This window comes from Rosistilla ulvae (assembly GCF_007741475.1).
Lineage (GTDB): Bacteria > Planctomycetota > Planctomycetia > Pirellulales > Pirellulaceae > Rosistilla > Rosistilla ulvae.
The window spans coordinates 7,151,789-7,209,459 of record NZ_CP036261.1 but is presented as its reverse complement, the minus strand read 5'-3'; the positions used below and the strand labels follow the sequence as shown (position 1 = coordinate 7,209,459).

Annotated in this window: 37 protein-coding genes (2 of these 37 running past the window's edge); 11 read left to right on the top strand and 26 right to left on the bottom strand. The window is 58.9% G+C overall.

The annotated features are described in order from the left end of the window. The 6 genes from EC9_RS25355 to sthA form a co-directional block, all read right to left on the bottom strand. Nucleotides 1–1,207: the 5' portion of an ABC transporter permease gene (locus EC9_RS25355; protein WP_145348773.1), read on the bottom strand. It extends 203 nt beyond the left edge of the window; 1,207 of the gene's 1,410 nt are visible here — the first part of the coding sequence; its start codon is at nucleotides 1,205–1,207; its stop codon lies off the left edge, out of view. A gap of 48 nt (nucleotides 1,208–1,255) precedes the next feature. Further along, a complete protein-coding gene (locus EC9_RS25350) occupies nucleotides 1,256–1,933 on the bottom strand; it encodes an ABC transporter ATP-binding protein (RefSeq protein ID WP_145123886.1) in 678 nt (225 codons plus the stop codon). Between the two features lie 118 nt (nucleotides 1,934–2,051). Next, complete coding sequence (locus tag EC9_RS25345) at nucleotides 2,052–2,840, bottom strand: TatD family hydrolase (RefSeq protein ID WP_145348772.1); 789 nt, start codon at nucleotides 2,838–2,840, stop codon at nucleotides 2,052–2,054. 7 nt (nucleotides 2,841–2,847) lie between these two features. Further along, nucleotides 2,848–3,879 carry a phosphatidate cytidylyltransferase gene (locus tag EC9_RS25340; RefSeq protein WP_246105872.1) on the bottom strand — a complete coding sequence of 344 codons (1,032 nt, stop codon included), beginning with the start codon at nucleotides 3,877–3,879 and terminating at the stop codon, nucleotides 2,848–2,850. Then, a complete protein-coding gene (purM, locus tag EC9_RS25335) occupies nucleotides 3,876–4,934 on the bottom strand; it encodes a phosphoribosylformylglycinamidine cyclo-ligase (protein WP_145290953.1) in 1,059 nt (352 codons plus the stop codon). Before purM ends, EC9_RS25340 begins: the two co-directional genes overlap by 4 nt. 180 nt (nucleotides 4,935–5,114) lie before the next feature. After that, nucleotides 5,115–6,518 (bottom strand): Si-specific NAD(P)(+) transhydrogenase, encoded by a 1,404-nt coding sequence (sthA, locus tag EC9_RS25330; RefSeq protein ID WP_145348771.1) that lies wholly within the window; start codon nucleotides 6,516–6,518, stop codon nucleotides 5,115–5,117. A gap of 170 nt (nucleotides 6,519–6,688) precedes the next feature. On the opposite strand from sthA, the gene EC9_RS25325 reads away from it, so the two are divergent. From EC9_RS25325 to EC9_RS25305, 5 genes are all read left to right on the top strand, one after another. Continuing rightward, on the top strand, nucleotides 6,689–6,907 hold the full coding sequence (locus tag EC9_RS25325) for a DUF3311 domain-containing protein (protein ID WP_145102379.1): 219 nt from the start codon (nucleotides 6,689–6,691) through the stop codon (nucleotides 6,905–6,907). Further along, nucleotides 6,904–8,484, top strand: coding sequence for a sodium:solute symporter family protein (locus tag EC9_RS25320; protein ID WP_145348770.1), 1,581 nt, complete (start codon nucleotides 6,904–6,906; stop codon nucleotides 8,482–8,484). Before EC9_RS25325 ends, EC9_RS25320 begins: the two co-directional genes overlap by 4 nt. A 144-nt stretch (nucleotides 8,485–8,628) precedes the next feature. Then, on the top strand, nucleotides 8,629–10,464 hold the full coding sequence (locus EC9_RS25315; RefSeq protein ID WP_145348769.1) for an SLC13 family permease: 1,836 nt from the start codon (nucleotides 8,629–8,631) through the stop codon (nucleotides 10,462–10,464). A 235-nt stretch (nucleotides 10,465–10,699) separates the two neighbouring features. Then, on the top strand, nucleotides 10,700–11,659 hold the full coding sequence (locus EC9_RS25310; protein WP_218934439.1) for a type II secretion system F family protein: 960 nt from the start codon (nucleotides 10,700–10,702) through the stop codon (nucleotides 11,657–11,659). An 18-nt stretch (nucleotides 11,660–11,677) separates the two neighbouring features. Further along, the gene (locus EC9_RS25305) at nucleotides 11,678–12,214 is read left to right on the top strand and encodes a hypothetical protein (protein ID WP_145348767.1); all 537 of its coding nucleotides are present in this window, start codon (nucleotides 11,678–11,680) and stop codon (nucleotides 12,212–12,214) included. 49 nt (nucleotides 12,215–12,263) lie between these two features. Here EC9_RS25305 and EC9_RS25300 read toward each other — a convergent pair whose 3' ends face one another. Continuing rightward, nucleotides 12,264–13,526: a hypothetical protein gene (locus EC9_RS25300; RefSeq protein WP_145348766.1), complete on the bottom strand. Its 1,263-nt coding sequence runs from the start codon at nucleotides 13,524–13,526 to the stop codon at nucleotides 12,264–12,266. A 236-nt stretch (nucleotides 13,527–13,762) separates the two neighbouring features. Between EC9_RS25300 and EC9_RS25295 the strand changes: the two genes are divergently transcribed. Genes EC9_RS25295 through EC9_RS25285 form a run of 3 tightly spaced genes read left to right on the top strand, consistent with a single transcriptional unit; the run spans nucleotide 13,763 to nucleotide 18,482 of the window. Beyond that, a complete protein-coding gene (locus EC9_RS25295; RefSeq protein WP_145348765.1) occupies nucleotides 13,763–16,873 on the top strand; it encodes a hypothetical protein in 3,111 nt (1,036 codons plus the stop codon). Beyond that, nucleotides 16,870–18,030 (top strand): tetratricopeptide repeat protein, encoded by a 1,161-nt coding sequence (locus EC9_RS25290; RefSeq protein ID WP_145348764.1) that lies wholly within the window; start codon nucleotides 16,870–16,872, stop codon nucleotides 18,028–18,030. The genes EC9_RS25295 and EC9_RS25290 overlap by 4 nt, the downstream gene beginning before the upstream one ends. A 23-nt stretch (nucleotides 18,031–18,053) precedes the next feature. Further along, nucleotides 18,054–18,482: a hypothetical protein gene (locus EC9_RS25285; protein ID WP_145348763.1), complete on the top strand. Its 429-nt coding sequence runs from the start codon at nucleotides 18,054–18,056 to the stop codon at nucleotides 18,480–18,482. Nucleotides 18,483–18,871: 389 nt separating this feature from the next. Here EC9_RS25285 and EC9_RS25275 read toward each other — a convergent pair whose 3' ends face one another. The 5 genes from EC9_RS25275 to EC9_RS25255 all read right to left on the bottom strand — a co-directional run bounded on the left by EC9_RS25275 (nucleotide 18,872) and on the right by EC9_RS25255 (nucleotide 23,824). Continuing rightward, nucleotides 18,872–20,440 carry a hypothetical protein gene (locus EC9_RS25275; RefSeq protein WP_145348761.1) on the bottom strand — a complete coding sequence of 523 codons (1,569 nt, stop codon included), beginning with the start codon at nucleotides 20,438–20,440 and terminating at the stop codon, nucleotides 18,872–18,874. 48 nt (nucleotides 20,441–20,488) lie between these two features. Next, on the bottom strand, nucleotides 20,489–21,091 hold the full coding sequence (locus EC9_RS25270; protein ID WP_218934438.1) for a sigma-70 family RNA polymerase sigma factor: 603 nt from the start codon (nucleotides 21,089–21,091) through the stop codon (nucleotides 20,489–20,491). A gap of 56 nt (nucleotides 21,092–21,147) precedes the next feature. Then, the gene (locus EC9_RS25265; protein WP_145348759.1) at nucleotides 21,148–21,585 is read right to left on the bottom strand and encodes a carboxypeptidase-like regulatory domain-containing protein; all 438 of its coding nucleotides are present in this window, start codon (nucleotides 21,583–21,585) and stop codon (nucleotides 21,148–21,150) included. A gap of 71 nt (nucleotides 21,586–21,656) precedes the next feature. Further along, nucleotides 21,657–22,712 (bottom strand): alpha/beta hydrolase family protein, encoded by a 1,056-nt coding sequence (locus EC9_RS25260; RefSeq protein ID WP_145348758.1) that lies wholly within the window; start codon nucleotides 22,710–22,712, stop codon nucleotides 21,657–21,659. A gap of 104 nt (nucleotides 22,713–22,816) precedes the next feature. Continuing rightward, nucleotides 22,817–23,824, bottom strand: a complete 1,008-nt coding sequence (locus EC9_RS25255) for a DUF1559 domain-containing protein (protein WP_145349348.1) — start codon at nucleotides 23,822–23,824, stop codon at nucleotides 22,817–22,819. A gap of 435 nt (nucleotides 23,825–24,259) precedes the next feature. Between EC9_RS25255 and EC9_RS25250 the strand changes: the two genes are divergently transcribed. Both EC9_RS25250 and EC9_RS25245 read left to right on the top strand, forming a co-directional pair. Next, nucleotides 24,260–26,680 (top strand): PSD1 and planctomycete cytochrome C domain-containing protein, encoded by a 2,421-nt coding sequence (locus EC9_RS25250; protein ID WP_145348757.1) that lies wholly within the window; start codon nucleotides 24,260–24,262, stop codon nucleotides 26,678–26,680. A gap of 17 nt (nucleotides 26,681–26,697) precedes the next feature. Next, nucleotides 26,698–28,197: a DUF1501 domain-containing protein gene (locus EC9_RS25245; RefSeq protein WP_246105871.1), complete on the top strand. Its 1,500-nt coding sequence runs from the start codon at nucleotides 26,698–26,700 to the stop codon at nucleotides 28,195–28,197. A gap of 54 nt (nucleotides 28,198–28,251) precedes the next feature. On the opposite strand, the gene EC9_RS25240 is transcribed toward EC9_RS25245, so the two are convergent. Together EC9_RS25240 and EC9_RS25235 are read right to left on the bottom strand one after the other, a co-directional pair. Further along, nucleotides 28,252–28,602 carry a hypothetical protein gene (locus tag EC9_RS25240; RefSeq protein ID WP_145348756.1) on the bottom strand — a complete coding sequence of 117 codons (351 nt, stop codon included), beginning with the start codon at nucleotides 28,600–28,602 and terminating at the stop codon, nucleotides 28,252–28,254. Next, complete coding sequence (locus EC9_RS25235) at nucleotides 28,595–30,241, bottom strand: serine/threonine-protein kinase (protein WP_218934436.1); 1,647 nt, start codon at nucleotides 30,239–30,241, stop codon at nucleotides 28,595–28,597. Before EC9_RS25235 ends, EC9_RS25240 begins: the two co-directional genes overlap by 8 nt. Before the next feature lie 135 nt (nucleotides 30,242–30,376). Here EC9_RS25235 and EC9_RS25230 point away from each other — a divergent pair, with 135 nt between their 5' ends. Then, nucleotides 30,377–34,216 carry a hydantoinase B/oxoprolinase family protein gene (locus tag EC9_RS25230; RefSeq protein ID WP_145348754.1) on the top strand — a complete coding sequence of 1,280 codons (3,840 nt, stop codon included), beginning with the start codon at nucleotides 30,377–30,379 and terminating at the stop codon, nucleotides 34,214–34,216. 31 nt (nucleotides 34,217–34,247) lie between these two features. On the opposite strand, the gene EC9_RS25225 is transcribed toward EC9_RS25230, so the two are convergent. The 12 genes from EC9_RS25225 to EC9_RS25170 form a co-directional block, all read right to left on the bottom strand. Next, nucleotides 34,248–35,921 (bottom strand): SDR family NAD(P)-dependent oxidoreductase, encoded by a 1,674-nt coding sequence (locus tag EC9_RS25225; protein ID WP_145348753.1) that lies wholly within the window; start codon nucleotides 35,919–35,921, stop codon nucleotides 34,248–34,250. A gap of 62 nt (nucleotides 35,922–35,983) precedes the next feature. Beyond that, on the bottom strand, nucleotides 35,984–42,028 hold the full coding sequence (locus EC9_RS25220) for a type I polyketide synthase (RefSeq protein ID WP_145348752.1): 6,045 nt from the start codon (nucleotides 42,026–42,028) through the stop codon (nucleotides 35,984–35,986). 563 nt (nucleotides 42,029–42,591) lie between these two features. Next, nucleotides 42,592–43,602: an NAD-dependent epimerase gene (locus tag EC9_RS25215; protein ID WP_145348751.1), complete on the bottom strand. Its 1,011-nt coding sequence runs from the start codon at nucleotides 43,600–43,602 to the stop codon at nucleotides 42,592–42,594. Between the two features lie 139 nt (nucleotides 43,603–43,741). Continuing rightward, nucleotides 43,742–43,936 carry a hypothetical protein gene (locus EC9_RS25210; protein ID WP_145088923.1) on the bottom strand — a complete coding sequence of 65 codons (195 nt, stop codon included), beginning with the start codon at nucleotides 43,934–43,936 and terminating at the stop codon, nucleotides 43,742–43,744. A 95-nt stretch (nucleotides 43,937–44,031) separates the two neighbouring features. Beyond that, the gene (gene glmS, locus EC9_RS25205; RefSeq protein ID WP_145348750.1) at nucleotides 44,032–45,891 is read right to left on the bottom strand and encodes a glutamine--fructose-6-phosphate transaminase (isomerizing); all 1,860 of its coding nucleotides are present in this window, start codon (nucleotides 45,889–45,891) and stop codon (nucleotides 44,032–44,034) included. 255 nt (nucleotides 45,892–46,146) lie between these two features. Further along, nucleotides 46,147–47,979, bottom strand: a complete 1,833-nt coding sequence (locus tag EC9_RS25200) for an AAA domain-containing protein (protein ID WP_145348749.1) — start codon at nucleotides 47,977–47,979, stop codon at nucleotides 46,147–46,149. Nucleotides 47,980–48,326: 347 nt separating this feature from the next. Beyond that, complete coding sequence (locus EC9_RS25195; RefSeq protein WP_145348748.1) at nucleotides 48,327–49,283, bottom strand: DUF6807 domain-containing protein; 957 nt, start codon at nucleotides 49,281–49,283, stop codon at nucleotides 48,327–48,329. 157 nt (nucleotides 49,284–49,440) lie between these two features. Further along, a complete protein-coding gene (gene rsfS, locus EC9_RS25190; protein WP_231745905.1) occupies nucleotides 49,441–49,863 on the bottom strand; it encodes a ribosome silencing factor in 423 nt (140 codons plus the stop codon). A 289-nt stretch (nucleotides 49,864–50,152) separates the two neighbouring features. Further along, nucleotides 50,153–52,132 carry a tetratricopeptide repeat protein gene (locus EC9_RS25185; protein ID WP_145348747.1) on the bottom strand — a complete coding sequence of 660 codons (1,980 nt, stop codon included), beginning with the start codon at nucleotides 52,130–52,132 and terminating at the stop codon, nucleotides 50,153–50,155. Next, on the bottom strand, nucleotides 52,129–54,024 hold the full coding sequence (locus EC9_RS25180; protein ID WP_218934435.1) for a tetratricopeptide repeat protein: 1,896 nt from the start codon (nucleotides 54,022–54,024) through the stop codon (nucleotides 52,129–52,131). The genes EC9_RS25185 and EC9_RS25180 overlap by 4 nt, the downstream gene beginning before the upstream one ends. Before the next feature lie 19 nt (nucleotides 54,025–54,043). Continuing rightward, nucleotides 54,044–55,753, bottom strand: coding sequence for a hypothetical protein (locus EC9_RS25175; RefSeq protein ID WP_145348745.1), 1,710 nt, complete (start codon nucleotides 55,751–55,753; stop codon nucleotides 54,044–54,046). Between the two features lie 328 nt (nucleotides 55,754–56,081). After that, nucleotides 56,082–57,671 carry the 3' portion of a hypothetical protein gene (locus EC9_RS25170; RefSeq protein ID WP_145348744.1) on the bottom strand. Its footprint extends 78 nt past the window's final position, so the window shows 1,590 of its 1,668 coding nt (coding positions 79–1,668); its start codon lies beyond the right edge, outside the window; its stop codon occupies nucleotides 56,082–56,084.

Below are 57,671 nucleotides of genomic sequence, written 5' to 3'. Positions count from 1 at the left end.
ACAGCCCGCCCAAGACGGCGATCATGCCGCTCTCCAACAGGATGATCCACATCACGGTGCCTCGCCGAGCTCCCAGCGCCCGCATCACCGCGATGTCGCGGCGGCGGTCGTTCATCGAGTTGTAGATGCTGACAAGGATTCCGACGCCGGCGACGATGCAGGTGATCGCGGTGATCAGCAACAGCACGTAGCGGATCGGATCGACGAACTGTTCCATCAGTTTCGAGATCTCGCCGATCGGCGTCGCAGCTTGAGCTTGCAGGCCTTCGTTGATCACGTTTTGCAACATCATCGCAAACATCGTCTGCGACGGACGCAGCAGGATCGCTGTGACTTCACGCTGGTCCAACGGCAGCGGAGTGTTGGGAACCGCAGCCTCTTCGCTGTCGGTTTCGACGATGACAACTTCCTCTTCGGCATCCGCTTCCGCTTCTTCCTCTTCGTCGCCATGTTCGCTCGGCTTGGCGTGGCCTTCCATCAAATAGAAGCCTTCCATGTTCACAAACGTCGCCCGGTCGTTGGGCGTGCCGGTCGGTTTCAGGACGCCAACGATCTTGAATCCGAGGTCGTGCCCCTTGCCATCGGGATCGCCGTGGGTTGGGTTGAACGTGTCGCCGACTTTGATGTTCATCGTCGAAGCGACTCGCGATCCAACAACCGCTTCGAAGAAGCCGTTCTCTTCGCTGTGCGTTTGGAAGTTCCGCCCCTCGCGAAATTCGTAGGGCTGGTCGACGTCGGGGCCGTGCTTCAAATTATCCAAAAACGCGGGAGTTGTTCCGACGACGCGGTATTCGCCAAAGTAGTCGCCCAGGCAGACGGGGATCACGAGGCCACCGGCGTCGCTGCCAGCATAAAGCGCGAACTTTCCAGGGCGGTTGGGTTCGTCCAAGTGGCCGCCATAAGCCGCCAGTTGCCGCTCTCGCTCCTCTTGGCCAAAGAACTCCAAATAGTAGTCGTAGGGCAGGTTTTCGACGGGCTGGCTGAGATAATAAACCGTGTTCAAGGTCAGCTGCAGCGGGCTCCCCTTGGCCCCGACCACCAGGTTGTAGCCGACCGTTGCGTTGCGTTGGAAGGCGTCCGAAACGATGCCGTGAATCGACAGCACCAGCACGACCAAGCCGACTCCAAGAGCCAACGAGATCGTGGTCAGCAGGGTCGACAATCCGCGTTGTTGGGCGTTTCGCCAGGCGATCTTAAAAAGGTTCATAGTGTTTGCAATTCCGTCGGTTCGATTGCGGGGTGACGCGGGATCGTCTTAGATGCTGGCGGTCGCCATGGCGCGATTGAGGTCTTCGAACTTTTCGATCCGATCGAACTGTTCTGCTACCTGCATGCTGTGCGTGACCAACAGCAGCGCCACCTGTTCCTCGCGGCAGGTGTCGCGGATCAGATCGATGATCGTTTGTTGATTCGCGGGATCGATGTTCGCTGTCGGCTCGTCGGCCAGCAACAGCTTGGGACGTCCGGCCAGCGATCGCGCGATCGCAACGCGTTGTTGTTGCCCCACCGACAACTGGCTGGGCTTGTAGTGCATCCGATCGGCCAGCCCGACGCGTTCCAACAGATGTCGAGCCCGCGCGATGTCGTGGCGTCCGCTGCCGAAGGTCATTCCCAGACGCACGTTCTCCAGTGCGGTAAACCCGCCCAGCAGGTTGAAGGTCTGGAAGACGTAACCGATCGCCCCGGCGCGGAACCGATCGCGGCCGGCTTCGCTGAGCCGCGCGATGTCGTAGCCATTAACGATCACCTTGCCGCCGTCCGCTTTGGTGATCCCAGCGATCGTGTGCAGCAGCGTCGACTTGCCGCCGCCACTGCGGCCGATCAACACGACCTGTTCCCCCGCATCGATCGAAAGCTTGGGGATGTCCAGAACCGTCAGCGTTCCCCCGCCAGGCTGAGGGAACTGTTTCTTCACGTCAACAAGTTCAAGCATCGTAGGCTTTTCTTTGGGGGAGGGAGGGAGATGTGGCCGCGTTTGCAGCGTGGGCTCGAACCTGACAGTACGCAGCGAAACGCGAAGTTGTTTGGTGGAGCTTCGGATTCGCTGGATTTTAGGCGTCCAACGCGATAGCAAACCGGCGGCAAGCGTTCTGCGTCGTCTGATCTGCAAACTGTTGCACCGAGACGCCGCGGGCCTCGGCCAAACACTCCGCCGTGTGCTGAACATACCACGGTTCGTTGGGGCGCTTGCTGCGGAAGGGGTGCGGCGTCAGGTAGGGGGAATCGGTTTCGATAAGGATCCGATCGGCGGGGATCTTTGCGGCGACGTCGCGAAGATCCTGCGACTTCTTAAACGTCACCATCCCGGCGAAACTGATGTCCATCCCCAGGTCCAGGCACTTTTGCGCCAGTTCCCAGTCGCCGGTGAAGGAGTGCATGATGCCGTTGACCGGCCCCTGCTTGCCCGCCTCTTGCAGCACCTGCAAAACCTCGGCTTCGCTGTTTCGCATGTGGACGATAAACGGCAGTCCGGTCTGCCGGGAGAGTTCGATGTGCTGCTCGAACAGCGTCTGTTGCAGCGGCAGCGGCGCGTTGTCGTCCCAGTAGCAATCGAGCCCCGTCTCGCCGATCGCTTTGACGCGCGGATGCTTGGCCAGTTCGACGATCTCGTCCCAATCGCCCGCATCGGGTTTGCCGACGTAGGTCGGTTGAATCCCGACGGCGGCGTAGACGTCGGGGTACCGATCGGCGATCTCGATGCATTTGCGACTCGACGCCGCAGTGGTTCCCATCGCCAAGGTGCAGACGACACCTGCGTCGCGGGATCGCTGCACCAACGCGTCGCGATCGTCGTCGTAGCGTGGGTTATCGAGATGGGCGTGGGTGTCGAACAGTTTCACGATTGAATCAGACGGAAAAGAAGTAGCGGGTCAGGTGATAAAAGACGGGAGCGGCAAAGCAGACGTTGTCGATGCGGTCCAACAGCCCGGCGTGCCCTTGAACCAAGGTGCCGGTATCGGTCACGCCGCGATCGCGTTTGATCGCGCTTAAGGTCATCGTGCCGGCGGATGACATCATCGCCACGATCATCGACATCACCGCCGCTTCGTACCATTCAAACGGCGTCGCCCACCAGAGTGCCGCGCCGATCGCTCCGGTCGAAACGATGCTCCCCAGCAGTCCCTCCCAGGTGCGACTGGCGTTGATCTCTTTGGCGATCACGTGGACGCCGGCGAATCGATTCCAAGCCTGCTGCAGCACGTCGGCGATCTGGGCGATCAGGATGAAGAAGAACAGCAAGCTAACGGGGCTGCCATCCCACTGGACCTTGCGGCTGCTGCTGAGGTTCAGGTCCAACATCGCCGGGGCGTAGCTGAGCGAATAGACGCAGATCAGTAGACCGACTTGGATCTTGGCCGTCCGTTCCAGGAATCGCTTCGAATCGCCAGCCAATGCGTTTCGCGCCGGGATGAACAGCGATCCGTAGACCGGAATCATGATGCTGTAGAGGCCGTAATAGGCCGGGCCCAAGGCGATCAGCACATATTGCAGCGGCGTGAAGATAAAGAAGACCCAGAAGAGCGTTCGGTGATCGCCGCGCCGCGTAGGGGTCATCGTGACAAATTCGCGGAGCGCCCAGAACGAAACAAATCCGAACAACAACACCGTCACGCCACGGATGAACTGGTCCATCAAGAAGGCAAAGACCAGGATCGCCGACATCATCAACCAGACGCGAACGCGATGGTTGAACCGCTGCAGCAGCGCCGGGTTCATCATCGAACTCTGCCGTCGTTCCAGCAAACGGCCGGTCAACAGCAGGATCGCCAAGACGGCGACAACCACGCCCAGCAACCAGAAGGTCGATGTCGTCATCTGCGCCACGGCCAGCGGCAGCGGCGAATTCAGCAGCGGCAACAATGCAGCATCACAGATCATGCAAATCGACTCTCACCACTGCCGGCTTCGACATGGCCGATCTCGGTGCACTCGCATCCGCCAGCCCGCACCAGTTCCATAATCTTGGCAGCGTAGAAATCGCTGACGACCAAAACCAGCCCCAATCCCATATTAAAGACTCGCTGCATCTCGTCGTCGGCGACGTCTCCCAATCCTTGCAACCAAGGGAAGACGGGCGGCATCGGCCAGCTGTCGGGTTGGATCACCGTATCGACGGTCTTCGGCAAGATCCGCGAGAGGTTCTCGTGCAGCCCGCCGCCGGTGATGTGAGCGATCCCGTGGACGACATGTTTGACGCGATAGTGCCCCAGCACGCGACGCAGCATCGACGAATAGATCCGTGTCGGTCGCAGCAATTCATCGGCGACCGAAGCGCCGCCCAGTTCGGCTGGGCAGGCATCCAACGCGATCCCGGCATGCGAGATGATCTTGCGGACCAAGCTGTAGCCGTTGGAGTGGATGCCGTCGCTGGAGATGCCGATGATCTTGTCTCCCGGAACGATCGATTTGCCATCAACCAAATGTTTGCGATCGACGACGCCGACGGCAAAACCGGCCAAGTCGTAATCTTCGGCAGCGTACATGTCGGGCATGATCGCCGTCTCGCCACCCAACAGCGCACTATCGGCTTGCAGGCAACCGTCGCTGATCCCTTTGACGACCTGTTCCAACCGATCGGCATCGTCGCGTCCCATCGCGATGTAATCGAGAAAGAAGAGCGGTTCGGCGCCGGTGCAGATCAGATCGTTGACGCACATCGCCACCAGATCGATTCCCACCGTATCGTGGCGGCCGGTCATCTGAGCGACTTTTAGTTTCGTGCCGACGCCATCGGTTCCGGCAACCAGAATCGGATCTTCGTAGTTGCGGGAGAAGAGGGGGCTGGAGAAGTCGAGCTTGAACAGCCCTGCGAATCCACCGTCGTTGGAAACCACGCGGGGGCTGAACGTTCGCCGGGCAAGGGAGGGCAACCGCTGCATCGCTTGAGCGTACAGATCGAGATCGACTCCGGAATCTTTGTAGGTTACTGGCATATCATTCGTCGATTGGTAGCTTCGGGCACGTCTGCCCAAACGCGGCGTTTTGCAGCGGAAAGGCGAAACCGCCCATCCTGCTTGGAATTTGTGAGTGCCCCCAGAGAAAGCGGGACGCTGTGGGTCGCACCATTATGCCAAGATTTGCCCGCCGATAGCAGGCCCGGTCGCGGCGGCTACTTAAAACAGGCGGTTGTAACCGTTTAACGCGGCGACGCGGTAGGCTTCGGCCATCGTGGGGTAATTAAAGGTCGTGTCGACAAAATAGTCGATCGTGTTGTGCCCTGCGGGCTGATTCATGATCGCCTGGCCGATATGGATGATCTCGCTCGCCTCGGCTCCAAAACAGTGCACGCCCAGCACCTCGCGGGTCTCGCGATGGAACAGGATCTTCAGCATTCCCGCGGTCCGGCCGGTGATCTGTGCCCGGGCGAGGCTCTTGAACTGCGACGAACCGACTTCGTACGGCACACACTCCTCGGTCAATTCGCGTTCGGTCTTGCCGACCGAACTGATCTCGGGACTGGTGTAGATCCCGGTCGGGATGTCGCGAATTCGCAGATTCGATTCGACCTCGACGCTGTCGGAAAAGTGTCGCGCCGCGGCGCGGCCCTGCGTGTACGCCGCACTGGCCAGCGAGGGGAATCCGATCACGTCGCCGACGGCATAGATATGATCGCGCGCGGTTTGGAATTGCTCATCGACTTCCAGCTGGCCCCGTTTGTCGGGCGTTAAACCGACGTTTTCCAAGCCCAAGCCGTCGGTGTTGCCCTGCCGGCCGTTGGCCCACAGCAGCGCATCGCTCTTCAATTGCTTGCCGCTTTTGAGATGCAAGATGACTCCGTCGTCGACCCCTTCGATTTTGTCGAGCGTTTCGTTGTGGCGAATCACGACGCCTTGATCTCGCATGTGGTACGCGAGAGCGTCGATGATCTCATCGTCCAAGAACTCCAGCAGCTTGGCCCGCGTGTTGATCAAATTGACTTTGATCCCCAAGTTGCGAAACATCGATGCGTATTCGCAACCGATCACTCCGGCGCCGTAGATCGTGATCGAAAACGGCTTTTCGTCGATCCCCAGAATCGTGTCGCTGTCGAAGATTCGGGGGTGCTCAAAATCGACATCCGGCGGATGGTAGGGACGCGATCCGACGGCGATCACGATCTTGTTGGCCGTCACCTTCTGATCGCTCTGGCCGTCGATGCGGATCGTGTGATCGTCGACAAAGCTCGCTTGGCCGACCAGGACCGGCACGTTGTTGCGATCATAAAACGTCTGCCGCATCGAGACCTGTTTGCCGATGATCTGTTGAGCGCTGCTGCGCAGTTGCTTCATCGTCGGGTTGGCGTGCACGCCGCAGGCTCGCAGAACGGGGCTGCCCAGCGCGTTCATCACGCTCGAGATCGAATAACGCAGGGCCTTGGATGGGATTGTCCCCCAGTGGGTGCAGCCGCCGCCAATCGACGTATGCCGCTCGACCACCGCGACGCTCAGCCCCGCTTTGGCGGCTTGCATCGCCGCACCTTCGCCTCCAGGCCCCGTTCCAATCACCAAAACATCGTAATCGTAGGTTGAATTGCTCATCCGAGCGATTATCGCACTAGACCGCCGAATCGCACAAGTCGCGGTGCCACGCGTCGAATCGGCTGTCCCAGGGGATCGCGACAGCGGGGCCGCTAACTTGGTACATTACACGCCCTCGTGCCGAAGATTTCCCACCAAATTAATCGATCGCCTGCTGCAAAGGTCCTGCGTTGAAGTATTTGATCTGGTTTCTGATTGTCGTGCTGGTGGTCTTGCACCAAGACTATTGGCAATGGAACAACGCGACGCTCGATTTTGGGTTCCTGCCCCGAGCGATCTCCTATCACGTCGGGATCTCGATCGCCGCGGCGACGCTGTGGTTGCTGGCGACCAAGTTCTGTTGGCCCGATGCAGCGATCGAAGGTGAGTTGAAGGAGGGCGACCGATGATCCAGTTGGCTGTAATCCTGATCTATCTGGCGCTGCTGATCACGCTGGGACTAGCCGCCAATCGGCTGTTTCGCGGCACGGCAAAAGACTACATGTTCGCCAGCCATTCGATCGGCCCATTCCTGCTGTTGATGTCGCTGTTCGGAACGACGATGACCGCCTTTGCGCTTGTCGGTTCGACGGGCCAAGCGTTTCGTGCCGGAGCGGGCGTGTATGGGCTGTTGGGTTCGGCCAGCGGAATCGTCCACTCGCTGTGCTTCTTTGTGATTGGAGTTCCGCTGTGGCGACTGGGCCAACGGAACGGCTACCGCACTCAGATTCAATTCTTTCGCGATCGCTTGGACAGCCACGCGATCGGTTTCCTGTTGTTCCCGATCTTGGTCTTCTTGGTGATCGGTTACCTGATGGTTGGCGTTCTCGGCGGCGGCGCGGTGGTCGAAGCTGTCACGCAGGGAGCGTTCGAAAAATCGGGGATGTTTGCCGCGTCGGGATATGGCGTTCCGTCAGCGATCGCGTCGGCGGTGATCTGTCTGGTCGTGCTGGTCTACGTCTTTTTTGGCGGCATGCGTGGCACCGCTTGGGCAAACGCTTTCCAGACCGCTGTCTTTATGGTTCTGGGAGTTGTCAGTTTTGTCGTGATCGCCGGTGCGATCGGCGGCACCGACAGCTTCATCGAGAATCTGCGGATCTCATCGTCGCAAGTCGAAGAGAGCCAGCTGACTCGCGCCAAGATTCCCAAGCCGCTCTTCTTTTCGTTCCTGTTGATTCCACTGTCGGTCGGAATGTTCCCGCACGTCTTCCAGCATTGGTTGACGGCCCGGAATGCCAATGCGTTTAAGCTGCCGATCGTGATGCACCCGATCTTTATTATGATCGTCTGGGTTCCCTGCGTGCTGCTGGGGATCTGGGCCAGCGGTCCCGAGTCGGGAATCGCCGACGCGTTGGCGGCGATGGACCCGCACGATCGCGGCAACGCGGTGCTGGGGTTGTTGGTCAGTACACATGCCGGTCCGCTGTTGGGCGGGTTGTTGTGCGCCGGCATTCTGGCGGCGGTGATGTCGTCGCTGGACAGCCAATTCCTCTGCCTGGGGACGATGTTCACCGAAGACGTTCTGCAAACGGGGGACTCCGAGGGCCGCGACGATCAAAAAACGGTGAGGATCGCGCGAACATTTGTCGTCGCTGTGGTACTGGCTACTTATTGTCTGAGTCTCGTGTTGCCACGCAGCGTGTTCGACCTGGGGCTGTGGTCGTTTGCCGGCTTCACCGGGCTGTTCCCCTTGGTTTTTGCAGCGATCTACTGGCGACGGCTGACCGCCGCCGGCGCGATCGCCAGCGTGATCGCGGCGATTTCGACTTGGTTCGTTTTGTTTTACCGCTCCGATTTCGGCGGCAACCCCCGCTACAGTTTCCCGGAACAGCCGCTTTCGCTGGGCTTTTTACAAGTCCCGCCATTGCACCCGGTGGTTGCGGTTTTTGTCGTTTCAGCAATTACACTGGTGCTCGTTTCGTTGGTCACCAAGCGGCCCGAGGCGGCGACGCTGGAAAAATTCTTCGGCGGTTCGCCGCAGAAATGATCGTGGCTGTGAAGCCGCCGCTCCGACACGTTTCGGTCGCCGTCGACCGTTCGAATCGTCCCTGATTACAAAACCCCGCGGGCAATCGCCGCTGGGGTTGTTTCGCAACCCTGTTGGCAATCGATACAAAGGAGTTTCCAGCACTTGGTTTGGGAAAGTTGGTTTACGATCGCCATCGTTTGCGTCTTGCTGTACGCGTTGGCTCGCCGCTGGGCATCGACCGATCTGTTGGTCCTGGCCAGCCTGGCCGCCTTGGTCACAGTCGGCGAACTGTCGACAGCGTTTGCCTTGGACAGCCGGTCGTTAAACCCGGAGGCAACCTTCTATCTGCCGACCGTCGCTCAAGCGATCGACGGATTTGGCAGCCGCAGCGTGGTCACGATCGCGCTGTTGTTCGCCGCGGTCGTTGGGCTGGAATTGACCGGCGGCACCGAACTGGCAACCAGTTGGTTGCTGCGGCGACCTAAATCGGCCGTCGATGCCCAGCTGCGCCTGGTCGCTCCCGTGGCGACGCTTAGCGCGTTCCTGAACAACACCCCGATCGTCGCTGCGATGTTGCCGGTCGTGACCGATCTGGCGAAGAAGATGCAGGTCAGCCCCAGCAAGTTCTTTCTGCCGCTCAGCTACGCCGCGATCCTTGGCGGGATGTGCACCTTGATGGGGACCAGCACCAACATCATGGTCTACGACATGATCCAGCAGAGTCCCGGTGGGCGGCCGCTGCACTTTTTCGAACCCGCCTGGGTTGGATTGCCAGCAACCTTGATCGGGATCCTGTACATGACCGTTGGCAGTCGCTGGTTAATGCGAGATCGCAAGCCCGCGGTCAGCACCAGCGACGATCCGCGGCAGTACACCGTGGAGATGGAGGTGGTTCCGGGCGGTCCCTTGGCCGGTCAATCGATCGAAGATGCGGGGCTGCGGCATCTACCAGGCCTCTATCTCGCCGAGATCGAACGGGGCGGCGAGGTCTTTCAAGCGGTTAGGCCGACACAGAAGCTGCAGTCGGGCGATATCTTGATCTTCGTCGGGATGCTCGAATCGGTCGTCGATCTACAAAAGATTCGTGGGTTGGAGATCGCATCGGAACAGGCGCGGAAAGTCGCCGCGCCGGCCTGGAACCGATCGCTGGTCGAAGCGGTGGTTTCGCCGCGGTGCCCGTTGGTCAGCAAATCGATTCGCGAGGGAGGCTTCCGCACGCATTACGGAGCTGCCGTGATCGCCGTCGCCCGCGGCGACCGCCGCGTGCCGGGCAAGCTGGGCGATGTCGTGCTGCAGCCCGGGGACGTGCTGCTGTTGGACGCTCCCGCCTCGTTCACTCAATCCCGCCGCGACACCCGCGATTTCTTCCTTGTCAGCGCCGTTGAAAACGCGTCGGTCCGACGTCCTGAACGGGCCTGGATCGCTTTGGGAGTGATCACGCTGATGGTCTTGGCGGCTGCGAGCGGTTTCCTGGATCTGACCACCGCGGCGCTCTGCGCAGTGATCGCCATGATCTGCTCGCGTTGCTGCACGTCGACCGAAGCCCGGCGTGGGATCGATTGGTCGGTGCTTGTCGTGATCGGCGCCGCCTTGGGAATTGGCAAAGCGATGGAGACGACTGGCGCAGCAGCTGGAATCGCCGACACGATCTTATTGCTCGCCGGCAACAACCCGATGTTTGTCCTCGCGGCGGTCTATCTGTCGACGATGATCTGCACCGAATTGATCACCAACAACGCGGCGGCGGCGCTGATGTTTCCGATGGCCTGGAGCGCGGCGTCGAGCATGCCTGGCGTCGATCCGTTGCCCTTTGCGATCGCGGTGATGATCGCCGCATCGGCCGGCTTTGCCACGCCTTTTGGATATCAAACCAATCTGATGGTCTACGGCCCCGGCGGCTATCGCTTCACCGATTACCTGCGGTTTGGCGGTCCGTTGGACTTGATCGTGTTCGCCGTGGCGATGGTCATGATCCCCTGGGTCTGGCCGCTGCAGTGAGATCATTCATTTTGGGACGCAAGCCGGCAGTCGACGATTCGCGGACTTCGATCTACGGTTAAACTTCAGTTGAGTTCGCCACGTTTCATTGCGTCAACTGTCAGCGACGTGCCGGCAGCTGGCGAAGATTTGATTGTTCGCTGAGTTCGCCACGTTTAAACCAATCCAACGGAGTCGATAGCGGGTGTTTTCGAAAGGGATGAGCCAAACGGTCGCTGCGAGGTTCTGTCGCCGAATGGCTACGGGGTTTCACGCCGGCGTCGACCTGCTGAAGCTGTGTCAGCGGGAATCGCAGCATGGATCGCCAAAGCACAAAGCGGCGATGGAAGCTGTCGCCGCCCAGCTCCGCGACGGCACGCCGATGGCTCGCGCGATGATCGACGTCGCCGATGGAAAATATTTCCCGCCGCTGATGATCCAAATGGTTCACATCGGCGAGACGACGGGGCGGCTGGAACGAACACTCAAGGAATTGGCCGATCACTACGACCATCGGCTCGCGATGCAGCGGATGTTTCTGATGGGGATCGCTTGGCCGATGCTGCAATTGATCGGCGGGATCGCCGTGATCGGGTTGGCAATCCTGATCACTCAGATGCTCGGATCGGAATTCAATGCCGTCGGTCTCAACATGACGCAGTACCTGACTCTTGTCTTCCTGTTCTTCGGTTCGATCACCGCGGCGGTGCTGGCGCTCAAGTTCAACGCGTTTGGATGCCATCGATTGTTCGCCCTCGTCTATCGGATTCCCAAAGCGGGTGAAGCGTTGCAGACGATCGCGTTGTCGCGGATCTGTTGGACGCTGTCGCTAGCATTGGATTCGGGGATGGATGCAATGCGGAGCGTGAAGATGGCGCTGCAGAGCACGCAGAACGATCACTTTGCCTCGCGAGCCGATACCGCGATCGCGACGATCAAATCGGGCGGAACCCTCACCGAATCGTTTGCCTCCACCGGCATCTTCCCCGAAGAATTCCTGCACTTTGTCGAAGTCGCCGAACTCTCGGGAACCGACGCCGAATCGCTCGGAAACCTCGCCGATGTCTACGATCAACGCGCCAAAACGGCCACGCGAGTCCTGGTTGGTGTGATGACCGGCGTGATTTGGGCTGCCGTAACCATCATGTTGGTCGCTATTATTTTGAAGATGGCCATGAGTGTGTTTGGGGTCTACGACGAAGCGTTAAAGATGTAGCCAAGGAGTTGGGAAAAGATGTCGCACAACAAAGTTATCGGTTCGACGCAGTGGATGCTCGTGACGTTGGTCGCCGTCGGCATGTTATCGTCGCTCGTCATTTTGAGAGCCTATGGGCAGGAACCGACATCGCCCGACGTGGATCAAAAGATCCAGGATTCGATCCGCAGCGCGCTGCAAGGCGAATCGTCGACCGCGCCGGCGGAAGAGCCGCTGTTGGGCGACGTGCTGGATTTGATTCGCCGCCAGGGAAGCATCCTCGACGGTTCGACGCTGGACACCGATGACGATTTCAAACCGGAGCAGGCGGAATCGACGGCGGTCTCCGACGCGCATTATCGCGTCGCCGAGATGCTGTTGAAGACCTCGCGGATGCTCGCCGCGCTGCCGGGCCAAAGCGACCTCGAGCGTCAGCAGTTGGTTCGCCAGATGCGACGGCAAGCAGCCAAGTGCCTGCAGGGCGGAGAACCAACACCGCCGGGCGACGTTTTCTTCCAGCCGGCGGGCGATCCTGTCGCACCGCTGCAATTTGGCGACGATACAAATGAAGAGTGAATAGAATCGCGAAGCGGCAATCGACGACTGCCAGCGATAGAATCGGCGATCAGTCTTCGCCAGTCTCTTTCCGCAACAGCACGCGTAATCCGTCCAAGACGCGGGAGAAGCGATTGCGTGCCCGTTCGACCAGTTGATTTTGCGCTGCGTCGCGAGCTCGTTTCGCCGCCAAATCCTTGGGCGACATTTTCACGCGGCCCGATTGAATCGCAGCATCCTCTTGACGCAGCTGTGCCGTCCGCGAAGCGGCTGCGGCAGTGAACTTGCCGTAGATCCCTTCCATCGTCTGCAGTGCGTCTTGAAAATTCCCGAGCCGGAAATCGCGATCGCGGACATGGGCGATCAAGTCGGCTCCCGGGCAGATCCCCGACCGATTTGCGGCGTCGGCGAGTTGCGAGAACGCTCCCTTGTCGAGGATCTTCGCCGTCTCCGCCGATTCCTGTAACGCATTGCCACCGATCACGACGTCGTCATCGTCTTCGATTGGCGGCGCGGCGGCGGTCGATTGTGGTGCAGGGGTTGGTGTCGACGCGGATGTCGACGTCTGGGGACGCTCGCTGCTGCCGCTGTTCTGCGGAAGCGGTTTCAGGCGGACGACACGGTCGCGTTGGCCCAGTTTTAGAAAAGTGGGCAGATCGATCGTTCGCAACCGCTCGCCGGTGATCGCCGACTTCAACCGCACGCGCTCCGGATTATCCGACTTGCGGACGAGCGCGAGATAGGTCTGCTCGCCGCCGTCGATAAAATAGAGTTCGCCGGCTCGCACGTCTTTGGCATCGCCGACTGGGCGAACCTTGAAGCAGCGATCGATCAATTCGCGTTGACCGGTCGCCGCCGGCGCCGCGATAAACTCGCGAATAAACTGCTCCAACGACGGCGATTGCTCTTCGCCGCTGTGCGTCAACTCCTCGCTCGCCTGGATATCGATCGTATCCTCGCGCGACTGATCGACCGCGCCGGCCTGCTGCGGCTGTTGGCGCGCCTTCCGCGCCTCGGCGCGTTGAATCAACGTTGGCAGCGCCGCCTGCATCTCATCCAACTTCTCCATCACCTCGCGGTAACGGGTTTGCTTTTTCTGCAGCCGCCGCTCCTTCGCTTCCTGCTCGCTCGATTTCCGTCCCGAGGACTCTTCGATCTTCGTCCGCATCACGCGAACTTTGCTGGTCTCGTAGCGTTGTTGGATACCTTGCAACTTTTCAAGCGTTTGTCGGTAATCCTTTAGCGCGAACAGGCCCTGAGCATCCATCACGGAGGTCGCGTCGGAATTACCTCGCATCAAACCATACAAGTCCTTGAAGTCTTGCTCGTCCACCAATTCAATCCTATTACAATTTGGGAAGGGAGCGGCCTTGGGGCGCAAGTATACTGGGTCGGCGTCGCGATGTTTCCGCGTCGTCGATCATGTTCCGCTTAATTATGACGGAAGTTCAAGGGGAAGTCGAAGCTTGAGACGTTGTAATATGCTTGCTTCGACATCCTGTTTTCGCTTAACTTGCACTGGTTCCCGGCTTTACGCAATCCAACTGGCAGCACGGCTAATCTAAGAAAATGCAACGATTTTGTTTACAGATCATCGCCTGTTGGCTGATTGGCATGGTGATCCCCGCGTCGGCGGCCGAGCCTGCCCGCGCCTTCCTCGATGGGCTCCGGGCACGCGGCTATCACGATATCGCCTTGGACTATTTGCAGTCGCTGCAGGCCAATCCGGCCGCTCCAGCGGACCTGAAAGAGGCGATCGAATTCGAACGCGGTGTGACGCTGATCGAGGCCTCCCGGTCTCAGAACGATCCCAAACTGAGAACTAAATATCTCAGCGATGCCGAAACGGCGCTGAAGGCGTTTGCGAAAGCGAAACCGGACAGCCCGCAGGTCAATGCCGCTCGCAGCCAGTTGGCCGGATTGATCGCCGAACGGGCGCGGATGAGTGTCCAGCAAGCCAATGACGGCGGCGGGCCTAAACTGCTTCAACAGGCGACCAAACAATACAACGAAGCGGCCGCGGTGCTGGCGGAACTGAACAAGTCGGTCAACGCGGAACTGGACAAAATCCCCAAGGTCCTCGATTCCAAGGATCGCAAACAGGCGGCATTGATCCAACAGCGAACCCAGTTGCGAGCCGATAACTTGCAAACCCAATTGCTCGCCGCGGCGATTCGCGAGGAATCGGCCGAAACCGTGCCGGCTGGTTCGCCCGAGCAGAAGAAGTATCTGATCGAAGCGGCCACGCTGTACGACGAGATCTATAAAGAATATCGCACGCGTTTGGCCGGCTTGTATGCGCGGATGTATCAAGGCCGCTGCAACCAGCGATTGGGACGGCTTCGCGATGCTCTGGGCTACTACGGCGAACTGTTGGACCAGCCCGACGAACCCGATGCGTTTCGCGTTCTCAAGACCAAGACACTCCGATTGGCGATGGAGTGTTGGCTCGATAACTCGCAACAAAAATACCTTGAAGCGATCAAGCAGGGAGATCGTTGGATCGGACTGGCAAGACCGCACGAAGATCGCGAACCCGATTGGTTGGCGATCCGGTTGAGTCTCGCCAAGGCTTACAAAATGCAGGCCGACGACGCGGAGGAAAGCGACAAGCGATTGGTCAGTCGGTCGATCGCTGAGGCCCGCACGCATGCGGAGGCGGTCGCCAAGGTGCGCTCCGAATTCCAAGACGAAGCCCGCCGTCTGGCCGCTCGCTTGGGCGGACCCGAGGACGCGCAAGTCGAATTTGTCCCGGAGAACTTCGAGGACGCCAAGGTTGCTGGTCAGGAGGCGTTGCAAGCGATCGCCAGCAGCGATGCGGCGGTCCAGCAAGTCGCTAGCGAATTGGCGGCGGCCAAAGACGAAGCCACCAAGAAGTCGCTGCAAGAGAAGTTGAAGACTAGCCAAGCCGCCGCGCAATCAGCACGCGATAAAGCGATGCGTTTCTTCCGGCTTGCCCTCGCTTTGGCCGATCGCGATACGCCGCAATCGGAAGTCAACTTTGTCCGCTACTTCATGTGCTATCTGTATTACCTGGAACAAAAGCCATTCGAAGCGGCGTTGATGGGAGAATTTGTCGCCCGCCGGCATCCAACTTCCGCCGGCGCAGTCCCCTCGGCCAAGATCGCGCTGGCCAGTTATGTCACCCTGTACGATCAAGCCGATGCGGCTGATGCCGACTTCGAAGCCGATCGGATCACAACGCTGGCGATGTACATCGCCGACACCTGGCCCAAGCGTCCTGAAGCGGCCGAAGCGTTGACGACGGTGATCCCGTTTGTGATCAACGATGGCGACTTGACGCTCGCCAAACAGCTGACGCAGCGGATACCGGCCGGATCGGCGGGGCGCTTGCAGGCCGAACTGCAAACCGGCCAAGCGATGTGGGGCCGATACATTACCCACTCACAACAAGTGCGAACGTGGGAACAGGAAGGAGCTCCCGAGGGAACCGATCTGGCCAAGGAGCGAGCGGAGTTGGAGACGCTGCAGAAGGGGACGATCGAACTGTTGTCGGCGGCGTTTGCCAGTCTGGCGGCCAAAGGACCTGCCGATACGACAACGGTTACTGCGATGCTTTCGCTGGCGCAAGCCTACGTCGAAACGCTGCAAGGCCCCGAAGCTGTCGAAGTTCTTGAGAATGCGCAAGTTGGCCCGCTGACGCTGGTCGATAAAAAGGATCCATCGGTCAGCAATCCGGTGATGGTCGAAGAGACCTACCGGACCGCGCTTCGTGCCTATATCGGTTCGTTGGGCGACAACGGCGACGCGATGATGGAGAAAGCCAAAGGCGTGATGACGTCGATGCAACAGGCGGTTGCCGACGACGAAGCGGGCACGCAGCGGATGTTGAGTGTCTACATTAGCTTGGCTCAAGACATCGAACGCCAGATGAAAGCCGCTCAGTCGGATGACGACAAGCGAGCGTTGTCGGTTGTTTTCGAAGCGTTTCTGGAACAGCTGAGCAGCGGATCGAGCGACCTGAACGTTTTGAACTGGGTCGCCGAAACCTTCTCCAGTTTGGGAGCTGGATTCACGACCGACGGCGAGATCGGTCCCGATGCGAAGAAGTATTACGATCAATCGATTGCCGCGTTCGAGAACATGTTGCAGCGTCCCGATCTGCCCGAGGGGACCGCGACGCAGATCAAATTGCGGATGGCTCAGGTGCAAGCCACGACGGGCAACTTCGGTGCAGCGCTGGCGATCTTCGAAGAGGTGTTGGCAAAAAATGCGATGATGTTGAACGTGCAGGTCGAAGCGGCAAAGTTGCTGCAAGACTGGGGCCAGCAGGATGCTGACAAATATTTCGACGCGATGAATGGGCCCGGCAGCGATGCCGTATCGGTTTGGGGATGGGCCAAGATCGCCAAGACGACGATCACCTACCCACAATTTCGCAACACATTTTACGAAGCACGTTACGAATACGCCCGCAGCGCGTTGGCGTTGGCGTTGGCTGCGTCGCGACAGGGGGCCGAAAAGGACACGCTGTTGTCCAAGGCGGAGCGCAGCCTATCCCAGACGCAGAAATTGTATCCCACTTTGGGTGGCGATCAGTGGCCAGCCAAATACGACGAAACATTAAAGGAAGTGCAGACCGCGATGGGCAAGCCAGCCGTCGGACTTCCAAAGATCGAACAACCAGCAAACGAAGCGGACAGCGGAGAAAGTAAATGAGTTTTCACAACCTCGATTTGAATGGGACTAGCTTGATGGCTCGGATGCACGGTTCTCCGTTGCGGACCGCTGAAGATATGTGTTCGCCACAGCAACGCCGTTCCGTTTGTCGGTCGATCGGTCTTCCTGCTTCGATCAAGTGTATGGCGTTTGTGATGTTATTGGGGCTGCCTGGTGTCGCAACCGCGCAATTCGACCAAGTCTATCCGCTGCGTGGCACGCCGATGAATGGCGAGTTTGTTGGTTCGACGCCAACGGCGGTCACGATCAAGGTCCAGGGGACCGATCGCGAGATCGCCGTCAACGAAATCCGTCGGCTTGGATTCAAGGAGGATCCGGCGGAATTGAAGCAAGCTCGGGCGCGGGTTTTGGCGGGCGATTATCAATCGGCGATGGACGAATTGAAGAAGATCAATCCAGCCAGTGTCACGCGACCAATCATTTTGCAAGATCTGCAATTCTACTTGGCGTTGTGCGAGGGGCGGTTGGCTCTTTCCAGCGGTGGCGACAAAGGGCGGGCTGCTTCGTCGATGCTCGCCTTTGTCCGCAAGGCCTCCAAGAGCCATCACTTCTTCACGGCTGCCGAAACGCTCGGCGATCTCGCGGTGGCATTGGGCAAATACCCTGAAGCGATCAAATATTACGGCGCGATCTCCGCTCAAGCCCCTTGGCCCGACTACAAGATGCACGCGGTGATGCTGGAAGCCCGCGCCTTGATGGCGCAGAAAGATTTTGCTGGGGCGGAGAAGAAGTTTGCTTCGTTGGCGGGAGTTTCCGCAGCGACAGCTGAAATCAAACGACAGCAGTTGTTGGCTCAAGTCGGCGTGGCTCGCTGCCAAGCGGAGACGGGATCGCCCGACGCATCGATCGCCAAGATCGAAAAGTTGATTGCCGAAAGCGACGAATCGGACGCGGAACTATTTGGCCGCGCCTACAACGCGCTAGGGGCCTGCTACTTGAAAGCCAACAAGCCCAAGGAAGCTCTGATGGCCTACCTGCACGTCGACGTGCTGTTTTATGATCAACCCGAGATCCACGCCGAAGCGCTGTATCAATTGAGCAAGCTTTGGGAGCAAGTGAAGAAGACCGACCGCGCCGTCGCGGCTCGCAACCTGTTGAACGACCGCTACGCCGGCAGTCGGTGGGCTAGCATGTAACGCGGTTCCAGCTTCGCACGCTGTTGCTGGCGGTTGTCAGCGTCGCTGCGATCTGCCTCGGCCTGCGGAATGTCTATCAGACGATTCGTCGCGTCACCAGTTTTAATGCGTCCCAGTTTGTCGCGTCGATGTGCATCGAGCACATGAAAGCCAATGGCGACACATGGCCAAGCAACTGGGAAGCACTCCGCGACGACTACGCCATCTGCCTTGGGCGATCCGGCCGCGACTTGGACTTCGACGACTTGCAGCACTTCGTCGAGATCGACTTCGCCGCCGATCCACATCATCCCCCATCGACTTCGCCCGCCTCACTGCAACCCGAGTTTCGCTTCCTGCGATCGCGCTACGGCCAGCCATCGCATGGTCCGAATCAATCTCCCGACGCGAGCATCCAAACCTATCTTCAATCCGTGTCTATGCATAGAGGAGAGGGAGAGGAAGCAGGATGATTGGTGCGGGATGATTGGTGCGGGGTGACTTGGTGCGGGGTGACTTGGTGCGGGGTGATTTGGTGCGGGGTGATTTGGTGCGGGGTGATTTGGTGCGGGGTGATTTGGGCGGAAGAATCTCCACGCGTATCGAATCTTTGGGCTACCCACGGCATCACTCCACGAGCAACCGCCATCACCCCAAACGCCCCGACGGGGCCGGCGTCGTTAGCTCGGGGCGTCAGCCCCGAGAACAGATGGCGCCACGAAAACCATCCTCATCCCCAAACGCCCCGGCGGGGCCGACGTCGTTAGCTCGGGGCGTCAGCCCCGAGAACAGATGACGCCACGAAGACCGCCCTCAACCCCAAACGCCCCGGCGGGGCCGACGTCGTCAGCCCCGAGAACGCTTACGGTCGCAAGCCGACGATGAGGACTGGATCGATACCGCCTGAAGTGTTTAGAAATTCGAGCCTCTGCAGCGACTCACCTTCCTCATAGCCGAGGTCGCTTAAATCGATCGCGACCGCGAGGGCACGTGCATCGATGTTGATCTGACGACCATGAATGAACGCGTTTTGCTTCAGGTCGTCGATCGAACGGGTGGCTTCCTGCGCGCGATACGTGCAATGAGGAAAGAGGTCGAGCGCATACGGGGAGTTCAGTCCAATATCGAACTGCTCGACAGTCAATGTAGGGCGGTTCTGACGCTCGTCACCTGATCGCAAGACCAGCTTGTCGCCATCGGGATCGTAGACCAGGAGTTGGAGATCGAAGATCACAATGTCGGGGCCTGGTGCATTGACGATTGCCTCTTCGAACTCAACCCGCATGGAAACCTTTCGACCGGGACGGGCGATTGGATTGATGATCCCCGTGACCAGACTAAAGTCGCCGTGCAGGAGCTTTAAGCGATCCTCTCCTGTCGGCAGATGGTCTCCCATCTTCGTGCAAAACGTAGCCGCATTTTTCCCCGATTCAAAATGCACAACGCGAGCCCGAATGAGATCGTCGCGGTCGATCGTGCTGGTGACGCCATTTCGTTGAACCGTAAGGGTGAGTAATTCGTCGGCGTATGAGTCAATGAACGTTGCTTCGTAGCGAATGATGCGATCCGGTAAGCGATCTAAATTGGTCCGAGAGGGAAGAGAACCCTTCGATCGATGCGGGGACATGCCGGGTTCCGGTGCCATATCGCCGCTACGTAAGTGCATGGTCGGACGTGTGCGTTGTTTCAAGGAAGACAGCGTCGCTTCCCCGTCGATCGCCACGAGTTGAGCTTCGCCCGTCTCCGCAATACCGGTTGCGCAGCGCGTTCCCTGGTCGACACCCTCGGCCGCAGGTCCCAGCAGCTCGACACCCTCGGCCCCAGGGGGCGCATCGACCGAACACTTTCCCGATCGTACACGCAGCGACTGGCGACCTTCTGCGGTGAAGACACACGGCGCCTGAAAGACGGCACGGGCCCCCGATGCAAACTCGATTCCAAGGACCCCCTCGGTGAGAACATAGTTCTTGCCAATCGTTACTTTCTGGCCGCCGGTTGTGGGATCGCCACCTTGGCTAACGAGTATTGCGTTGGCCACCGCAACCGTCTTTGGCGAGTGATCCTCGTCGCCACCTTGGGGAACTACGGCGACGGGATTTGATTGGGGCGTTGTCAACAAAACCGTGAGGAGTGAGACCAAGACCAGAATACTGGCAGCCAAACCAGCCAGAAAGATCCTGCTGCGCCACAGGTTGTGCTTGTCCGGGACCAAGGTTTCCCCTTGCGATTTCACGAGTTCCGGGATGTCTTCATCCGAGCGGCTCAGTTGATCTAAATCGAGATGCATGCTCATGGCCTGCAGATAGGCGACACGCAGCGGCTCGGACTCGACAAGGGCACACTCTAGATCTTCTTTTTGCTGAAGAGTTAGCGTGCCGGCGATGATCGCCTCGAATAACGATGAAATACGTTGAAATTCTGAATCGCTCATAACGCCCTCTCTTTGGACAATCCGCGTCGGGCTCTGTAAAAACTTGTACTATTCCGCCTTCGAACGCCTGGCGACACAATGGGACAATCGACGCCGGAGTAAATACATTCGGTTGTAAAACGTGCGAACCGAGCAGCCCAGTGATTGCGCAATGGAATCGAACGAGCGTCCTTCCCAGTAGATTTGCCAGACAAAGGATTGCTCCCGCTCGGGAAGTGCCTGCACACAATTTCGCAATGCCGACAATCGCTGATGAGATGGGGCTTGGTCTAAATTCTCGAGCGTGCTGGCCAATAGTTCTGGCAGGTCGTTTCGCCAAAGCATTCGATCTGCGACACGCGCCCGACGAAAGTTATACGCTTCGAATCGTGCGATCCCACATGCCCACGACAGGAAGCTACGTGAACGGTCGTAATCGGAAAATTTCTGCCACATTACCAGGCTTATCCGCTGACAAAGGTCTTCCGCATCAGCGACATTGCTCACGAGCGCGACCAGGTAGAGCATCAGTTTATCCCGTGAAGCTTGTAGCATCTGTTCGAACTCCAGACGCAGCTCCATCTCTCGGGCTTCGGCATCCTCGTTCAATTCTTCTACTTTTCGATTCATTCCGTCCGCATTACTTTGCGCTGACAAATCAAGATCGGACATGACAACTCTCCGATAACGCATCGAATTCGCTACTGGCACGGGCCTACCTTGGCGTTCTAATTGTCAGTTAGCGTGAACTCGTAAAAGTTGGTACCTGAATTCACCGTGTAGGCCTCGTTGCTGGTCGATGGATTCCAGTATTTTTGTGGGACCTCATTCCAAAGCGGCGGTACGGTCTCAGCGGTGATCTCCAATACGTTGTCATCAATCTCGCCCGGCGGTCGGATATTGACAACATAGTCACCGACGAGAACGTCGGGGCCTTCTCGCATGATCATTGTGAAGTTGCCGTCGGAATCTGTCACGCCGACCGCAGGAATTCCGGTCCCCTTGTGAAGCATGACGACCGAGGAACCTTCAGGAATGGTCCCGTCGCGGTAGCTAACGTGTCCCTTTAAAGTGCCCGTTTCTCCGGGAAGATTGTGTGCACGACTGCATCCCAGGCTCAAGCCACCGGCAATCAAACAAAGCAAGACGATACGGCCTGAAAACATGATAGTGGATCACCTGTGGGATTTGCGTTGAAAAAACAGTGTAAGGTTTGGATGTCGTAGTAGAGTGGGAGTTACTCAAGGACGGACGACAGGCGTGTAGATCGCCGCTGGACTTCCAACCAGGCGCAAGCCGCTTCGGCAAGTCCTTCATGGCCTCCCTCGAAGATGGTCAAGCGTGCGTTGTTGGTCTTCCGTCGAAGTTTGATGTCTCGTCGATAAGTTGGGTCCTCTGCCGTGTCCTGGGCCTGGGGTTTGGTGAGTTTGCCCAGGTCCCAAAGCTGCTGCATCTCTGCGTCGCTCACAAGAGGAGCGGCATGGCTTTTGGCAATTGCGTTATAGAGTCGGACCGAGTGTTGGAATGGTACCGAGCCGGACTGGCCATCGTGAACACCTGCGGCGATGTCGAGTGGTAGATCTCCCGCGTTGGTGATCCAATGAATCGGGGAACGCTGGTAGTACTGCTGGTCCACCAGCTTGCTGACACCAGGAGCACTGCCACAGCACTTGGCAACCTTCTTGGCATAGTTCTGGGGGATGCCGTTGGGAGAATGGTGTTCATACCACTTCTTCAAATCGCTGATTCCAACCCACGCAGAAGCCGCGGTAAATCGCTCGGGATGCCGGCCTGCCATCAGCATCGTCATATGACCACCTCCCGAAGCACCTGCAAGGTAGATCCGATTCGTGTCAGCATTCAAATGCTTGATCGCAAATTCGACGCAGTCCAACACATCGGCACGTGCTGCTGCTGAACCGCAGGCCTCAGGGGTGTCATTGGGGCCGCGGAAATTGGGCTCGACAAAGATCCAACCGCGACTCAAAGCGGCACGCAGCCACTCGGGTTTATGCAGATGATAGTCGCTACTCCAGGAATGCAGGAACACGAGAACGGGACGCTCTGCATCCTGGCTTTTTGGAGGAAGTGCGTAGCGAAGCGGTTGCATCGTCCTGTCGAACGTGCTGACGAATTCAGCCTCGATATATCGCGGATCGACGGATGAGTTGGGCAACTCTTGGGGTGATGGATCCACGGCTTCTATTTCACCAGTCGACGCGAGTAGCAAAACGATCAGCCCAAAGAATCTAAATGGTTTCAGTTGAGATCGAAACAAGGTGAAGTGTTGCATTGGAAAGACAATCGGCAAAGTTTACAAGTGAAGGACTCGGAGCCAGCCAACCGCTCGTAAATCATCGCGATGCCTGGCGCCGAGTACTGCGTCTTGGGGAATGACTAGAATTCGCCAAGGACCTGACCATCATCGCGTGTCGCCAGGAGTTTTAGTGTTCGTAGCTCGAGGTTTTCGCTTGCGAAACGCACCGCCCCATCGCTGATCGCAACTAATGACCCGCCAGGGTGAGCCGAGAAGATACCGTTGTTGGTGCCGTCGTTGTTCTTCACGCCGGTTAGGCTCAAGGACGATCCGTTGATCGGATACATGATGGTGGTCGTATTGAAAGTGCGTTCGGTAAATCCGAATGCTGTCTTATTGATGCCGCACATGAATCCCTGGTGGTTGTTGATGGTCGCCGTACGATTGCCATTTGTATCGACGACGAAATCAGCCTGCTCGCCAACAATGAGCGTGTTGGAAAGCCCATCGGTCGCATCACGCATTTTGATGGAGTTGAGTGGGGTTAACATGCCGCTCAGCGAAACAATCCCACTTTGATAACCTACCCACTCGCGATTGGTAGGATTCAGGTTAAAGCCCAACGCATCGTTGGCGGCTCCCGAAATGCCCGTGTATTGCGGACAGGTAATCGTGTAGGAATAACCCGAACTGCGAACGGCTTGCAGCGGGCTCGAGGGGCAAAGCATCACGTCGATTTCGATCCCGTCGATGATCGGTCCATTCACGGCGTGACCGTCGTATGCGCCACCGCCACCGTTGGACAGGCTGCCCGGGTGATTACCATCAACGGTTAATTGGTCGGATAGATTGCCCTGCTCTACAAACGGCAACAGCCCTAGCCACCACGAGACACCAAACCCTGGGTTCGCCAAGTCGCCCTTCGAATGTCGCGAACCGATCGGGAACGATTGGAAGGTGTCGTGGTAGTTATGCAGTCCTAGGCCGATCTGTTTCAGATTGTTACCGCACGACATCCGCCGGGCTGCTTCGCGGGCGGCTTGCACGGCGGGAAGAAGAAGCCCGACCAAGATGCCGATGATGGCGATGACGACCAAGAGCTCGACTAGGGTGAATCCGTGTCGACGGAAAGGATGGAACCGCAACATGATATGAGTCCTTTGGAAGTAGTGGAAATGATAGTGACGACGTGTGATAGACTCTTCGGCTTGTTAAACAAGTAAAGAATAAGACAATCGTCACCCCTAAATCGTCGGGAATGCATAACCTTTCATGGCACAATCCGACAAAAACGCATTGTTTTTTCGGATTGGTTCGCGTTGGCGAGAGCTTCAATTGCAGCTATTGGAGCAGCGTAAGGTCTCTCTAGGACAGAAGTTAGCTACGCAAGCCGGAAGAAGAAGATTACCGGGCGCTGCACCTCTCCTGGAAAGTTTTCCGTTAGGTGAGACGTTTTTGACATGAAGTCGGCCGCGGTCACTACGATTTATAGTTGCAGCCTACCTGATATACGCCAATGAACTTTTGTTGGCTCCCTCCCTCGTGTCCTTGATGCAGGATACCGTTGCCGATGGTACTTAGTAATGGTCGTTGTTTCCCTGATCATCCTGATTCTCTTTGCAAGCTCCGTTGGGGCAGATGAAGCTCCCGACTTTGCTCGCGAGGTTCTCCCGATTCTGTCGAAACAGTGCTTTGCTTGTCACGGTCCAGACGAAGAGACGCGTGAGGGAGGACTGCGACTCGACATGCGCGAGCATGCGGTTGAAGAACTCGATAGCGGCAGCAGGGCGATCGTGCCCGGCGACGCTGACCAAAGCGAACTAATGGCCCGCGTGGTCACATCGGATGAGTTCCTACAGATGCCTCCCCCGGAAACGGGCAAGTCTTTGTCGGATGACGAGAAGGAGATCCTTCGACGCTGGGTCGAGAGTGGTGCAAAATATTCTTTGCACTGGGCGTTTCAGCCAATCCAGAAGCCGACTCCCCCACTGTCAGCAAACGGTGGCTGGGGACGCAACGAAGTGGATGCGTTTGTGCTGGCGAAGCTTCAAGCGGCCGATTTGTCTCCCAGTCCCGAGGCTTCACCAGAAGAGTTGATGCGTCGACTCTATCTCGATTTGATCGGCCTTCCACCGACCTATACAGAGGTTCAAGAGTTTGCCAGCGACCCCAATGACGAAGCCTACGGGCAGATCGTCGACAGGCTGCTTGCATCGAAGCACTTCGGCGAACGTTGGGGACGCCACTGGCTCGACCTGGCCCGGTACGCCGACAGCAACGGATATTTGGGAGACGAGCTTCGACCGGAGGCCTGGCGTTACCGCGACTGGGTGATCGAAGCGATCAACAGCGATCTGCCGTACGATCAGTTCTCGACGGAACAAATTGCTGGTGACTTGTTGGAGGACGCGACGGAATCACAGCGGATCGCCACCGGCTTTCATCGCAACGCCATGGAGAATACCGAAGCGGGTGTTGATAAAGAGGCCGACCGCGTCGCCCAAACGGTAGACCGGCTCAGTACCTTCGGAACGATCTGGATGGGCATGACGGTCGGGTGTGCCGAATGCCATACCCATAAATACGACCCGCTGACGCACCAGGAGTTCTATCAACTCTACGCGTTCTTCAACAATCTCGAGAGTGACAAAGTCGTCCTTGGCTATCGAGACCAAGTCGCCGAAGATTCCCAAGAGGCCAAGCAACGGGAAGAAAAGATCGACGAGATCGTTGCGAAGATTCTGCAGGACCTGGATTCCTTGGATCCTGCTCAGAAAGAGTTGGTCGACCAGCGTTTGGATACGCTGGCCAAGCCAGAGAAACATCGCACTGAGGAGGAGAAGGAGTCGCTCGAACACTGGCTTGCCGATCTGCCGGACGACACACGATCACGACTGGCCGAGTACGAAGATCTGGCCAGCAAACGACCGGCGCCGAAACAAATTGTCGCCCCCGCCGTGCAGCAACGCCGCAAGCCACGCCAAACATTCATTCACTATCGCGGCGACTTCCGACAACCAAGCGATAAGGTCTATCCAGGGACGCCTAGTTTTCTTCCTCCACTGGAATCAAGCGAGAAGGAAGCGGATCGTGTGGACTTGGCGAAGTGGCTATTCCATCCGGAGCATCCGCTGACCGCGCGGACAGCTGCCAATCACATCTGGCAGCATCTATTTCTGGAGGGAATGTTTCGGACCGAAGACAATCTTGGCGTCGCCGGGGATCCGCCGACGCATCCTCAGCTTCTCGATTGGTTAGCAGGCGAGCTACAGGAAAACGGCTGGAGCCGAAAGTCACTGATCAAGACGATTGTTCTTTCGTCGACCTATCGCCAAAGTTCTCAACAGACTCAGCGACTGAAGGAAGTGGATCCCGAGAACCGTTTGCTGGGCCGCCAGTTTCGATATCGCTTGGAAGCGGAAATCATTCGCGATCTGGCTCTCTCGGTGAGCGGCTTGATCTCAAAGAACATCGGCGGCCCCAGTATTCGCCCACCGATGAATAAACGCCTGACTTCGATCAGTCGAAATCAGAGCTGGGATGTGAGTCGTGGGGAACAGAAGTACCGACGGGGTATGTATATCCTGTTCCGCCGGGCTACTCCGTTTCCGATGCTTTCTACCTTTGACGGTCCCGACTCGACGTCCGCCTGTGCAGCTCGCGAGATCTCAAACTCTCCCCTGCAGTCGCTCACCCTGTTGAACGATCCGGTTTTCTTTGAGTGTGCTCAATCGCTTGGGCAGCAAAAGCTTGCCGCCGAAGAAGACGCTTGGATTTCCGAGATGTTTCAGCGCATGCTCTCACGAAATCCGACCAGCGAAGAGTTGGCAGCCTCGCAGGAGTTCTATCGGGAGTTGCTCGATTCCCTGGAAAACAGCAAGCAATCCGATCTGAAAGCGATTGTGAAAGACGAGAAGAGCAGCGCGTCTCTCATTCAGCAAGCCGCTCAGGTTCTATTGGCGCGAAGCCTGATGAATCTCGACGAATTTATCACCCGCCCCTAGCGGAAGAATCGAAAAAGATGACCACCATGAATATGCTTGCCTATCAATCCGCCAGCCAACGCGCACGCCGCGACTTTCTATTTCAATCGCTATGGGGCATGGGGGCTGTAACGCTCTCGAACCTGCTTGCCCCGGAAGAGATCGTATCGAACGCGGCGGCCGATGAACGGGTGGATCCACTCGTTAAGAGGGACTCGCACTTTCCGGCCCGCGCAAAGAACTGTATCTATATCTATCTCGAAGGCGGGCCCAGCCAGATGGATCTTTACGATCCCAAGCCAACTTTGAACAAGCTCGATGGCCAGCCATTGCCGGAATCGATGCTCGAAAACATGCAGTTCGCATTCCTGCAAAAGGAAACGGCACGCATCATGGGGACATCGCGGAAGTTCTCTAAGCACGGCAAGTGCGGTATGGATTTCTCCGACCTTCTTCCCCACCTGGCAAGTTGCGCCGACGACCTGTGCATGGTCCGCTCGGTTCATACCGACCAATTTAATCATGTGCCTGCCCAACTGCTGATGAACTGCGGTTCGGCGATTGCCGGGCGGCCAAGTATGGGTTCTTGGCTTTGTTACGGATTGGGAAGTGAATCGCAGAATCTACCTGCGTATGTTTCACTGGCAACGACAGGACGCGGCATCCCCGGCGGCTCGGCGAGTTGGTCGAGCGGCTTTCTCCCTTCATCGTATTCCGGTGTGTTGTTCGGCAGCGAAGGGCAAACCGTCAATAACATCCAGAATCCCGAGGGAATCACGGATGAAATCCAGCGTTCTTCGGTGAACTTCATCAACACGTTAAATCGTCAAAGGATCGACCACACCGGCGACTCCGAGCTCATCAGCCGTATTAAAGCGTATGAACTCGGCTTCCGACTTCAATCGTCGGCTCCCGAACTAACGGATCTTTCGAACGAGTCCCAAAGTACGCTCGACATGTACGGTTTCGATCGCAAAGAGCCTGAGATTAAGAGCAACCGCGGAGGCAAAGGCCTCTTCCGCGAATTCGCTTACGATTGCTTGATGGCGCGGCGATTGGTGGAACGCGGTGTCCGTGTCGTCAATATCATTCACTCGTCATGGGATCACCACTCGCGACTCGAACCCGAATTGACACACAACAGCCTGATGGCCGATCAACCGATTGCCGCACTGATCAAGGATCTTAAGCAGCGCGGACTACTCGACGACACGTTGGTGATTGTCGGATCGGAGTTTGGCCGAACTCCCTTGGGCGAGAATCGGCCTGGGTACAAGAAGGTGACCGGTCGCGATCATCACCCCGGTGCGTTCACCATTCTGATGGCCGGGGGCGGCGTTAAGCAGGGCTTTACCTACGGAGCTTCCGACGATATCGGATGGCATGTTGCCGAGAACCCCGTCCACGTCCACGACCTGCATGCCACGGTGCTGCATTTGTTTGGTCTCGACCACACGCGTCTGACCTATCGCGTCCAAGGACGCGACTTCCGCCTAACCGATGTCGCCGGTCGGGTTGTCAACGATATCCTCGCGTAGCGCGCATCGCCGTACGGGCCAACGCGACTTTCCCGATCCTCGCTTCTCTTCCGCTCAGCCCGCTACGCGTATCGCGTGGGGGCGAGCGGGGCTGCTGACGATCGATTGTTGGATCCGGTTCCAGCTCCACATCAGTACTAGGGCGACGATCACGATTAGGACCAGCGTGTAGATCGTGACGACGATCGAGAGCAGCCATTTCTGCAGCGGCGTGAATTGGCGGCTGATCCACAACAGCGGCAGCCCCAACACTCCGGTCACCAAAAACAGCGTTCCGATGACGATCGCGCGGTTGTCGGCAAGATCCTCGATCCAGTGCTTTGCCTCGGGCTGCGGCGCGTCGTCGACGAGCGTCGCCGAGACGATCTCGGCTTCGATGGGCGTGGACTTCGATGGATCACTCATCGCTGCTGTCGGATTCCCGTGGCTTGGACTTCTCGGTCACTTCGCGGAGCTTGTCTTGGGCGATCTGCACTTGCCGCTGCATCTCTTGGTTGTCGGCATACAGCTCGACGATGCTGTACCAGATTTTGCGAGCTTCGATCTGGCGGCCCTGAGCTTCCAAGGATTCAGCTTCGGCCAACCGAGCTTCGATCAATTTAACCCGCACGCCCGACTGAGTCCCTTCGCGTTCGATCGTGCTGATCTGGCGGTGTGCAAGATTGATGTAGGGCCGCGATTTTTCATCCTCGGGATCCAACAGCGTGACCATATTTTTATATTGATCGATCGCCGAAACCATATCGCCAAACTGTTCGTATTCGCGGCCCTGTGAATACAACCGCTCTGCCTCGTTGCGAATCGGGCGGCCATGCTTCAGCTTGATCCCCAATTGGTATTCAGCTTCCAGCATGTCGATCTGGTCGATCTGTTCCATCGCCCAATCGATGTGCTTTCCATCGGGGAAGCGACGCGTCATCGGCATCAGATATTCGTCTTTGGCGATCCGCAGATTGGTCCGGTTTTCAGTCGCCAACATCCGTTCGGCGCTGGCTCGCAATTTGTCTTCGCTCGGCGGAATGAAGAACCATGCCGCCACGCCAACCAAGACGACTAACGTGAACAACAGGAACCAAGCCTTCTCGTAGAACGACGCGCCGTCGACAGGTTTGAGCACGCCATCGTCGGCTCGCCCCAACACCTTCTTCGCTTCCTGTTTGTCGACTTTCATGTTCAGCGGACTGAAGCCGGCCGAAGCGTGTTCGGCCACGCCAACTCCCGACGCCGATTTGCGGCGGACTTCGACAAAGGCCAGTTGAGCGGCTTGCGTCCCAAACGGTCGCCCGGCGGGATCTTTGTCTAACAACTGGTCGATGACGGCAGCGAACCAGATCGGACACTCCATCACGACGGCATTGATCGGCGATGGGACTTCGGTGGCGCTCGCCGCAGCAACCGCTTCGGGCGTGTCGCCAGAGATCGGAGGCCGTCCGGTCAAAGCGAAATAAAGGATTGCGCCGAGCGAATAGAGATCCGATTTGACCGACAGGTTGCTTGTCGATGTGATCAGTTCGGGCGCTCGGCAAGCGTAGTGCAACAACGATGCAGGCTGATTGGTGTGGTAGGGTGAATCGTAGCGATCGATTCGGAAGTCGAGGATCTGCGCCTGGCCCAGCGGTTCGATCATGATCTTGTCGGGCTCAAGCCCTCCGTGAATGATCTGTTGATCGTGCGCCACAACCATCGCGGCGATCAGGTTGTCGGCGTAATCGAGCACCGTTTCCCAAGGCAATCGCCCGCGGCGTTCGATCTGTTGAGCCAGCGTTTCACCCTCGACCAGCTCGTACGCCAAGTAGGCGTCGGTCTCTTCAAACCCGCCGCCGTAGCAGCGGGCGATCGCCGGATGTTGCAATTGTTTCAACCGCGCCCATTCGGCCGCCAGCTCCTTCCGCGACTCCGTCGTCCCTCCCAGCGGCAGCGAAAAGACTTTGATCGCCAACCGAATCCGCTGCTCCACATGCACGGCACTCCAGACCGAGGACTGCGAAGGATGGGCACCTAGCTTGGATTCTAGGGCGAGCGGTCCGAGGCGAGAGCGAGACATCGGCGACACAAACATGTGGAAGAGAAACAACAAAGGGCCAGAGATTTCTCTCTATTCTGTTCACAATCGTCTTGGTTTGCGAGCGGTCGGGCAGGTTGTCTGGGAAAGTGGCTCGAAAAATGCGATAGTCTAGGAATGATCAAAGTCTGGGCCGATATCGGCGGCACATTTACCGATTGTTTTGTTTCGATTCCAGGACAACCGTTGCGTTGGACCAAGGTGCTCAGCAGTGGCAGCATCAAGGGACGCATCGACGCCGATTCGACCGCCGCGACGGTGATCGATCGGCTTCGCGTCGGCGATCCCGACCGATTTTGGAACGGTTCGGTCCTGCGGCTGCTCGACCCTCACGGCACACTCGTCGAGCAACGCGTCGTCGAATCGTTTACCGCCGCGACGGGCCAGTTGCAACTGGCCGAGCCGTTTTCCCAACCGCCACAGCCCGGTTGGGCCTACGAACTGACAAGCGATCTGACCGCTCCGGTGATCGCCACGCGGCTGCTGCTGCGTCTGTCTGCGGATCAACCGCTGCCGCCGCTGGACGTTCGGATGGGAACCACTCGCGGCACCAACGCGCTCTTGACTCGCCGCGGTGCGCCGACCGCATTCCTCACGACCGCCGGCTTCGAGGATCTGTTGGAGATCGGTCAGCAGGATCGCCCCGATCTGTTCACGTTAAACATCGTCAAACGCAAGCCGCTCTATTCGACGGTCGCCGCAGTCGAAGAACGGATCGCCGCCGATGGCACGATTTTGCAGCCGTTGGATCTCGACGCGGCCCGCAAGCAGATCGACGCGCTGCGACGCTCCGGAGCCGAATCGCTGGCGATCGGTTTATTAAACGCCTACATCAACCCGGCCCACGAACAAGCACTGGTCGATCTTGCCCTGGCCGCTGGGTTCGCCAACGTGAGCGCGTCGCATCGGATTGCTCCGGTGATCAAGTTGGTCGATCGAGCCGAAACCACGGTCTTGGATGCCTACCTGAATCCGGTCATCGCCGACTATGTCGCTCAAGTTTGGCAGCAGTTCGGCGGCGTCGATCGATGTCAGTTGCAGTTGATGACAAGTGGCGGGACGTTGGTTCCCGGCGACGCCTTCCGCGGCAAAGACAGCATCCTTTCGGGGCCAGCCGGCGGCGTCGTGGCGCTGGCGGAAATCGCCCGCGCGCATGGGGCGGATGAGGCGATCGGTTTCGACATGGGAGGGACCAGCACCGACGTGAGTCGATTCGCGGGGCAGCCGGTCCGTCAATACGAAGCCTTCAAAGCGGGGACGCGAATCCTGACACCGATGATGGCGATCGAAACGGTTGCCGCCGGGGGCGGTTCGATCTGCCGGTTCGATGGCCAACGGATGTGTGTGGGGCCCGAAAGCGCTGGCGCCGATCCAGGCCCAGCCTGTTATGGGCGTGGCGGTCCGTTGACGGTAACCGATCTGAACGTCGTCTTGGGACGCGTGTTGGCCGATCGGTTTCCCTTCCCGATGGATCGCGATGCAGCGATCGCTCGGTTGTCCGAGATTCAGCAGACGATGGAAGCGGCGGGGCATCCGATCGAATCGGCCGAGGCGTTGGCCGCTGGCTTTCGCGCGATCGCGAACCATCATATGGCCGAAGCCGTCCGCGCGGTCACGACCGCCGAAGGCCGCGATCCGCGAGGTATGACGCTCGTCGGATTTGGCGGCGCCGCGGGGCAGCATCTGTGTGATGTCGCCGAGGTGTTGGGGATTCGCAAGATCATCGATCACCCGCAAGCGAGTCTGCTGAGCGCGTTGGGAATGGGACTGGCCGCGACGGGCAACACGCAATCGCACGGCATCTATCGGCCGCTGGAAAAGGTCTCCGACGAGGAACTAACCGATCGAATCGAAGCAGTCACGCAACAGGCGCTCGCCGAACTTCCAACAGCTCCCGACGGTGTCGCGGCAACGATTCGACAAACGATCGACGTCCGCTACCTCGGAACCGACGCGGCGCTCGAGATCGATTGCCGATCGCGCGACGAGATCGCAGCGGCGTTTCACCGTCAGCATCGCGAACAGTTTGGGTACCAGCGGATCGATCAACCGTTGGAACTTGTCGCGGTTCGTGCGACTGTCAGCTTGCCGGGTGCAGCGAGTCTGCAGCCTCTTGCCGAAGTCGAATCGCAGGCTTGCCAACCGACAGTGTTTCAAGAGGTCTGGCTCGGCGACCGCTGGCAACAAGTTGCTTCGTTCGACCGCGATCAATTGGTCCCCGGATCGCAGATCGTTGGCCCCGCGATCGTCGCGTCGGATCATCACACGTTGATCGTCGATCGCAACTGGAAGGCTCAGGTCGCCGAAGACCATTCGATCGTGCTGGTTCAAGAGGAAGGGGCAAGCGATCGGCGAGTTGCTGTTGAAACGGACGAAGCGACTTGCGATCCGGTGCTGTTGGAGATTTTTGCCAGCCGATTCCAGCAGATCGCCAATCAGATGGGACTGGTCCTCGGGCGGACCGCGATCAGCGTGAACGTCAAAGAGCGGCGGGACTACAGTTGTGCAGTCTTCCGCGGCGACGGCAGCCTGGTCGCCAACGCGCCTCACGTGCCGGTGCATCTGGGGGCGATGGGGCATACCGTCCGATCGATCATGCAGCAGTTTCCCGAGATGTTTCCGGGAGATTGTTTTGTCACCAACGATCCGTTTGCCGGCGGTTCGCATCTGCCCGACGTGACGGTGATCACGCCGGTCTTTGTCGATAGCGATCCGCAATCGGCGAGCGATCAGGGAACGAGACGTCCCGATTTCTTTGTCGCCAGCCGAGCGCATCACGCTGAGATCGGTGGGGTCACGCCCGGATCGATGCCGCCGGACGCGAGCAACCTCAGCCAGGAAGGTGTCTTGATTCGCGGTCTGGCATTGGTCCGCAACGGCCAGCAACATCAAGAGGATTTGAAGCGGTTGCTTTCGGCCGGCGAATATCCTTCGCGATGCGTGGCGGAGAATCTTGCCGACATTGCAGCGCAGCAAGCCGCCGGAACGGGCGGGGCACGCGATCTCTGCGCGTTGGTCGCTCAATACGGCGGCGCGGTGGTCGATCGCTACATGATGCATCTGCAAGATGTCGCCGCCGCCGCGGTTTCCGCTCGCCTGCGCCGGTTGCCCGCCGGTGAGATGACGTTCGAAGACTCTCTGGACGATGGCACGCCAATCTGCGTGCAGATGCAAGTCATCGACGATCGCTTGCGGATCGATTTCGCCGGCACCGCGGGCGTCCATCCGCGCGGATTTAATGCGACCCCGGCGATTGTGACCGCAGCGGTTTTGTACGTGCTGCGAACCTTGATCGATCAACCGCTGCCGTTGAACGAAGGCGTGCTGCGATGCGTCGACCTGCATCTACCGGTTGGGCTGTTGAACCCGACGCGAGACGACGATCCGAGAAAGTGTCCCGCGGTGGTGGCGGGGAATGTGGAGACGAGCCAACGCGTGGTCGACGTGCTGTTGGGAGCATTGGGCGTGGCGGCGGCAAGCCAAGGGACGATGAACAACTTCGTCATCGGCGACGCCACGTTCGGCTACTATGAAACGATTTGTGGTGGCAGCGGCGCAACGGCGACTGGCGACGGAGCGTCGGCGGTCCACACGCACATGACGAACACAAGGATCACCGATCCGGAGGTGCTCGAGTTGCGGTATCCGATGCGTTTGATTCGGTTTGCGATTCGACGCGACAGCGGCGGCGTGGGGGAACATCGCGGCGGCGACGGCGCGATTCGCGAGGTCGAGTTTTTGAAACCGCTGACCGTCTCGCTTTTGACCGGGCGGCGAACCGATCGCCCACCCTACGGTCTCGCTGGCGGAGCCGATGGCGCGTTGGGCGAGAATTGGCACACCGCGGTCGACGGCGTGAAACAGCGGCTCGCCGCCTGTTGCCGGATCGAAGTCCAAGCGGGCGACAGGATCACCTTGCGGACGCCCGGCGGCGGCGGGTACGGCGCGAAAACGTAGAGCCTACGTCGTGGAAGGAACCACGATCGATCTAGTTCGGCGTGGCCAGCTGTTCTGCGCCGCCGGCGATGATCACTTCGGGGGTTCCCCGATCTCCGCTGGCGATTTCGTCGAGGAACATCTGCACGCCCAGCGGTGGTGGGATCAGGGTCAGCCCGCGCGCTGTGAGATGCTTCTCCAGGTCGGCGACCATTCCAATTTCCGCCCACGGTCCCCAAGCGACCGCGAAGGTCCGCGTTTGTGGCCAGGCTTGGTTCAGCGTGCAGGCGACTTTTCCCAGGACCTCGTTCGCCGCCGCGTAGTCGCTCTGTCCGCGGTTGCCAAATCGGCTGGCGACCGAAGCAAACAGGGCGAGGAACTTCAATTGGTTCGGGGCGATCGCATCGATCAGTCCCGCTGTGCTGTGGACTTTGGTGTTGAAGACGCGATCGAACGAATCGGGAGTCTTGTCGCGCAACAGCTTGTCTTCGATCACTCCCGCGCCGTGGACCACTCCGGCGATCTGGCCGTATTCGGCTTGGATGTTCTGCAGCATGGCGGCAAACGATTCGCGATCCGAGACGTCGACCGATCGGTAGTCGGCGTGACCGCCGGCCTGCCGGATTCGATCCAACGTTTGCCGGATCTCGCGAGCCGCCATGATGCGATTCGCTTGGCGTCCGATCTCGGCCGGTTTGGGCGTTTCGCCTCGCGCTTTGGCCAGTTGGATCAGGGCGGATTTCAGTTCGACGTCGCTGGTCGCGGCAGCGATCTCCGCCGGTTCAACCTGTTCGGGCAATTGAGACCGTCCCAGCAAAACCAATTGCGGTTGATACTTCTTCGCCAGGCCGACCGCCATCTCGGCGGTGATCCCTCGGGCGCCACCGGTCATCACGATCACTTCACCTGGTTCCAGAACCAGCTTGTTTTCGTTGGCGGGATCGATCGTCGCGGCGATCGGTTCCCAGGTGATCCGGCTAGCACTGCTGACACCAATTTCCAGCGGTCCTGTCGACTGTCCCAGTTCCGCCGCGATGGCATCAAACGTCGTGGCGGTGTTCATTTCGGGGGAGATATCGACGGCGCGAACCAAGACGTCGGGCCATTCCAAGCCGATGCATTTAACCAGACCCAAGATACCGCCATGGGCGGCGCGAGCGATTGGTTGGTCGGCCGACGTGCCGTAGCCGAGTCGTCCGTCGATGGCGGTTGCTGCCAGCAGGACTGCGCTGCCGTTCTTAGCCGCTTCGGTGAGATCCGATTCCATCGCCCGAGCCAACAGGTAGAGCGAACGGGAATCGCGGCGTGCGCGATCGACAAGGGTGTCGGTGTCGCTAAACTGCGACAGAGGCGATAGATGGATCAGTCCGGCCAGGGCGTCGTGGTGCTGACGCAGAGCTGGGATCAGAGCATCGATCACCGCGGCGTCGCTGAGATCGGCTTCGATCACATCGTCGATCGTCGACAGGTCCAACGGTTTGCCGTCGACATGACGCAGCAGAACGGTGGGATGGTCGAACATGTCAAAACGTTCGACGACTTTGTTGGCGATCCCGCGGTCATCGCAGGTGATGACCACGGTTCCGGCGGGCAAGATCCCAGCACCCAGGTTGCTGCCCAATGGCGCGGGGATCAACCGCACGCCACCTCGCGAGATCGGAATCGTTCCGTCGTCGACGACCTCTGCGGCTGGTGATGCTTCGGGCGCTGGGGGCGTTGATTCCACAGCGGTCGCGGGTTCGGCAACCGCTGTCGGTTCAGCGGGTTCGACCGCCGCAGCGGCTGGATCTACGACGTCACTTTTTTTTTTGCGTCGTCGCTGAAGATCGCTTCATCGAGATAGTCGACGATTCCTCGCAGCGTGCGAAGCGTCGTCAATTTCTCCAGTTCCAGCGTATCTTCCAGATCTTCGCCGTCGCCAGCAAGCTGCAGGACTTCGGCGAGGTTCCCCAGGATCTCGACTCGCTTGATCGAATCGATTCCGAGATCGCCTTCGAGGTCCGCTTCCATGTCGAGCATGTCGACGGGGTATCCGGTCCGGTCGGCGACCAGTTCCAGCAGCGCTTCTTCGGCTTGTTGGATCGACGCGGGAGCCGCTTGGCCGTTGTCGGTTGGCGCTGCGGCGGCTGGTTCGGCAACCGCAGGCGTTGCGGCAGCGGGTGCTGGCGCGGCGGGTGTCGGTTCAGGTGCAGCAGCTGGCGCCGGCGCGGGTGCGGGAGCTACGGCAGCTGGCGGTGCAGCGGCGACTGGCGCGGCGGCAGGGATCGCCGGTGCGGGCTTCGCTGCGTGGCCGTTTTCGCCGTTGTGGCTGATCGCCGCGTAGGTCGGCTGCGGTCGCTGAGCGATCTGCGGTTGAGCAGCTTGTGGGAGCATGCCGTTGTCGGCTTCGGGAGCTTCCCCTTGCAGGTACGTGACCATCACATCGCGTTGCGTTTGCAAGAACTGACGCATCAGTTGTTGGTAGCCAAGCATCACGGCTGTCGCTTCGTCATGATAAGCGGCAGCGGGTGCTTGAGCCGATCCGTTGGTTTCTTGTGGAAGACGATTCGTAGCGGAGGATGTTAGTTGCATGGTGTTTTGATCAGATGGAACAACGGGAGTTGGAGCTGTCGGTTTTTGCGGCCGCTGTGGCGCGGCGGATGCTGCTGGCGGCAGCGGCTTCGTTTCACGAGGTTTGTGTGTTGGGACTTGTTGTGGTTTTTGCAGCTCCGCTGCGGCGGCAATCGGTTTCGCGGTTGCCGCAGCCGCCGATGGTTTGGCGGCGGGTTCCTGTTTCGCAGGTTGGCCGTTTCCAGTGGCGGCCGGCCGAGGTTTGTCGGCGTCGGGATGACGCTGGCCCAGATAATGTTTTTCCGGTTCGTTAATCGGGCGGTTCCGCATCCCGTTGACCATCCATGCGTTCTTAGGATAGTCGGGATGGCCGATCTGTGAATTCAATTTTCGCAGGTCGATGCGTTGCGGAGCACGTGCGGCGAACAGAGCCGAAGGCCGGATGCCGTCGACACCCGCGGTGATCAAGCGGCCCAGCGTGTGAACCAATTGAGTCAACGAATCGCGACCGCGTCGATCGATCGAGACGGCGGTGTGCGGTTGGCCTTGCAGAGTTTGCCCGACCAGACCGGTCAACGCGCTGCCGGGGCCGACTTCGATAAACGTTCGCACGCCGTCGGCGTACATCGCGGCAACCTGTTGGCGGAAGCGAACCGGCGATGCGAGGTGCGACTTGAGCGTGGCGAGCATCTCTGCCGGAGCGGCCGGATGTTTGGCGGCGGTTGTGTTGCTGTAGACCGTTCGCTGCGGAGCTTTCCACGCGAGCGAATCGAGCTTCTCGGCAAATTCGGTTCCAGCGGCGGCGACTTGCGGCGAATGGAAGGCGCACGAGACGTCCAACTTGACGACTCGCATTCCGGCGGCCGTCAGTTTTTCGATCGCGCTGTCGACCGCTGCGGTGGGACCGGAGATCACGATCTGCTGCGGCGAGTTGTCGTTGGCGATCGTGATCGCTTCGGCTAATCCGGCGGCGGATAGCTCCTTTTGAATCGTGGCTGCGTCGGCGGAAACCGCCGCCATCGCTCCGGCAAAACCGCCGTCGGGCTGCGGTTGAGCGGCCGATCGCATCGCGTCGCCACGCGCCGCGGCAAGGCTCAACAGATCGTCGTACGTCAACGCTTCGGCGGCTGCCACGGCGACTAGTTCGCCAAAGCTGTGACCGCCGACGACATCGGCGCGAATCCCCAACGCATCGATCACCTGCAGCGCGGCCCACGATGTGGCGGCGAGTGCCGGTTGAGCCACCGCGGTGTCGGCCAAGGCCTTACGGTTGGCATCGCGATCGGCGTCGGAGAACGGCGATGGCGGATAGATCAGTTGAGCAAATCGACCGGCAAAATGTTCGTCGTAGACCGCGGCGGCATGATCGACCGCAGCGTGTGCCGCGGGGAATGCGAGCAGCAGTTCGGCGAGCATGTCGGGATATTGCGCTCCTTGGCCGGGGAACAGCAGCGCGACCTTGCCCGCGGTCTCGGGTTCGATCTCGGCGAGGTAGATGCCGCGCGGATCGGAGATCGCCAACGGCGTCGCTTCACATTTTTCGATCGCGATCGCCAGATGGTCGGTCAGCTGGCCCAGGTCCTTGGCAACGATTGCCGCCACGCATCCCGAGGCGGTTGTCTTTTCAAAGGCGTCGGCCAGCGAAGCTGCCAATTCGGGCAGTTCCGGCATCGCGCCGGCGGCCAGCCAGGCGTGGATCCGCGTCAGTTCGGTTCGCAATGCGGCAGGATTCGCCGCTCGCCAGACCAGCAGTTCGGCGGGCCAGTGGTCGCGAGCGACCTCGGGCGGATTGGCGAAGTCTTCGGTGTATTCTTCCAGGACCAAGTGGACGTTGGTGCCGCCAAATCCGAACGCACTGACTCCGGCGCGACGTGGGTGATCTTCGCCGTTGATCCAGGGACGCGTCTCGGTGTTCAGGTACAGCCCGGTGTTGGGGAAGTCGATCGCGGGGCTGGGCGTTTCGACGAGCGTCGGCGGCAGGGTCTTGGTGTGCAAGGCCATCGCGGCTTTGATCAGACCCGCGACGCCGGCGGCACACTTGCTGTGACCGATCATCGATTTAACGCTGCCGATCGCAACCGATTGGCGGCGAGCTCCCGATTCGTCCAGGACGGTCGCGACCGAAGTTGCTTCGGTCCGATCGCCGACGACGGTTCCCGTTCCATGGGCTTCGACCAAACCGATCGACGATGGTTCGACGCGGGCCTGTTCGTAGGCGCGTCGCAGGGCGCGGATCTGTCCGGTGGCGTTGGGGGCGGTCAGCCCTTTGTCCTTGCCGTCGCTGCTGCTGCCGATGCCGCGGATGACTGCGTAGATCTTGTCGCCGTCGCGCTCGGCGTCGGCCAAACGCTTCAGCATCACGATGCCAAGGCCTTCGCTGAGCACGATCCCGTCGGCTTCGGCGTCGAACGGACGGCAGCGTCCCTGCGGCGAGAGGGCGTGCGTTTTGCTGAAGGCCATAAAGGCGTAAGGCGTTTGCACGGTGTCGGCACCCATCGCAAACGCGACGTCGGTGGTTCCCAGTTGCAATTCGCGGATGCAGGCGTGGACCGCGGCCAGCGACGAGGCGCAGGCGGCGTCCAGAGCGTAGTTCGATCCGCCCAGGTTAAACCGGTTGGCGACGCGGCCGACGGCGACGTTCATCAAAATTCCGGGGAACGAATCTTCGGTCCACTCGGGCAGATGGTTCTTCACCGCGTCGTAGATCGCTTGACCGCCGATCGGAAGTTCGGGAGCGGTTTCGATGATCGGCAACGAGCTGCGGATGCCATACATCACGCCCATTGGGCTGCCACCGCCGCCGATGCCCAGCACCGCACATGCTGTTTCGCGGTTGAAAGGTCGGCGATCGTAACCGCCGTCGGACAGCGTTCGCTTCATCGATTCCAGCAGCAACAATTGCAGCGGTTCGATCGATGCGATGCTTCGCGGCGTGATCCCGTATTCGAACGGATTAAAGACTTGGTCGGTCAGGAAGCCGCCCCACTTGCTGACGATCTTATCGGGAGCTCGCGGGTCGGGATCGTAGAACAACGTCCAGTCCCAGTGCGAATCGCGAGGGACTTCGGTGACGGCGTAGTGTTTGTTGAGGATGTTCTCCCAGTACTGCGCCAGTTCGTTGCCGCCGGGATACATCGCACTCATCCCAACGATCGCGATATCGCAGGGAGGCGGCGCGTCGACCGAATCGGTGAAGCTTGGTTTGGGAGCGACGTTCAAATTCGCCGCGGCTTGTTGCAGTCGCTGCGTTCCGGTTTGGCTGACATCGGCGTGCAGTTGGCCGATCGTCGTCACGCTGTCGCGGAGCGCGGCGACTTGGCCGACCATGTACATTCCGCGTTCGTATTGTTTGTCGCTGGAGACGTTTTCCAGTTTGCTCTTGCCACCATCGCTGGGCGTCGATCGCTCGATTCCTTTGCTGGCGACGCGCAGCCGCCCGATGTTCATCCATTCCAGTTCGCGTGTGATCTCGTCGGCTGTTTTGCCTTCGCCAGCCAGTCGTCGCCGCTCGCGATCGAACAGGTCGCGGTAAGGGGTTCGGATACAGCGGATCGCGTGGCCGGGACCGGTTTCCAAGAGGACGGTGTCGTGGCTGCGGATCGCTTCCTCTTGAAAGCGTGGCACGATCGCGCCGGCTTCGACAGCTTCTTTGGTGAACAGATAAGCCGAGCCCATCAGCACGCCAACTTTGGCTCCCAATTGCGACAGACGGCCGGCAACCGATGTTGCCATCGCGGCGGAGAGGCCATCGTGGATGCCGCCGGCGAACAGCAGATGCAGCTTGGCGACTTCTCTGGGATTCTTCTTGGCGAACGCTTCGAGGACGACCAACAAGCTTTCCCACAACACGAAGCTGCTGCGCGGTCCGACGTGTCCGCCGCACTCGCGGCCTTCGAAGACGAACCGCCGGGCACCGTCGCGGAGGAACATTTCCAGCAGCCCCGGCGAAGGGGCGTGCAGGTAGGTCGGGATGTCGATCGCTTCGAGTTCTTTGGCTTGGTCGGGACGCCCGCCTGCGATCAGGGCAACCGGTGGTCGGTGCTCTCGAATCGCAGCGATCTGTTCGTTGCGGATCTCGGGCGGCAAGAAGCCCAGCAGGCCCGCACCCCAACCGCGATCGCCCAGCTTGGCTCGCGTGGCTGCCAGGATTTTGGAGGCTTCGGGGCCGCGCATCAGGGCCAGCGCGATCAGCGGCAGGCCTCCTTCGCTGGCGACCGCTTCGGCAAACTCCGCCGTGTCGCTGACTCGCGTCATCGGGCCCTGAACGATTGGCAACCCGATGCCGTGGCTGGCGGCGAGCGGTCCGTCGGCGTCTAACGGATTCACTTCGGCTGCCGCTTGGATGTTCTCGCGCGATTGATCGATGATGGCGGTGACGGTGCCGCGAACGTCGACGCAGCGCTGGGCCAGTCCCGCGGCAAAGGCGAGGTCTTGGCCGGCGATCAAGACGCGCGGGTCATCGTTTGCCGCGACTGCTTGTTCGACGCCGTCGATCCAGGCTTGTGCAAGCGATTGGTCGGGGGCGGCTTCCTGTTTGGCCAACAGGTTCAGTTCGAGTTCGCGCAGTTGTTGTACGAGTCCCGCGCTTGGCGGCGCGGCAAATCGGAAGCATCGCCCCAACGCTTCGCCCAACAAATGAGTCTGGCTGCCGTCATAGGATCGGACCCAGGTGGCGGCTGCGGGGGAGAGTGGCGATGCTTGGGCCAAGAGGACCTGAGAATCGATGACGACGCCGCGAGCGCCGGCCGCTTCGCAAGCGGCGGCGGTGTGTGGGCCGATTCCACCTTGAGCGTAGGCGGGCAGACGCTGGCGAGTCGCGTCGTCCAATCGGGCCCAACGCTGCAGCAGCAAGAAGGTGGTTTCGCTGGCGACCCAGCCGCCCGCTTCGTTCCCCTTGAGGATCACGCCATCAAGCGGCAGGCCGATCGCTTCTTGAAGGGTCTCGCTGCGCGTGATCTCTGCCAACAATCGAACGTCGTTGCCGAGCAGGCTGCGTAGTGTCGAAACCAGTTGGGGCGTGAATTCACCTGCCAAGATCACCGCATCGAGCTGCGAAGCGTGTTGAACCAAAAGTTCGATGTGACGCGATTTAGTGTTGTGGTCGATTCGCGCGGCGAAGGGGTTGTTCGTGAAGCGAACCATGCGGTTGATGGAAGTCGCTGTCGAATCTCCGTTGCCGACGAGGTCGAGGGTGCCGATCGCGCCCGCGCGGCAGGCGGCGATAGCGAGGTCGATCGAAGCGAGACGAGGCTGGGTGACGACAAAAATATCGGTCGGGAGCATGTCCGTTGGCTCTGTTGGGATCTCAGGTCAATTAAAATAGTACCGCTGTCGCATAGGGCTGCGTTCAGGTTAATCCGAAACTACCCCTCATGTTGGACTGCGGCGAGATAAATAAACCTAGGTTCGAAACGAGCTGGAGAGACAAATATCCAGCAAATTACTTGGTGCATAGGGAAACTTGGTGCCCTTTCGGAGCGTCTCTTTTGGTCCGGGAGAGGCTCCGTTTTGCGTTGCCAAACCGGGGCGTTTTCGCAAATAAACGGGTGTCGAGAGGCGACACTTAGAGCAAGGGCGGGTCGGAGGGGGAGATGCCGCAAGATCGGCGATATCGTCGCAATCCGAGGTTGCGACGCGGGGCGGAACGACTTTTTAGAAGCAGTCGTTCTGTTTTGCGCCACGCGGACGGCAGGCAACCCTCGGAATTCGAAGCGGGATGGAGCCGACGCGGTTCGCTGCCTGGCCCCGATCGTGTGTGAGGTCCAGGGGGATCGATTGGGCACAGAGGGCGTTGCCGTGTGCCGGAAGGGCCCTGGCGTCGCTGCAGTGATTGCCGTCAGCAGGTTTTAGCCGACTTGGTAGTACTCGCGATACCAATCGACGAAGCGGCCAATACCGGTTTCGATCGACGTCTTCGGTTGGAATCCGACAGCATCGACGAGGGCTTGCACGTCGGCATAGGTCGCCGGGACGTCGCCCGGTTGCATGTCCATAAAGTTCTTTTCCGCGGTCCGCCCCAGCGCGGTTTCGATCGCGCCGATGAACTGGTTCAATTCCACCGGATTGTTGTTGCCGATGTTGTAGATCCGATAGGGAGCTTTGCTGGTTCCGGGATCGGGTTTGTCGCTGGACCAATCGGGATTGGGAGCCGCGATCTGGTCGGCTGTTCGGGCGACTCCTTCGACGATGTCATCGATGTAGGTGAAGTCGCGCTGCATCCGACCGTGGTTGAAGACGTTGATCGGGCGGCCTTCGAGGATCGCTTTGGTGAACAGGAACAGCGCCATGTCGGGGCGTCCCCAGGGGCCGTAGACGGTGAAGAACCGTAGCCCCGTGGTCGGTAGACCGTAGAGATGGCTGTAGGTGTGAGCCATCAGTTCATTCGACTTTTTGGTAGCCGCATACAAGCTGACCGGATGGTCGACATTGTGATGAACCGAAAACGGCATCTTGGTGTTGGCGCCGTAGACGCTACTGCTGCTGGCGTACGTCAGATGTGGAACTTGTGTGTGCCGGCAACCTTCCAGGATGTTTAGAAATCCGTTGATGTTGCTTTGGATATAAGCCGCAGGATTTTCGATCGAATAGCGAACACCGGCTTGCGCGGCGAGGTTCACGACGCGATCAAACTGATGCGACTGGAACAGTTCCGTCATCGGACCCGTATCTTCCAGGCTGATCTGTTGGAACTCAAAATTGGGGTGGCTTTTGAGTTGCGACAGCCGGCTGTTTTTGAGATCGACCGAGTAGTAGTCGTTCAGGTTATCGATGCCGACGACGCTGTGATCGCGGGCCAGTAGATATTGGGAGAGATGGAAACCGATAAAGCCTGCGGCTCCGGTGATTAAATACTTCATGGTCGAATTCGTCCGTCCAGTGGCGGGGCCAGCAAAAATGCGGTCCCCGCGGGATCATCCCAAATTGCGGGAAGGTTTTTTTGAAAATCTAGTTGTCATCGGCAAAACCAGTCCGCTGCTGGCAGACGTACCGAACCGTTTAACGCGGTTCTTCGCCAGCCATCTGTGGTTCTTGGTTCGGCACAATCCGTGTAACCGAAACTTTGTTGCGTTGCAGTTCGTCGATTTGAGCGGACATGCGTTGGATCAGGTTCGCGATTTCCGATCCGGCCGAATCGCCGATATTGACCATCAGAGCTTTGCGCGAGTTGTAGCTTAAACCATTTGTTTTCATCGGTTTATCTCCTGTTGTGATGCGGAGCGTTCCGGTCGATTGGCCAGCCGGGAACGCCAATATTAATGAAATGTACTACCTAAAGTTTGTGGAATTCACTCAACCGTAACACTCTTCGCTAAATTACGCGGTTTATCTACATCGCAACCGCGTGCCAGCGCGATGTGATACGACAGCAGTTGCAGTGGCACGACGCTGACGATCGGCTGCAGGAACTCGGGGACCTCGGGGATCCGGATCACATCTTCGGCGATCTCGGTGATCCGGTTGTCGTCGTGGGATGTGATCGCGATGATCGGCCCGCCGCGGGCGTGAACCTCTTCCATGTTCGACATCACTTTGTCGTAAACCGTACCGCGCGGAATGATGAAGACGCTGGGGGTATGTTCGTCGACCAAAGCGATCGGGCCGTGCTTCATCTCCGCGGCCGGATAACCCTCGGCGTGGATGTAGCTGATTTCCTTCAGCTTCAACGCCCCTTCGAGCGCGGTAGGGAAGTTGTATTGGCGGCCGAGGTAGAGGACGTTGGTTGCCGATTGGTACTTGGCAGCGACTTGGCGGATCTGTTGATCGCAGCTGAGCGCTTCTTGAACCGCTCCGGGGACGCGTTTGATCTCTTCGATCATCTGCTTGCCCGCTTCGAAGCTGAGGTGTCGCAGGCGGCCGAAGTAGAGCGTCAGCAGAGCCAACACGATGCACTGGGATGTGTAGGCTTTGGTGCTGGCCACGCCGATCTCGGGGCCCGCGTGCAGGTAGACACCGCCATCGGCGTTCTGCGCGATACTGCTGCCGACCACGTTGCAAAGGGCCAACGTGCGGTGACCTTTGCGTTTCATTTCACGCAGCGCCGCTAATGTGTCCGCTGTCTCACCGCTTTGCGTAATCCCAAACACGATCGTGTCCGATTCCAACGGAGGATTGCGGTATCGCAGTTCGCTGGCATATTCGACTTCGACAGGAATCCGTGCAAACTCTTCCAGCAGATACTCACCCACCAGCGCTGAGTGCCAACTGGTGCCGCAGCCGGTCAGGATGATGCGGTTGACCGAACGGAGTTGTTGCGGGGTGAGATTCAATCCGCCGAAGATCGCTGTCGCGTTCTCTTCGTCCAAGCGGCCGCGGATCGCATTTTTCAGCGCTTCGGGCTGCTCGTAGATCTCTTTGAGCATGTAGTGGTCGAAGCCTTCGAGGCTGACTTGGTCCTCGCCAACTTCCAATGGCTGCACGTCCAAGCGAACGCGGCCCTGTTCGCGATGCGTGACGGTCATCGAATCGGGAGTCAGCATGGCGATCTGGTGATCGGCCAAGTAGACGATGCGGTCGGTGTGCCCAGCCAAAGGGGAAGCGTCGCTGGCGACAAAGTGTTCGCCGCGTCCGACGCCGATTACCAAGGGGCTGCCGAAGCGTGCAGCGATCAGCAATTCGGGTTCGTCTTTAAATAAGATCGCCAATCCGTAGGTGCCGCGCAATTTGGCGACAGCTTGTTGGACGGCAGTCAGATAATGGGAGTAGCGGTCGGTTTCGCTGGGGCTGGCATTCTTCAGGCCCTCGGCGATCAAGTGGGCGATGACTTCGCTGTCGGTATCGGATTGGAAGTGGTACCCCTTGGCGATCAGTTCCTCTTTCAGGATCTGAAAGTTTTCGATCACGCCGTTGTGAACCAGGGTGACAAGATTGTCGCCGCCGACGTGTGGGTGGGCGTTCGGTTCGGTCGCGGGTCCGTGCGTGGCCCACCGCGTGTGGCCGATGCCTAGCGTGCCAGCGATTCCAGGTTGTTTTTCCAATGCAGTGGCGAGGTCGGCGATCCGGCCGACGCTGCGACATTTGTAGACCTGCGTCGCGTCGTGCAGGGCGACTCCGGCGCTGTCGTAGCCTCGATATTCCAGCCGCCGCAAGCCGCTCATCAAAAAATCGAGCGAGTCTCGTTTACCGACATATCCAACGATTCCGCACATCCAACCATCTCCTTCGCGCCGCCCAGGGCCATTGCAACACCGATCCTGTTCGTAGGCGGGCAGCCTAGCAATCGCGGCGGTTTGCTGGCCAGACCAATGTTTAGCATGGCCGGAATAGTTTGCCTAGCCTTTCTATGTTTAAGTTGCGAAAGTTTTGGTTGAAACCGGAAATCGATGATTTCTGCAGGATATTTAGGCTGTGGCTGTGGAGAGCTGCGAATAAAGCGCATTTGGGCTGTAGCAAGTCTGGCGGGGTTAGAGTTCTTCCCAGACGCTGTGGTAGCCGCCGATCGCTTCGACGTATTCAAGAAATTCCGTATAAAACGGGTTTGCGCCCAACGTGGCGCTGTCGCCGACGACGATCAATTTGCGGCGGGCTCGGGTCAGGGCAACGTTCATCCGCCGCTTATCGGCCAGAAATCCGATCTCGCCGATCGCGTTGGATCGGACCAATGAGATCAGGATCGCTTCTTTTTCGCGGCCCTGAAATCCATCGACCGTGTCGATTTCGATCCGCGGATGCTGGCACCGCTGACGCAGCAGGCGGACCTGGGCCGCATAGGGTGCGATGATCCCGATGTCCTCCGCCGCGACGCCCGCTTCTCGCAGTTCGTGCGCCTTTCGCAAGACGAGAATCGCCTCTTGCGGATTCCGTTTGCTCAGCCCATCGGGTTCGAGTTCCTCGTCCCAACCGGCGCCGGCAGAATCGTAGTAGGTGACCGGTTGATCGGTCTCGGGCAGCAGGTCGATCGATTCGAGATCGCTCAATCGGTGCGAAGCGACGCTCGGGTCGGCGACTAATGATCCGTCATAAAACTGCTGCGAGGCAAAGTCCATGACGTGGTTGTGCATCCGGTACTGAACGTTTAACTGCCGCGTGATCGCGTCGCCGTAATGTTCGACCAGCCGCTGCATCATGCTGATCGCAAACCCTTCATTGGCCGCTTCGACCGACAGCACCGTCGGCGGCAACTGGCAGTGGTCCCCGGCCAGAACGATCCGGTCGGCGCGGGTGACGACGGGCCAGTTGCCCGGTTCGGTGCTCTGACACGCTTCGTCGACCACGGCGAGATCAAACGTCCGGTCCCCCAAGATCTGGCCATCAAACGTCGTCGTCGCACAGACGATGTCGGCGCGATCGATCACGTTCTGGATCACTTGCCGTTCCATCAACCGAGCGTCGTCGCGCAATCGGCAGGCCTCGCGTCGCAGCGATTGTTTGTGTCCCTTGTCCGGCTTGGCTCGCGTGTAGCGGCCCAGTTGTCGGAACAGCTCTTCCGATTCACGCATCATCTCGCTGACGACTCGCATCGCCGGATCGTTGGCCGCTTGGCCGTCGAGCGTATGCAGTTGCAGGTCTTGATTGACGCGAGCCGGATGTCCCAGTCGGACTACCTTGGAACCGGCTTGGACCAGTCGCGTCACCAGATTGTCGACCGCGGTGTTGCTGGGGGCACAAGCCAACACGGTGTCGCCGCGACCGACGGCGTAACGAATCATCTCGACCACGGTCGTCGTCTTGCCGGTTCCCGGCGGGCCGTGGATGATTGCCACGTCGCGAGCGCTCAGCGCGAACCGGATCGCTTCCTGTTGCGACTGGTTCAGTCGGCTGGAGATCAAGATCTCGGGCAGCTTGCCAAACGCCGGCTCCCGCTCGCCCAACAGCACGTCGCGCAGCTGAGCCAATCGGCCGCGGCTGGTCCGGACCGTCGCTAGCGCTTGATGCTGGCGGACCCGCGTGACTTCGTCGGGAGACATGTCGATGCGATAGACGTCGCCGTCGGGCCATTGGTCCAGGGCGACTTGGATCGATTCGTTGTTGCGGCGGCTGACAACGCCCGGCATGCTGTCGATCGAGTGATCGTCTTGGGCGGCGACGATCACCGGCGAACCGACTTTGAAGCGGTTCCAGGGGAGTTGGAGATTGCGATTTCGCTTGACGAAGCTCAGTAGATAACGTCCGCCGAGCCCGGTGTCATGATCGCTGACGACCAGATCCAACAGCGTTTCGCCGTACGATTCGGCCTGCTTGCCGCTTGCCCTTTGGCGGCGTTCGTCCATCCGCAGCCGCTCGGCGACCGATTCCATCTTGAGCCATTCGGCGAGCTGATCGAAGTGCTTTTCGCTGTCGTTGTTAATCGTGTTGTTCCAAAATTGACGGACGCGCTGGCATCGGGGGCGATGCCAGAAATGATAGAGCGTCGCAGAGTCCGTGGCGAGCCGTCACGGATCACCAGGTGCCACAAGAGATGGCGTGTTGCGTTGCAGGTGCGGGCAGGCGACGAGAGTTCGTCCAGGAGAACATGCCGACACGCTTGGGCGATCTGCTCCGACGCGTCGGAGCTTTTGTCGCTTGTTTGGTGCTCGAATCAAAACCACAGCGGCGGTGTGCCGCCGCTGTGCAGAGGGCTTCGAGCGAAGAGCTTCGAGCGAACTTAAGGGCCCGCGATCTCGGTAGCCGAAAACGCTTCGAACTGCTTCGCGATCTCAGCTTCTTCGGTGGTTCCGTCGTGCAAGATCACGCGATATCGCAGCTGGATCGTTTCGCCCGGTGCCAAGCGGAAGCCGTCGGTCTTCTTTTTGTCGCCGACAAAGTGATAGTGACCGAAGGGGTTGGCAGCGAACAGGCCGTAGTTTCGCACGTGCCAGCGGCAGGGATATTGGAAGCTCGACGGATGGTTCAGGATCGCGATGCCGCGCGTCTTACCTTGAACTGGTCCGAAGTAGTCGCACCATTTGGCTTTAGTGCCCCAGGCGTCGATGTTCTTTTCGCCGTTGCTGTTGAGGATTGTTCCGCCCGTCTTGGCGTCGACTTTCATCGTCCCCGCGGTGCGGATTCCGAACGAACCTTCTTTGGTGTCGCCGAAGTGAACTTCGCCAGCCGAAGCGATCAAGGTGAAATCGCAATCGACCCAACGCATCGTGTCATCGCCACCAAAAGTGAACCGGCGGCGGTCCGACAGGATCTTCTTCCCCTCGGGGCTCATCCAATCATTGGCCGTTGCGATCACGGCCTGCTTGCCACCCTTGGCTTCCAGGATTTCTTTCTGCTCGATGACGCCGTGCCCTTCGGTCTCGGCCCAGAAGTCGATGTCATTGACTTCGCCGTGGGTGAACCACAGCGAGCGATGGTGGATGTGATCGCTGCGTTCGTCGGAAGAAGCGTCGCGCATCGGATAGCCGCGAGTCATCTCGACGTCGCCCGGTCCGTACAGCGGCCAGATGATCGGCTTCGCTCCACTGCGGAACAGGTACGTGGCTACGGGCGAATCGCCCTGTTTGACCTCGATCGACTTGTCGGTTTTGCGAACCGAAAACTCTTCGCCGCTGACTTGCGAGACGGCGGCGGTGCTGAGGCAGGTAAAGGCAATCAAAAGGGACAGGTATCGCATGCAGAACTCTCGGGGATTGTCAGGCGGTGAAGTGACAGCGATCGTTTGCGATTGTCGATAGCTCGACGATCGACCGCTAGGTTGGTAGCTGCCGATTATAGCAGAACGGTCGCTGTTGCACGCAAAAACTTCCGCGTCCCAATCCCCTCGGGCTGAATCAGTCCTCTTGCAGCCCCAGCGTCTTCAGATCGACAGGTTTCCCGTCGGCCCACAGCGATTCGAGATCGTAATAGCCGCGGGTCTCTTGATCGAATAGATGGACGACGATCGTGCCGTAATCGAGCACGATCCAGCGGCTCTCTTGGTAGCCTTCGATCCCCATCCGTTTGTCGTTGAGCGATTTTTCCAGCACATCGTCGATCTCTTCGCTGATCGCGTGCAGCTGCCGCCGGCTGGTTCCGGTCGCCAGGACAAAATAGTCGAAGAGGACCGTTTGGTCGGAAACATCGATCACCATCACGTCGCTACCACGATTTTCGATCGCTACGCGAGCTGCCGCGGTCGCCAGTTCCAGGCTCCGCTGCTTGCCCGAAACGGGTGGATGCGTCTGTGAATCTTCGTTTTGTGCTTGTTCGCTCACCAAATCGTCTTGTGTGGTTAAGGTTCTCTTGGAAGGTGGACGATGTCGCCACCCAATCAGATTCTAACCAATTGCCCTGTGATGTCACCGGTGCCACCATCAACAGAGGCCAGATTGCCGGGCCGGGTTCGGTAAATTCAAGCCAGCGCGGCCCCCGGCCCACGCATGGTAGCGCTGATTCGGGCCACGATCGCAGTCTCGAGAGAACGTCGCGTTGGTCAATGGTGCTGAATTTCGCTTAGGTGGGTTTGTGGGTGGGTCGAGTGGCGGCTTATGCGTTGTTAATGAATCAGCCTTGTTGTTGGAGACCGTTGGCGGCAGCGGGAGCGGTCAATTGTTGGACGCGTTGGAGGTTGAGCGCCGCCTCGCGACTGTCGGGCTGCAACCGTACCGCTTCGCGAAAATGGAACTCCGCTTCCCGTGGCGATCCCCCCTGGCTCATGATCATGCTGCCTAGATTTGTGTGCGCCTCGGCGTGTTCGGGATTCAGCTGAAGTGCTTGCCGCAGGTACCCTTCTGCATCGGCGAACAGGCCACGCGAACCCAACGCGACGGCGACATCGTTATGAATTGTGGCATTCCCCGGCTCCTGTGCGATCGCCTTTTCAAAGTGGGCCGCCGCCGTGGGCCAGTCTCCCAACTGTTCCATCGCGATCGCGTAGTGATGATTGGCCTGACCGTATTCAGGATTCAATTCGACCGCTCGCTTGAGCATCGCGGCCGCTTGGTCGACCTTGCCCATTTCTTTCAGGGCGCAACCGACGCAGGTCCACGTCCGCGCATCGTCGGGCTTGATCTTGGTTGTCGCTTGGAACAGGGCCAAAGCGCTCGCCGGATCATCGACTTCCAGGTAATAGTCGCCCAGATTCATGTAGGCGAAGATGTTTGCGGGGGCTTTGGCGACGTTGTCTTGAAACATCGCCAGGCGGCTGTAGTAAACAGTGTTTCGGAGATGCGTTGTGATCATCAAGGCGATGATCACAATCGCCGACAGTCCGATCGCCATGCGTCGCTGTTGTTGGGGATCGTCGAGATATCGGCGAATCGCCCACGCGACGGCAAGCACTGTCAGTAGCGCGACGCCTGCCAACGAGAGATACATCCGGTGCTCAAAAGCCAGTCGCAGCGGAATGATCGTCGATGTCGGTGCCAAGACGAGAAACGAAGCCACGCCGACAAAGCCCAGTCGTGGCCAACGCCACAACGCGATAAACGATGCGGCTAATAGGCCGACGATCACCAGGCCTGGCAGCACGATTTTGAGCCAGTTGTCGGCAACAGGCCACATGTAATCGAGGCACTGGCCGCGCGGCCAGAAGGTCAGCTGCAGATAGTGCAGCAGCACACCCGGCTGCGACAGCAGATAGTTCCACGGATCGGAGTAATCGCGGAAGGGGCTCGGGATCGTAGGGCGCGAGGCGGGCTTCGGCAGCAGCGGCAGGCGCCGAGCGGCCCAGACGAGATAGATCGACGACGGCAGCATCATCGCGTGAACCCAGCCTCGCCGCCGCAATACGGTAAGCCACGATCGGCTTAAGAAAATCCGGTCGTATAACAATGCGACCACCGGCGCGGTAACCATCACCTCTTTGGTAAAAGCTCCCAGCCAACAACTGGCCACCGCCGCCGCATACCATGGCAAGTGGCGGCGCGATCGTGCGCCTCGCAACAGGCAATAGATCGTCGCCAAGTAAAACATCCCCATCAACGATTCGAGCCGTTGGACGATATAGGTGACGCTTTCGGTTTGCAGCGGATGGACGGCCCAGATCAGCGTCACGACCAACGCGATCGGGTTGGCATGTTCGCGAATCCAGCGGGGCGTGCCGCGCAGATGCATCGTCCGACGCAGCAGGTCCAACAGGATTAACGAGGCGGCGAGATGGATGGCAAGATTGACCGCATGGTAGCTCCATGGATCCAGCCCGCTGATCCAGTAGTTCATCGCCAACGACCATCTCCCTACTGGACGCCGCCACAGGCCCGAAGGGACATCGGTTCCGCTGGCCTCCCATGTTGCCTGTAGGCTGCGCAGCGATAAGTTTTCATGGATGTTCGGTTGATCGTCGTAGAGAAAGACGCCATGGAAACTGTTCGCAAACGTAAGCAGCACCGCCGTGGCGGTCAGGGCGATACAAGTTCTCGTCGGAAACGAAACGCTGCGAGCTGAAGCGTTCTCCGCTACGTCCCCTTTCCCTGTCTTCGAAGCTGGCCGATTGCCTGACGTTGCGGCCAACATGCCGTTGCGATTGGATTTGGTTCGGTTCATGAGGATGGTTCGAGCGATGGCAATTGCTGTAAAATTTGGCGCGCCTGTTGAAGGTTGGGATCCAAGTTGAGCGCCCACCGCAGATGAGCTCGCGCATCGTCGTTTGCCCCTTCTCGGCGCAGGATCAGCATTGCCAAATTGAAGTGTGATTTGGGGCGATTTGGGTCGTAATCGATACATCGCCGCAGCATGGCTTCACCTGCTGCCGGATCACCATTGGAGGCCAAGCCGATGGCGTAGTCGTTTAGCGTTTGTGGATCGGTAGCGTTGATTTTCAGCGCCTGTTCGAAAAGTTCGCGGGCGGCTGGCCATTGCTGTTTGTGTTGCAATAGGACGGCAAGTTCTCGATGCGGTCGAAGGTAGCCGGGGTTGATCTGGATCGCGCGGCGCAATGCCTCGATCGCGCGATCGGTCTCTCCTTCGATCTGCAGTGAATACCCCAGGTTTGCCCAGGGGCGAGCATCTTCCGGTTTCAGTTCCGCGGCGCGTTGGAACATTTGCAGTGCCGCTTGTTGGTCGCCTTGCTCAAAATAAGCGGTGCCAAGATTCAGGTAGGCCAAATGGTTCCATGGTGCTTTGGCTACATTGTCGATGTAGATGGCGGTCATGCTGTGGTAGACGCGATTGCGATTGATTGTTGTGATCAACAGGCTTAGACAGACGACCGCGCACAAGATACCGCCCCCGCGACGCATGGCGGAATCGGAAAGCTTCATCCGCAACATCAGCCAGTAACAGGCCAGGACGCTCAAAAACGCAACCCCGGCTAGAGGCAAATACATCCGGTGTTCAAAGGCCAATCGCAGCGGGATGATTGTCGATGTGGGGGCGAGGACCAAAAAAGAGGCCAAACCGACGAAGCCTATTCGCGGCCGATACCAAAGTGCCACGAAGGTTGCCGCAAGTAGCCCCACGATCACCAGGCCTGGCAGGACGATTTTTGACCAACTGTCGGCAACCGGCCACATGTAATCGAGGCATTGCCCCGTGGGCCAATAGCAAAGCTTCAGGTAATGCACCAGCACGCCGGGCTGGGACAGCAGGTAGTTCCAGCGATCGGGACGGTCTTCGCGAAACGGGTCGGGAAGCGACGGGAAAGCCGGAGGTCGGGGGGCGACCGGCAGGTAGCCCGACCGCCAGACGAGAAAGATCGCGGCGGCTATCAGCACCGCATGTAGCGCGCCTCGATCTCGAAATGTTTGTTTCCAGGAGTCGGTCAAAAAGATCCGGTCAAAGAGCAACGCGACCACGGGGGCTGTGACCATGACTTCTTTGGTCGCGACGCCCAACCAGCAGGCGAGTGCTGCGATGCAGTACCAACTCCAGCGATGGCAAGACTGGGAACCTCGCAACAGGCAATAGATAGTCGCCAGGTAAAACATCCCAACAATCGACTCAAGACGTTGGATGATGTAGGTAACGCTTTCGGTCTGCAGTGGGTGGACCGTCCAGATCAGTGCTGTTGCCAAGGCCAACATCGATGCAGCTTGTTGCAATTGCGGCGGTATCTTGGGCAGGAGCAAGGTTCGGCGAATCAAGTCGAACAACAACAGCGCGGCGATCAGATGGACGCCGAGGTTCAGCGCGTGGTAGCCCCATGGATTCAGACCGCCGGCGGCATAGTTCAGAGCGACCGTCCAGCGGCCAACCGGTCGTCGCCACAACCCCATCGGAATATCTTGCGGTTGAGCGTTCCAGGCTGTGTCCAGTGAACGAATCGCCATGTTTTCGACAATCGTTGGCAGATCGTCGTAGACGAAGACGCCCGCAAAGCTATTGGCGTACGCCAAGCAGCCTGCTGCAACGATCAACCAGCAGGCAAGCAGAGGTCTCCGCAGCGACACAGCACCATCGAATGGTTGCTGCAAGTCTGTCGTTTGCGATGGTTTCACGGATCGAATCGATGGTGCTTTACGGCGTGCTGGAGGCATTCCCATCGACCTTGGATCGGGTGGTTGTTTGGTTCGGCATCCGCTGGCAGTACCAATACCCTCCGGCGACCAACAGCGCGGCAAGGGCAAAGCTCAGATGCCACAGCATCACATTGCCGATCAACGGTTTGTTGAACCAAGAACCGGCGATTGCCAGGATCGCTGCCGGGTAGGCGAACAAGCTGATTCGCCAGCCAGCCAGAAAGGAGCTGCCCAGCAAGACGAGCCCGCCGGGCAGCAACGCGATCGCCAGGGCTGCAGGTGGCAGCCACGTCGGTTCCGATTTTGTAAACATTTCGCCCACGGAGTGGATTGAATTTCCAAAATCGCTGGCACCCGAACGCAGCTGGGCAACAAGTTCCGATAGTTGACCAAAGCTCTCTTGATGATGTGCCAGATAGATGCCGACCCAACCTGCCGCCAACAGCAGCAGCGCGCCTGCGGTCAGCAAACGCGAACGCGATCCAAGCCAGATCGACTTGCGATCCGCGAGGCGACTATCGTCTGTCGACGCGTCCCCCAGGGAGCGTCGCACCTGTTCTTCTCCGCCACCGTTGCGAGCTTCGGCCAGCATCGATTTGATCTTCGTGCGTTTCTCTTGACGCTTGGCTTTATCGGCGCGCTCGACCAATTCGGGCAACGCGTCCATCAGCTCGCGAGAATCCAGTTGCAACATTACTTGGCTCGCGTTCAGCGATCCGATCGACAGCTTGTCCGATTGGATCGTGACATTCATTTTGACGTCTTTTCCCTCGGCACTCGCCTCGCACAACGCCGCAGTCTGGTCGCGTGTCGCCAACTCATGCGAGCTCCCCTTCGCTCGGCTGGACGCCACCGCAATCTCGCCCGATCGATTTCCGCCAGAATGCAAGTGTGTAGCCGCAGCAGTTTGCTGTGCGTCCGGCGCGGAGCCTGAAGTCTGGGTGGTCGCCGCTATCCGGCAAGAGCGCAGCCAAGTGATGGGCCCCTGTCGCTGAAGCGTTTGGGCCAGCAGGAATTCCAACGCATGATCGCGTGGCGACCAAGTCGTCCGAGGTGGCAAGCCGTTATCCGCATTGATCTGCATGCGAGCATTGGACAGTTCGTCGTGTCCAAACAACGCTTCGTATAACGGCATCCAATCGTCGCCCATCAATCGTGGCAACCCGGCGCGGATCGCCCAGGGATCGATCCCGGTTCGCGCGATCCCGTCGACAACTTGGTGAGCGCGACGTTCGATTCGCTGCAGCTCCTGGCGAGCCGGCAAGACGACGCCCAGGAAATAGATCGCGGCGGTCCCGCTGCCAACGATCGTCCCCAATAAAACACTCCAAAAAATCGGAGTCGCCACCACTAGTCCCAACAGCAATAAGGCGATCAGGGCTCCAGCGGCCAACTCATACCATCGCCAGACTCGCATCCACTGCCACAATTTCGCAACGAGCACGCGCCGGCGAGCGACACCGCCAAGCGCCGCGCCGGTAGCAAAAGTTGCAAATACAATCGCTGGGCCAATAGCAACCCAAGACCAAACGCCCAGAGAAGCCAAGCCGAACGACAAAAGCGCGCTGACGATCACCAAGGCATTCACACCGATGCGATAGCTGAACGGTCGCAGCTGCGCCAAATACGCATCGCTCAACTCGCACAACAACTTGTGCATCGCCGCCCCCGCAGCCTTGCTCGGATCCTCGTTCCACGCCTTGCGCATCGGTGTTCGCTGATCGGACGACGACTGCCCCACAGATTTCCTTCGAGCAACATGTTGTGGCCGTTCGCCGCGAACGCAACCTTGGCTAAGTTCGTGGCGATATGAGAATAGAGGAAAACAACAGGATTGTTCTCGCGTCATTCTAATGATGATGTCGCCTGCAACTCATCTCGACTCCATGAATAATTTGCGAAGATTTGTGGGGCTCGAGGAGCACGATGAGTTTGTTGGGGGGCGGTCCCAGCGATCATGCCGCCATACGCGCGAGTTATGTCTCGATCGATCATCAAGCAAATCATAGGGCGGCCAGCAGACAAACCCTTGGTTGCTATCGAGGTGTCTCAATGTCGATCGAATGAACCATTCGGTATTCGATGGTGGTCGTTCTAAAATCCCGATGGAAAGCCGTTGTTCTCTGGATCGTGACCCGCTTGGGCCGTTCCTGCCAAGTCCAGAGTTCCTGATCAAGCCCAGCTTGCGGGAACGTCCAGATGTGCTGAGGAGGATCGGGGATATAGTCAAACAGATTCCTTCTCACGTCCTGATTCCCGTGGTTTACGTAGCGTCGAAGCAACAAGTCCAACTCGGACGTCCGCTTTTTGTCGAACCTTCTTGTTCCCAAGTTTTTACGTGCTTCTCCAAGTTGTACATCGCTATCGATGTGTTGGCAGGCCTTGAGTGTCTGCGTAGTGGAGCAGGCTCCCAAGCAATCCACGAGCAACGCTTGCTTTTCCAGAAACCCCAAGCGGCCTTGAGCAAACTGAAGGTCGAACGGCGCCAGCGACGACGGTGTGATTTGATAGACTTTCCCCGACACTCCGGTCACTTGCAGGTGATAATGGAAAGCCACCGGCGTGTCATACCACGCCAGGACTGGAGCCGATACATAGAAGATGAGTCCCAGGCACAGCGAAAATCCGAATCCGATCGCCGCATCCCGGTTAAACAGTCGATTCGTCATGGACTTTGGCAGGGTGCCAAAAGCGACAGCAGTCAAGATGTCTAAAACGATCCATTTCCAAAATAGAATTCCACTGGAAAGGTAGATGCCGACATGCAAGCCGCTAGCAAGCACCAATCCGATAATCAACCATCGACGACGCATCAAGAAGAAAAGTGGCAGCAATTCAATGAATAGTGTCGTTGCTTTCAGTAGATAATCTGCGGATGCGATCAGCTTGGCAAAACGATAGACGTCCGCAGTATCCCATCCTGCCAACCATCCATTTTGGTAGACTGCACTCAGAAACAGATTGGATAGATTGCCTTCGGAAAGCCAGCCGATTGCCAACTTGCCAACACCAGGTCGGAAATAGTGGATGGCGACGATGTAGACCACTGCCACGAGGAGGTGTTCGGACCGCCAAAAATTAGAACGCCACCCCAACAGGAAGACATTCGCGACGACAAGGATGTCGATCAGAGGAGATTTGTCGGTCCAGGAGAAGGGAAGAGGGTGGCTGAGATGGGCAAATAGGATTCCCAGTTGAAGCAAAAAGGCTCCCAGAAATGCAGGTCGCCAGATCGACGCTAGCCCCAATGCGACTAAAGTAGTTCGATCGATGAGATGCTGTTGTTGCAAGAAAAAGTTGAAGTCGTACGTCGAGTAACACCATGTGAGAATGGCGATCGTGGGTATGATGATCCAGCGAAGACTGTGCCACTGATCGATACTCGACCACCGTCGCGAAAAGAGCAGCCAAAGTGAGGCAACTGCAATTGCAAACATGCTCAAGCCCCAGGGGGGACCGAGTGTCTCTCTCAGCAGCCAGGGGCCTTCAAAGGTGGAGGGTTCCAGCTTTCGGCAAAGTCGAAATGCATTGGTCGCGAATGTCCCGGCACAAAGCAAGCCAACAAATCGCATTGCAGTCTGGGGTTTGGCTGCAAACAAGTTCATCATGGCTGCGGTGCGACAATT

What these genes read in the sequence shown, in the direction of transcription:
- EC9_RS25350 (WP_145123886.1), bottom strand. Translation starts at nt 1,933, where the DNA reads ATGCTTGAACTTGTTGACGTGAAGAAACAGTTCCCTCAGCCTGGCGGG.
- EC9_RS25340 (WP_246105872.1), bottom strand. Translation starts at nt 3,879, where the DNA reads ATGATCTGTGATGCTGCATTGTTGCCGCTGCTGAATTCGCCGCTGCCG.
- purM (WP_145290953.1), bottom strand. Translation starts at nt 4,934, where the DNA reads ATGCCAGTAACCTACAAAGATTCCGGAGTCGATCTCGATCTGTACGCT.
- sthA (WP_145348771.1), bottom strand. Translation starts at nt 6,518, where the DNA reads ATGAGCAATTCAACCTACGATTACGATGTTTTGGTGATTGGAACGGGG.
- EC9_RS25320 (WP_145348770.1), top strand. Translation starts at nt 6,904, where the DNA reads ATGATCCAGTTGGCTGTAATCCTGATCTATCTGGCGCTGCTGATCACG.
- EC9_RS25310 (WP_218934439.1), top strand. Translation starts at nt 10,700, where the DNA reads ATGGCTACGGGGTTTCACGCCGGCGTCGACCTGCTGAAGCTGTGTCAG.
- EC9_RS25305 (WP_145348767.1), top strand. Translation starts at nt 11,678, where the DNA reads ATGTCGCACAACAAAGTTATCGGTTCGACGCAGTGGATGCTCGTGACG.
- EC9_RS25295 (WP_145348765.1), top strand. Translation starts at nt 13,763, where the DNA reads ATGCAACGATTTTGTTTACAGATCATCGCCTGTTGGCTGATTGGCATG.
- EC9_RS25290 (WP_145348764.1), top strand. Translation starts at nt 16,870, where the DNA reads ATGAGTTTTCACAACCTCGATTTGAATGGGACTAGCTTGATGGCTCGG.
- EC9_RS25275 (WP_145348761.1), bottom strand. Translation starts at nt 20,440, where the DNA reads ATGAGCGATTCAGAATTTCAACGTATTTCATCGTTATTCGAGGCGATC.
- EC9_RS25270 (WP_218934438.1), bottom strand. Translation starts at nt 21,091, where the DNA reads ATGTCCGATCTTGATTTGTCAGCGCAAAGTAATGCGGACGGAATGAAT.
- EC9_RS25265 (WP_145348759.1), bottom strand. Translation starts at nt 21,585, where the DNA reads ATGTTTTCAGGCCGTATCGTCTTGCTTTGTTTGATTGCCGGTGGCTTG.
- EC9_RS25260 (WP_145348758.1), bottom strand. Translation starts at nt 22,712, where the DNA reads ATGCAACACTTCACCTTGTTTCGATCTCAACTGAAACCATTTAGATTC.
- EC9_RS25255 (WP_145349348.1), bottom strand. Translation starts at nt 23,824, where the DNA reads ATGTTGCGGTTCCATCCTTTCCGTCGACACGGATTCACCCTAGTCGAG.
- EC9_RS25250 (WP_145348757.1), top strand. Translation starts at nt 24,260, where the DNA reads ATGGTCGTTGTTTCCCTGATCATCCTGATTCTCTTTGCAAGCTCCGTT.
- EC9_RS25245 (WP_246105871.1), top strand. Translation starts at nt 26,698, where the DNA reads ATGACCACCATGAATATGCTTGCCTATCAATCCGCCAGCCAACGCGCA.
- EC9_RS25240 (WP_145348756.1), bottom strand. Translation starts at nt 28,602, where the DNA reads ATGAGTGATCCATCGAAGTCCACGCCCATCGAAGCCGAGATCGTCTCG.
- EC9_RS25235 (WP_218934436.1), bottom strand. Translation starts at nt 30,241, where the DNA reads ATGTCTCGCTCTCGCCTCGGACCGCTCGCCCTAGAATCCAAGCTAGGT.
- EC9_RS25230 (WP_145348754.1), top strand. Translation starts at nt 30,377, where the DNA reads ATGATCAAAGTCTGGGCCGATATCGGCGGCACATTTACCGATTGTTTT.
- EC9_RS25220 (WP_145348752.1), bottom strand. Translation starts at nt 42,028, where the DNA reads ATGCTCCCGACCGATATTTTTGTCGTCACCCAGCCTCGTCTCGCTTCG.
- EC9_RS25215 (WP_145348751.1), bottom strand. Translation starts at nt 43,602, where the DNA reads ATGAAGTATTTAATCACCGGAGCCGCAGGCTTTATCGGTTTCCATCTC.
- EC9_RS25210 (WP_145088923.1), bottom strand. Translation starts at nt 43,936, where the DNA reads ATGAAAACAAATGGTTTAAGCTACAACTCGCGCAAAGCTCTGATGGTC.
- glmS (WP_145348750.1), bottom strand. Translation starts at nt 45,891, where the DNA reads ATGTGCGGAATCGTTGGATATGTCGGTAAACGAGACTCGCTCGATTTT.
- EC9_RS25200 (WP_145348749.1), bottom strand. Translation starts at nt 47,979, where the DNA reads ATGGAATCGGTCGCCGAGCGGCTGCGGATGGACGAACGCCGCCAAAGG.
- EC9_RS25195 (WP_145348748.1), bottom strand. Translation starts at nt 49,283, where the DNA reads ATGCGATACCTGTCCCTTTTGATTGCCTTTACCTGCCTCAGCACCGCC.
- EC9_RS25185 (WP_145348747.1), bottom strand. Translation starts at nt 52,132, where the DNA reads ATGAACCGAACCAAATCCAATCGCAACGGCATGTTGGCCGCAACGTCA.
- EC9_RS25175 (WP_145348745.1), bottom strand. Translation starts at nt 55,753, where the DNA reads ATGCGCAAGGCGTGGAACGAGGATCCGAGCAAGGCTGCGGGGGCGGCG.